Genomic DNA, 57,671 nt, shown 5'->3' on the forward strand with positions numbered 1-57,671 from the left:
ACAAACGAGGTGTGAATACCCTTTATATTTATCAATGTATCTGCTGCTTGCGCTGCTATTATATTGGAACCGTCCAGTTCATCGGGACATACAGATATGGCTATGCCTGGAAACTCTATCTTGGCCTGCGTAACGGCTTTGGCTCGTGCCGTAAAGGTATTGAAGTCATCCTGGAATAACTGCCTGACGGCCGTCGGATCAGCTCCCATACGCCTTAACAGTGATGCTGCCTCAAACGTACGCACGCCTGTCTTAAAAGCAAAGTTTTTGGTATCTACCATGATACCAGCCAAAAGTGCTTTGGCCTCCAAAGGCTCTACCCTTATCTTATCGCTTATATATTGTAGTATCTCGGTTACCATCTCACATGTAGACGAGGCGTAAGGCTCCAGATAAGCCAAAGTAGGGTTTTCTATGCTGTCGGGCGGTCTGCGGTGATGATCTATTACTACTATTTTAGTACCGCTTTCCAATAATTCCGGACACTCAGTATATGATGCCCTCTGTATATCCACCACTATGACCAATGCATCAGCGGATACCATATCAAGGGCTTGTTCGCTGCTTATAAGCATATCAGCATATTCCTCATGTTGCTTTATCTCTTCTAGCAATGTACCTATAGATGGGTTCCCGCGATCCAGTACGATATGGGCTTTTTTGCCGACATTTGCTGCACCTCGCCATATACCTATAGCCGCGCCTATAGAGTCAAAGTCGGCAAGTTCATGGCTCATTATAAGTATTTTTGAAGCCGGCTCCATAAGTCCTCGCAGAGCATGAGCTATCACCCTGGACTTTACTTTCGACGTTTTCTCCACAGTCCTGTTTTTGCCACCATAAAAATAGAATTTCTCGCGGTCTCTGATCACGGCCTGGTCGCCGCCGCGTCCCAGTGCAAGATCTATAGCATTTCTGGCCATCGCCATTTCCTCAGCATAGCTTTCCCCATCTATACCTATGCCTATGCTCAAGGTAGGTGCCAGCCGATTGCTTATAGCTATCTCCCTTATGCTGTCCAATATATCAAAGCGCTTACGTTCCAACTCCTCGAGCTGGCTATGCTCAAATACCAGCATATATTTGTCTCTCTCATATTTGCACCAGGCGCTGTTCAAAGATGCTATCCACTCAGTAATTACTTTATCCACCTCAGCAGCAATAGCCGGACGATTGGCCTCTTCAGCCGAGGCCATGACCTCCTCATAATTATCTACATATACCAGGCCTACCACTGGCTGCTTAGCAGCATAATTCTGCTGAAGCAAGGCATAATCAGTGACATCTATCCAATAAAGCATCAATACCGTTTTATCGCTATCCTCGCGATCACCGCGCTGTGTGACATAGTACATCACATCGTAATGCCTGTCTTTCCACACTACACGGCACACATGCGTTTGCTCATCAACGGTAAGCTTTTTAACATCCAATTCCGGAACATAAAATGAAATGTTTTCGCCCATCAAGCGCAACCCTTTGAACAACTGGCCCATATGCTTATTGTACCATATTACCGTTCCATCCATTTCCATGGTAAGCATGGGTAAAGGCACTGACAATACGGCCTTCTTGGCCGCCCAATTCATATCTTTGGAAAGGCCTTCGATATACTCGCTCCAGCGCATATTGCGTCGGCGGCTGCTATGCCAGTTATATAGAACCAGCAACAGCGTCATAGCCAGAGCTATCACCCCTACCTGCCTGTCATACAGCATCAGTATAAGGCTTAAAGCCAGTATTATGAGCAAGTATATATTCAGTTCTGGGATTTCCAACCATTTATTCCATCTATTTTTCATGAATCCATCCCGCCATTATATCTATTCTTTATATTACGCCTTATATGGAATATCTGTTCCGCAACACCCAGCATGGTAAGCATGAGCTGAAATATAACAAAATTCAGTATCATAAGCGCTGTCCTGGCAACGACACTCATATTGCTCATTATCATTATATAATCCAGCGTTGCCAGTCCCTGTATAGCGAATATGAAATTCAACACACCCATTATAGTAGCAAAAACCATATCGAACCCAGATATACCAAAGAGCATACCTACTAACCCAACCACAGCTATGCTCAGCAATCCCTTTGCAGCATCGTTAGGCAATGCCCATTCATGAAACGGCTGTATATCCGATATATCGGCTCCGTATTTTTTCAACCACCGACCGGCTGCCATCATATTGATAAAGCCTGCACTCAAGGAAAGTATCATGATCATAGACGGCAACATTATCTTAAAAATAGCAGTAACTGCCACAGCCATGTCCTCCGGCGATATCGGCTCACCCTGTTGAGGCCGCAGCATACTGAATATACCAGCGTTCATATCAGTTGTGCTAAACAGTGTTCTTAAGGCTTGCTGAATATAATCGAATATTTCTCGGCCTGTAGCCCATTTCACGGCCTGCACGAGCAGGATGCCGGCTACCGCCACCACCACAGACGAGGCTAATGCAGCATAAAAGGCATCCGATTTGCGCTTGAAAAACCAAGCCAGTATAACGACGGTCGGTATCACCAGCACTGCGAAAACCAGCACCGCTATGACACCACCCGTTAAATATAATACAGCTAAAGCCACGCCTATAGATACTGCGCTCCAAAGCCAGCCACGGCGCACGGTTATCATAATAAACGGCGTAGGGGTAAGCAGCAATACGAAATTAATCAGCGGTGCCATAACTAAGGCACGGCATAACAGCGCCGCTAATGCGCCATAACCTATGACCTCCAGCAAAACGCGGCCGCTTTTATTGTCAGACATAAACGCTCCTTTCAACGTGCAAATCTTATTTGATCTTCTCTTACGACCTAGCCGCAGCAATATAAAACGCTTGCTTTACGGCTAAGCGATTGTCCCTTCCCATACTGGGTAAGATCCTAAATATTTGTAGAAGCTGCTGTTATTTGATATTATTTCCAAACATTCGCGTACTATATCATCCTGGCTATGTCCTATCAGATCGACAAAAAAAAGATACTGCCCCAACATTTTCTTAGCTGGCCTAGACTCTATGCGCGTAAGATTTATACCTTTATCAGCAAATACTTTGAGCGTATGATATAGGCTACCGGGGGTATCCTCCACGCTGAAAATTATAGATGTCTTATTATGCAAACCCGGTTGAGCAAGTTCCTTGCTTAAAACTACGAAACGCGTAGCATTGCCGGGCATATCCTGTATGTCCGATACCAGTATACTAAGTCCCCATCGCTGCGCCGCCGATGGCATCGCGATGGCCGCCCATGGTTTGTCGCTCTCCGCCACCAGCTTGGCAGCGGCTGCAGTACTGTATACGTTATGCACGTTTACATCAGGCATATTACTATGTATAAAATGCTGGCATTGGGCTAACGCTTGCGGATGAGAGAATATATCGGTGATATCGCCCATATCTATTCCTCGACGCACCATAAGGCACTGATGCACCGGCAATACCAGCTCAGCCACTATAAATAAATCTACCTCATGGGCCAGCATATCCATGGTAGCGTTAACCGCGCCTTCTATTGAATTCTCTATAGGTACCAATCCTTCATCCACTTTATCGGAAGCTACCGCCCATATAACATCGGGTATGCTAGCATACTCCACCATCTGTCTGGATTTATGGCGACAATATTCCAAAGCCGCCTGTTGTGTGAATGTACCATCCGGTCCCAAAAAGCCGAGTCTTTTCAATCAATTCCTCTCCTACCTATATCATCATCTCTATACTGATATTATAGCAGTTATCTTCGACTATTTCCAGGTTGTAAATCGGCCTATCAATGAAGAAGCGGCACCTCGCTATGAGATACCGCCTAATGTCAATCCGTGGTGTACGGCAACAGCGCTATGGCGCGCGCCCTCTTTATAGCTATGGTAAGCTGACGCTGATGTTTGGCGCAATTGCCTGTTATACGCCTGGGAATTATCTTGCCGCGCTCGGTAACATATTTTTTCAAACGATTTATATCCTTATAATCTATCTGATAGGCCTTATCGGCACAAAAAGCGCACACCTTTTTGCGCATCCTGCGGTTTCCTCTTCTAGGCCTATTATTTCTTTCCCTTTCTTCGCTCACTTAAAGGTAACACCTCTCTTTCTCTTAAAATGGCAGCTCGTCCTCACTGCCTAAATCATAAAATCCTTCCATATCGCTGCTGTCAACCTCATTGGTACTGGCCGTCTCGCGCACAGCTCCTGTAGCATCAGGCGCTGCAACATTGCCTTGTGCCGGAGCCGAACTCCCTCTATCCAGAAATTGGACTTCATCGGCTACCACCTCGGTCACATAACGGCGCTGACCATCCTGTCCATCATACGAACGCATCTGCAGGCGCCCCGATATCGCCACCAACCGTCCTTTGGCAAGATAATTGGCACATAGCTCGGCCAACTTTCTCCACGTTACTATTGGTATAAAGTCAGCGCCTCTTTGTCCATCTTGACTTGTAAAGTTCCTATCCACCGCTACGGTAAAATTAGTAACGCTGACACCACTGGGTAGATATCTTGTCTCCGGATCCCTGGTCAAACGACCTACCAATATTACCTTATTCAACATATTCGCACACCAGCCTTTTATTTGTCTTCTTTTGATATTATCAAATATCTTATTATATCATCCGTTATCTTGTAGACGCGTTCCAGCTCTGCAGGCAGGTCCGGATTAGCTGCGAATTCCATCAACACATAATAGCCTTCGTTGAAATCCTTTATCTCGTAGGCCAACTTGCGCCTGCCCCATTCATCCACATTGCGCACCTCGCCACCCTGCTCTGAAATGAGGTTTTTAAACCTCTCTATCACAGCCTGTGTGGCCTCAGCATCCAATGTGGGATTGATAACGAACATGGTTTCATATTCCCGCATGGTTCTCACCTCCTCATGGACTAATGGCCCAAAGACATACCTTGGGCAAGGATTCGGTTATTATTATACCATCGATGAATATATATGGCAATAAAAAATTTTAGCTACTTATCGCTGAATGCCTTGAGCAATTCTATAGGCAATGGGAACAATATGGTTGAGTTTTTCTCTACGGCGATTTCGCTAAGGGTCTGCAAGTACCTTAGCTGCAATGCCGCAGGGTCCTTTGATATAACCGACGCTGCGGCCAGCAGCTTTTGGGCTGCCTGATATTCACCGTCGGCAGCGATGATCTTGGCACGGCGCTCGCGTTCAGCCTCGGCCTGCTTAGCCATGGCACGCTTCATGGTATCGGGCAACTCGATGCTTTTTATCTCAACTGTCGTAATCTTTATTCCCCATGGATCAGTGGCTTCATCCAAAAGTTTACGCAATATCTCGTTAAGCTCAGCCCTTTTTGAAAGTATTTCATCCAATTCATGCTGGCCCAGCACAGAGCGCAAAATTGTCTGCCCGAGCAGCGTCGTGCTTTGCGTATAGTTGGCCACCTTGGTTACGGCCAATATGGGGTCGAAAACGTTAAAATACACCACCGCATCAACTAAGACGGGTACATTGTCCTTGGTTATGACCTCTTGCTTGGCGACGTCTATCGTGAATGTGCGCAGGTCTATCTTTACCACGCGATCGATCCCGAACGGAAATATAATGTTAAACCCAGGCTCCACTATTCCCATAAGCCGGCCTAAGCGGAAAAGCACGCCGCGTTGGTATTCTGTTATAATAACGGCCATGCCTGGCAGTATTATGAAAGGCACTATCAATAATATCACCAAGGTTATGAACGGGCCAGTTACCTGATCACCTATAGCGTTAGAGCCGGCATTTATGGCAAGGCATGCGAATATGCCCCATACGACCAGTGCTCCAACCACTATGGCAAACACCGGATATTTCTTCCTGGCCAACGCTAAAACCGCCCACACAAGCCACCATATAGCCTCTACGGCTATTATGATCGATAAAACCATTATCGCGGATCCCATATAGCTCACCTCTCCTCAAAATGTCACCTTAATTATATATCATATTTTGGCAAAAGCAAGTGTTTTTGAAGTATTATCCCTCACTCCATACCTAAGCGCCTTAAATATCGAGTCTTCGGATGATTGATAAACGGAAATTATTATTCTATTTTATAACAAATATGATATAATAACAGTAAAAGAAAGGTGATAATCATGTTGAAAAAAACAGGGACCATTATTGCTATAGCTGCAGTTGCCTTGCTATTGATTGCTTTCTTTGCAATAAATACAGGTTTTGCCGAGAGCATGTGGTCGTATATCGGAGAGCAAGCCGCTTCTATCAGAGAACAAAAAAACGACGCAACGATTGCCACTATAGGTGATGCGCGCATAACGCAAAACGACCTTGATTTGGCCATGCTAATGCGTGAACAGGCATATGAACTTCAAAGCAAAGAGATCGATGAATTGCAAAATATGATGCCCGAACAACCAACCAAGGAAAAAGTGCTTGATTCATTGATAGAAAATGAAATACTTTACCAGGAGGCTGTCAAAAGAGGTTGCAGCGTTTCTCTAGATGAAGCTAAAAAGTATCTCGAGGATAATAAAAAGATCTATGATGAAATATCAAGCGGAAAGCTAACACCTGACAATAAAGATATGGCAATTGAAGCTTGCGAAGTGACGGAAGACTTTGCCAAGGGAATGGGGATGACCATAGAAGAGTATATGGAGTACCTTGCACCTGCAGTTCAAAAAGAATTGTCGATAGCTAAATTAAAGCAGTCAATACTACAGTCAGCTCCCTCTGATGTAAAGAGCGGCCCTCAAAAAGCAGAAGAATACTTTAACAAACAAAAAGAAGAAATTAAAAAAAATTATAATGTTAAATATAACGTCATAGACCCCGCGGCTAAAACCGGAGGCTTGTAAAAGCCCTGCTATCTATTTAGCCCCCTGATAGACTTGGATAAAGTTATTGTATGTGATAATATACAAATAAGCGTTAGAGATCTTATGATTGGAACACTGGAAGCACGTAATAGTAGTTATATTAACGCTAAAGCGGTCGAATTAGAACAAGAATATTTATGCCACGAAAGCCTCTTGGCAATGAGTGCCGACATGTTAGGCTGATGTGCCAGGTACCAGCCATGCTCCAGAGCCCAACTTCTTGCTCAACATGGAGGATGCCGGTGATGCCTGCAAACATGCCGGCGGAGGCTCATTGTCAAAAGGATCGTGGAATAAATACGGGAAATGCTCCATCGACTGCATGTAGTTGATATAAAAACACATGTAATACAGGGCTTACCAGTCACGACCACGAAATTCTTTAAGTATAGAGGCTAAATAATCATGACACAAAAGCAATATAGCGAAGAATTTAAGGAGCAGATAATCAAAGAGTGTAATGATGGTGGCATCTTTACGGACGCGACGAATATATTTTTAGAATTACTATAAAACATCATAGAGGTGATGCAAAATGCGGAAAATAACAGTTTCGTTTTTGATAATCATTGTGTTGCTTTCCACTGGATGTAGCAATGGGCAACGGTATATGAAAGATAACATGAATTATAATATAAACGGCAAAAATCTAAATATAACAATTACATCAATTACTGCTCAGAGTGAAAGTTCAGGATTTGGTGGAAAATCTTTAGGATCAACTATATTATTTGCAGATATAACAAATACTAGCAATAAAATTATTATAATACCATTGGGTTATGCCGTTCCAGATCATGATGAATTAAATTCTAACGACGAACGAAATATATATGATAAAAAGAGTTATATAGCAGATAAGCAAGGTAATAAATATTATTCAGTAGGCCTACAAGGAGATCCTATTTTAGGAAAAGTCGCCAAGCTTGAGCCTAAAAGCGGATCAGATATAAATATGGCTTATATATATCTACCGCCCGGTAAAACCTTGCATAATGGACTTATGTATTCCCCCATAAAACCATTGCCTAGAACTGGTGATATTATAAAATGGCATATTACTGTGTATGATGAATCCCTAGCTAATGAACTAGAAGTTATTGACAAAGATATTACATTGCCATAACGTACTATTTTCAAATTTCAAATAGCGATCTTAGTATAGCTCGAATTTAGGTATTCTAATATTTTGAGTGACTTTCGCTATTATGAAAGTATAAAAAGCATATCCTGAGTATATCCAAGGGTAAGTTGCTAAGGTCCTTTAGTGCCAAGCATCTAATCTGTTTATTTATCCTTATAATGGCGTCCTAAGGGCATAAATTTCAATAGTGCTATCGCGTAAGCGATAGACTATTCTATTGACATCGTCTTATAAATACATAAAAAAGCTTGATATCACGCTGAATAAAGAGAGTAACACAGCTCTAATAGATGAATCTGCTAGACAAGGCGGTTAAGCACACAGAGCTTAACCGCCTTGTCTAGAAAAGATGCTAATCAATACAGTCTTTAATCATTGCTATAGCTGAATCCAGACTATCTGCCGTCTTTGCAGAAGTCGCAGTATAACCAAATAAAGAATACTCGTTAGCTGAATAGAGCGTAGTACCATTCCTAACTTTGATAATACCCTGTGCTGGATTTACTGGTGAATACGGAGAATCATCATACTCACATAGGAACATCAACTGTTCTGTATCCTTAGATAAATAACCGTTCATTTCGTGTAGTGTTGCCTCAGGCTTGGCTTTATAATCTCCTAATTGCTTGATAGTAATTATCTCGCCAATGTTCACATTCCCTTTAACTACTTCAACAACCTTTACAGTTGAGATAGTATATGGAGTTGTTTCCTTGTTAGTTTTATTGGGAGTTCTATCAACCATAAGGTCCTGAACATCTTTGGCTGAAACGACTTCACCAACAATAATAACATCGGCAGCATTTGTAATACTCTTAACATCGGGATAATATGGATAGTCTCCGTGAATCATTGGTTTTGGGAAAAAATTCACGGCAATCACAATAATCAATGCAAGAGAAATTAAAATCAAGATAGAAATAGTTATAACATGTTTTTTGGCAGTTGTCATATTAAACACCTCCTATCAGTTACCATACACATTGTTCACACCAGCAATATCATCACTTGTCGGCCATGTCAAATAGTTTCTGTTACAGTCGTAATTCATAATAGAAGAATTTCCAGAAGAAGGATTATCACCCAAGCAAAAAGCGTGACCAAGTTCATGAACCAAAACGCTACTTCTAAATGTATCAGATTCGCTAACCAGAGTATTTCTATTTAATTCGATCTTAAACTTACCAGCGCGCCCCCAAAAAACATATTGAAGATTCTGAGGAGTATACAATCCGTACCATGTATCATCCCACTGTCCATCTATACAATAACTGTGGCCAGATCCAGGAACCTGAGTTATTTCGACGGGAGTATTAGTATTGTTCCATTTGGTTATACAAGACGAAAAAATGCTATAGCTAAGTCGATTTTCGACTTCTACTTCAGGGTTAAGCAGACCACCTCCATAGTAAATATACTATGCCGCAAATGCTACGGTTGTAAACAATGAAGTAATAAAGACATTGATAAGTATAAGCATAATCGCTTTTGTTGCAGATCGTTTCATCGTATTTATACCTCCTAGTACAATATAGTTGTAGTGCTCTATTTCGTTTTTCCATTTCGCCGACTGAAGTTTTATTAGTTTACTCCTTGTCTACTATCAACCTTGAGCGTCAATAACTCATTCAAGGGAATCACCCCCACTTCTTTTGGTTCCTATGATTAGTATACACCGCATATCTTATAAACGCAAGCATTTCCATGGGAAATTTTACTTTCTGATATCATTGTTTGGTGCCTGTTTAAGTATCCCATAGGTTTGATAACTTATTAGCCTCTGGCTCATGTGTTTCTGTATATAGTTACCATAATCTTCTTCAAAAAAGTTACATGAGTTCCCGTTTCTCAAGAGCATTGTATGATCGATATATTTTTGTTATAATTATTAAAGAATTTGCAATAAGGGTGTGAATCGCGGGCAAATGACTAAAGAAGCTGTTATATTTGATGGGGTCGAGAAATACTTCGGTTCACTTTGTGCCTTAAAAAGTATCAGTTTCGCAGTTCCTCAAAATACAATAACCGGACTTATTGGAGCCAACGGTTCGGGCAAAACAACTACCATAAAATGTTTGCTGAATTATTATGATGATTATTCCGGAAAAATAACGGTACTGGGTGCTGACGCCAAAACAATATCACAAGATAAAAACATAATATCGTATATACCTGACCAACCCGTTTATTATGAAGAACTCACAGTAATAGAACATTTGCAATTTATCAGCAGCATATATGATACCAAGAATAAAGTTGACGAAATAATTAAAGACTTTGAACTCGAGAGCCATTTACAAAAGTTCCCCCACGAATTATCGAAAGGCACTTTGCAAAAGCTTTTGATATCCTGCGCATTGCTGAGAAAATTTGATTTATTGGTGGCTGATGAGCCATTTCAAGGATTGGACCCCAAACAGATTTATAAGTTACGAGAAAAAATTGCAGAGTTGAGAAAAGGGGGTAAGACAATAATTCTGTCAACTCATTTATTAAAATTAATCGAGAAAATTTGCGATTATAAGGAATTGTTAATCAGCAAAAGCAAAGAAGGCTTATATCTGCCTTACAGCAAGGCTTCGATAATCAAATCATTCGTTGTTTTGGGTATACCTATTCAAATCATCGAGGCCTTTTTTGTAGGGATTATATTAAGCAGGCCGTTGCTTATCATATTGCTCGCTACGCTATTATACACAGGTTTGCTCATAATCTCCATGTATATCGAAAAAGATAGAAAAGTAGGCGCAAGAACGCTTGTATTAAATGCATTGATTTTGGCTGCAACATATATTTTAGTAGGATAAGAGCAAAAGATATTGCCATAATTCTATGAACCAAAATCCCTCTCTTTCGTCTTATATTTTAGAAAGATGAAATCACGGGAGGATATTCGATGGAAATACATCTTGACAACGTTACCAAGGTATATCGCAGGGGTGCAAAGGCTCTGGACGGCGTGACGCTGGATATACAAAGCGGCGTATTCGGCCTGCTCGGGCCGAACGGGGCCGGCAAGAGCACCATGATGAAGATGATAGCCACGCTGGTAGTACCCACATCGGGGCACATAAGCGTGGATAACTACACGCTCCCGGCACAGCAAAACGAGGTGCGGCGCATGTTGGGATACCTGCCACAGGAATACGGCCTGTTCAACAATCTTACGGCATATGAGCTAATGGATTACATAGCTCTGATGAAAGGCATCGGAAACGACAAGCAGCGCAGGGACGATATAAACCGGTTGCTTGACTGGGTGGGCCTAAACGATGTGATACACCACCGCGTAGGCTCATTCTCCGGCGGCATGAAGCAGCGGCTGGCCATAGCCCAGGCGCTTCTCGGCAGCCCGAGGCTGCTGATATTGGATGAACCGACCGCCGGGCTGGACCCTGAGGAACGCCTGCGCTTCCGTAATCTGATAAACCGCATAAGCGTCGACCGCATCGTTATATTGTCCACTCACATCGTATCCGACGTAGCCGCCGGCTGCCAGCGCTTGGTTGTATTAAACCACGGGCGCATAATGCTGGAGGGCGAGCTGGATGCGTTGAAGCGCTGCGCCGACGGCATAACGTGGGAAGCACAAGTCGATCCGGGCATCGACACAGAGCATCTGCCCGGTGCCGTCATGGTATCGTCGCAGCGCAGGGACGGCAGTCTCTATTTGCGCTTTCTGGCCAAAGAGCCGTCGATTTCCGGTGCGGTGCCGGCATCGCCCGACCTCGAGGACGGCTATATGGCCCTTATATCGGGCATGAGAGCGGGTGCGGCATCATGATAAAGCACGTTGCTTCATACCAGTGGCTGCGCACGCGTCGCTGGTGGCTGTGCCCGGCCGTCATAGCCGTCTGCGCCTTAATGGGCATATTTTCAATCATGAGCGCGCGGTCGCAGGACGCTACGACCGGCATGGACTTTATATACGAATCCACGACATTTCTTACCGTAGCCATGTTCATAATATCGGCGGCCGCCGCCCTGGCCATAAACCGCGAGGCCGACGAGGACAGCGCCGACATACTGTGGGCGCTGCCGGTAGACAATGCTTCTATGATATTCGGCAAATTCATGGGCATATTCCCGCTGGTGCTGGCATCCGCGGCGGCTTACTGGCTGCCGCATGCCGTGATGATAACGGTCAAGTGGGCCGGCAGCGGCTTGTCTATATGGTACTTGGCAGGTGAGCTCGGTTTTGCGGCGCTGTTGCAGGGCGCCGGTATGGTATCGGCAGCGGCGGCTGGCGCTGCCCTCGGTCTCATACTGCGCGGCTTCTGGCTATATGGTACTGTAATAGCCTTATGGATGGGCGCATTCGCATCCACCATAACCAGCATATGGCCTCTATATGAAAGCGCTCCTCAGGAACACATATATAAAATAATGTTTCGTCAGCTCATAGACTGGATATTAAACGGACCTATGATGATGCCAAATCAGATGCCGAGGGATTTATACACCACCGTCCTGTATCCTGGCATACTTTGGCAGCGCGTATTCTATATAGCACTGGCGCTGTTTATCGCCGCGCTGGCCGCCGTATTGATACGAAGGCGCAGGGCGGCCGGACGAGCAAAGATGGTTTTGCGCACCACCTTGTCCGTCAGCCTGGCACTGGTAATATGCTCTGCGGCAGTCTTTTTCTATGAGCAGGGTTATGGATATAGAAAATACCGGGATGAAATGGCCTTTTACGATGAATACTACGGCCATTTCTACAGCAATAAACAGCCTTCGGCCAATGCTGTAGAGCTGCCCTCTGCGGACTACCTTGCCGAGATGCCGCTCTATATAGACAGCTATGACCTGGATGTCGATGTGACCAAGCCACCTGTGCTATCGGTAAAGGCCGCTCTCAACCTGCGCAATGTAGGCGATGACACCATGGAAAACCCACTCATCACGCTATGGCACGGCTTTAACGTCACATCTGCGTCGGCTGATGGCAAAAAGCTGACCGCTAAGCGGGTCGGCGACGGTGTTTACTTGGAGGGATTATCTCTCAATGCCGGCGCATCGGCGCACATAGACATGGAATACACAGGCAGCGCCGAGTGGTGGGGCATATATTACTTACACCCGCGCCTCAACGCCTTTACCGATAAATACGGCTTCATACTGCCTGCCGATTACGGCTGGTACCCGCTGACCGTTCCTTTGCCGCTTATGAAAACCACTGATTCTGGCGGTTTTTCCGAAAACGGCTGGGGTGTATCACTGACAGGCGTAAGCCAGATAGTGCCGCTCGGCTTAACAAACGAGATGGACGAAAAATCACCTGCCACAAACGGCAACATAGACCCATGGCAGCGCCAGTCCTATTTCACCGTAACGGTGCACAAGGACAATGCCTCGCCGGTCGTATCCAGCATAGGCGAGGCTCAGAATCCATGCGAGAAGGACGTGCGCATAGCGGGCAAGGGGCATTACCTGACACTGATATGCTGGCCGCTGGAGAGGGTGGACGTGGATGGCAGCGCTTTATACAGGCCGCCCGAATATAAAGGCGACGAGGGTAAATATCCCGTAACGGTCATGAACGACACATGGAAATGGTTTGGCATATCTGGCAGGAAGGCTGTGGGCGTAATAATGCCGCCGTTCAACGGCGATCGTTATATGCCTGAGCTTGTCGACGGAGCGCAGGGCTTTTACATGGCGGCAAGGGAGGCGATGGGCTATGAGCAGGACTTTTTCTATGGCGTGATGACGGGCAGGGCACAAAATGGCGGTTCGGGCGAGTATATACTATACGCCATATATCCGGAGTGGAGAAAGTGGAAATACACCGGCTCATATGACGTTGAAGATATCAAGGGCTATATAGAGGATATAGACGGCTTCTCGATATCGGATGCCGATAAAATAATGAAATGGTTTGCGAGCCATGACGATGCCGCCGCCCAAGCTACTTTACACGAATTGTATATGAAGGCGCAAAAGCAGCCGCTTAGCGTAGAGGATATAAAGGAGGCCTTCGGTTTATGATAAAGCGCATTCACGCTCAGGGCATACTACTAAGGCACGGCATCGCGGCGGCTGCAGCCTTTGGCCTGCTATGCGCCGTTATCCTGGCAAATTACGATTCGCTTTTCGGTAACCCCCCCGATGGAGGTACATTATACGCTATGGTTGAACAGTTTTTGCCACTCACTGCCGTTATTCTGTCCTCCTCGGTATGGAGCGATGTCGAGGGCAGGCGGCCCATGCTGTTCATGTCGCTGCCGTTTAACAGGGCGGAGGTGGTCTGCTACCGCATACTGTGGCCCGTCGCGGCGTTCATCGTCATAAGCACGGCCGTTATAGCATATGCCGGTACATATGTGGTAAAATTAGATATGAGCGCATGTGAGATGATAGCCTATAGTCTGCCGGTACCGTTGGTGCTTACGGCTATGGCCTCCTTTGCTGCTGTGCTGGCTAAAAGCGCCATGGCCGGCCAGGGCGCGACCTTCGCATGGTGGTTTATAGACACGATGGTCGGTCGACCGGTGATAAAGGAAATCTATCTTTTCGCTGCCACAAACCCGCCCGATGGCTTCAATATAGCTATAAACCGGTGGACGCTGGTGATTATATCGTTAGCGCTGGGAGTGGCTGCAGCACGGTTGTACGACAGCAGCGAAAGACTGATAGGAGAAACGTAATGGATTTGAACGACGAACAGCTTGCGGCGGCGGCGAGCCGCGGTGACAAGGCCGCTATGGAAGTGTTGATATACAGATATCACGATAGCATATACAGGTATATATACCGGCTTACTGCTTCGGAAAGCGCGGCGCAGGACCTGGCGCAGGAGACCTTTCTGCACGCTATACAGGCGCTGCATAACGGCAGGCCGCCGCGCAGCTTCAGGCCGTGGCTGTACAGCATAGCGTCCAACCTGTGCCGCGACATGTGGAGGAGCGGCCATTACCTGCATGAGAAGGCCTGCGATATGAGCGATATGGATGTGCCATGCGATAGCGATGGCGGCATCGTGGATTTGCTGGAGCGACAGCAATTGCGAATGCGGGTCATAGAAGCCGTCACGTCGCTTCCCATGGATGTACGCCAGCCGGTGGTACTGCATTTTTACGAGGATATGAAGGTAAAGGACATAGCCGCGGTCATGGACATACCCGAAGGTACGGTAAAATCTAGGCTGCACAGGGCCTATAAGCTGCTCAAGGGGCGTTTAAGCAATGATGAAGGGAGTGCTGATGATGAGCGAGCGTAACAGAAATATTGAAAATGCCATATGCGACGATGCCGGGCTGAACAAAGACGAGGCGGCATATATAAAGGATTGCCTGAATGCATATACAGCGCCCGGTCTGCCCGAGGGCAGCACCGCAAACCTGGCCGCCGCGATAGGGCAGCATATGGACGAGCTGTATGGCGCTCCGCACAAGCGCGTGAGCATAGGCGATATATTGAGCGCGGCGGCCGCACAGATGCGCTTTTACAACGTGTATATATGGATAGCGGCGCTGGTCGTCCTTCTGGTAGGCGCCGTATGGACATACGATACGGCAGACATAATAAACGTAAATATAATGGTGGCCATGGTGCCGTGGCTGGGCAGCGGCCTAACGCTGTACGCCATGTACCAGCGCAGAGGAGTGTGGGGCGAGCTGGAGCGTATAAGTACGGTATCGTCGGAAGTGGCCGTCATGGGACGCTGGGTCATAGCCATAGGACTGGATGCCGCTGCGGCGTTGGTCGCCACACTGCTATCAGTGGCCATGGGCTGGGAGAGCAGCTTTGCCGCCCTCACGCTGAGCTGGCTGATACCGCTTCTTGTGTCGGCGGCGCTTTCGCTGGCAGTAACGCTGCGTTTTGGCATATCGGCGGCCCTCATAACCTCCATAATGATGTGGTCTGTGCAGTTGGCTGTCGGACCACACCTCAAAGCATTTTATCTGATAGCCTCGCCTGGCGATGCATACTGGACAGCCAGCCGGTGGATAGGCCTCATACTGGCCGCAGCCCTCACGGCATGGTCATGTTTCATGCTGCGCCGCGCCGATAGGGAGGATACGCCATCATGCGAGTAGCGCTGGACGTGCGAAAGGATAACGCCGAATGCCCTCCCATGCACATAACAGCCTGCTTCGGCCCCGGCGTAACCGCTGTGGTAGGCCCCAACGGCGCTGGCAAAACCACTCTGCTGCGCATGATGGCCGGGCTTATCCTACCCGACCGCGGCAGCTATACGGCGGATGGACGCCAGTTTTACCGTTACCTGCCGGGTAGCGATGCCGTCGCCGGCATAGACCCTGTCAGCCGCATGGCGCTGGCAAAACAGCTCGGCTACGTGCCGCAGTCCGGTATAATACACGTATCTATGAGGGTGAAAGACGCGTTGGAATACCTTGCCTGCATGCGCGGAAAGGCATCGCGTCGGCGCGTAGGCCATATAATGAAGCAATGGCACCTTGAGGAGGTGGCGCATATGAGGCTGGACAACCTTTCGCCCGGCCAGCGCCGCCGCTTTCTGGTGGCCCAGAGCCTTTTGACCGATCCGTCGCTGTGGCTGCTGGACGAGCCTACAGCCGGTCTGGCTCCCGAAGAGCGGCAGGCCGTGCTCAGAGCCATAGCATCGCGCCCAAACTGCACTACCGTCATAGCCACCCACATACTGGAGGACGCTGCCGCCGTAGCCGACCGCGTGCTTATCATGCGCAGTGGTTGTATTATATGGTATGGCCGGCTGCAGGATATGTACGACGCTGCCTGTTGCCCGTCATCGGCTGCCGCCACAGCGCTGGAGCAGGCGTATATAAACATAATGCACCGCAATAACCGATAAAATAGTAAATTTTAATGGCCTAACATAGCGGACGATTCGGCGGACGAGGAAACTATAAGGCTTGCATTGAAAAAATACGGGATAACCGTTCCGGATAACGCCGGATTTACAGCGGAAGGCAAAGGCCAATATACTTTTGATGTTCGGGATGTGACGCTTGAATACAGCCTGGATTCCAAGGGATTCTATCAACCCGTTTACGAATTCGATGCTCAAGTCGACGGAAATAAGGTCGTTATTGCCATCCCGGCATTGAAATCACAATCGCATCTACCAGCTACGTGAACCAAATTCCCTCCTATCCGTCTTATCTTTCAGAAAGGCAAAATCACGAGAGAATATTCGATGAAAATATACCTTGAATATGTAGCCATAGAGAATGTAAAAGAAATGGGAGAAACAGTTGTAAAATGCAAAAGAAACATAAAAAAAGGCGTTCAAGTTGTTTAAATATCATTTTAGGCCTCTTACTAATAACAATTATAATAGGCGCCGCACTGATAAACCACCAAGAATTGATACCGGATACACCACACGATTATGATACGACACCTGAAACTGAAATGGACGAACCAGGCGATATAGATTTGATCCCGGTATCAATAGATGACATACAAGATACCAGAGAGCTATGGCTGGTCAATGGAAAATATCAAATCAAGGAAAACGTTCCTCAGATGACCGTTGTGTCAGCCTATAAGAAAATACCGCTATCGTCAAGTGATATCAAAATGAATGCCGCTGCGTTAGAGCACCTTCAAAAAATGTTTTCGGATGCTGAAAATGATGGCATAAATAACCTTGTGGTAACCAGCGGCTATAGAACTCATGAAAAACAATCCGAATTATATAAAAATGCGGATGATAAGTCATACGTTCAAAAACCGGAATCCAGCGAGCACGAAACCGGTTTGGCCGTAGATATTCAACCCGTACGCCATGGTATGGACATTTCCGACAACGCGAGAGAGTGGCTACTCGATAATGCATGGGAATATGGATATATATTGCGCTACCCTGAAGATAAAACAGATATCACAGGTATAGCATATGAGCCATGGCATTTCAGATACGTCGGACAACCACACGCAACATTCATAAAAAACAACAACTTAGTCCTCGAGGAATATATAGATTATCTAAAAAACAATAAAGGCTATACTATAACCGTTGACGGCTCTGAATATTACGTTTATCGAGTAACTGCAAAGAAAGATAAGATAAAAGTACCCAAAACAGTCAAATATACCGTTTCGAGCGACAACACCGGCGGCTATATCATTACAGCTTCATTGAACGCTAAATAATAGGCTTTTATCGTTATCTGCAAATATAATTATACAAAATCCTAAAATCGGTGTATAATAAAGGAAACAATATATCGAAGGGAAGTTCTGTAAAGTGAATGTGCTTTTGGTCAACGCCCCATCCAACGGGATATATTATAAAATGGGGCTCAAGCTGCCGCCGCTCGGGGTAGCCTATCTGGCCGCGTACTTGCGCAAGGACGGTAAACATTCCGTTGATATAATAGACATGAATGCACAACCTATAAAGCTTCAAGATATACCGTGGCGCGACTGGGACATAGTAGGCATATCGGGCGATACCAGCCGCCACAACAAAGTGCTTGAAATAGCCGCCTATGCCAAAGAAGCCAGTAGGATAGTAGTTACCGGTGGATATCACGTGACGTTTCTGGATGAAGATGTGCTGCGCACAGGCAATGCGGATTATGTGGTGCGCGGCGAAGGCGAGGAGATATTCGCCGAATTGGTCGATGCTTTAGCCGACGGCGGCGGTGTGTCGAAAGTAAATGGGATATCGTATCTAGACGCCGACGGGAATATAGTGCGCGCACTCCTTAATGAATACGCATTACATGACGCAAAAAGAGATCATATGGTCGGTCATAAAGGCTTACCTAAGCTTCTATGGGCGGCCGTCGCGCTGGTGGGAGGTCCTTTCGGGCGCTGGCAAAGCGTTGTCGAGCATCAGATGAGAGGGCTGCGACGCCTTTATCTGAAAATGCACATCGCAAAGTTGATAATATAGGGGGGATAGCTCATAGAACGTAAATCACGCAGTCAGGTGCGCATATGGCTTGGCAGGACCTATCATACCATACTGCGTTATCGGCAATGGTATCTATCCGGCGTATCATATAGCTCGGGATATGAAAATAAGGATAATTATCCTTATATAATATTTAATCATGAAACACCGCTCATAAGGAACCTAAAAGGAGCGGATATGTGGCTGCAATACAACAAGATTATAAATCTGAAACTGGCCGTTCAAAAGCTAAACGGGGCCGTAATCCACTCAGGACAAACTTTTTCATATTGGAAATACATAGGAAGGCCTACGGCAAGGAAAGGCTATACGGAAGGTATGGTACTTTATAACGGGCAGGTGCGCAGCGGCACAGGGGGCGGTCTCTGCCAATTATCTAACCTTATATACTGGATGACATTGCACACCCCTCTTACCGTCGTTGAACGCTGGAGACATAGTTATGATGTATTCCCGGATGATAACCGAACCCAGCCATTCGGAAGCGGAGCTACATGCGCTTATCCACGCCTTGATTTACAGATAAAAAACGATACCGCTCAATCCTTTATACTGGCGCTATCAGTTACCGATACCCACCTTTGCGGTCAGTGGCGTTCCACATCACCTATACAGTATCACTACGAGATATATGAAGGTGAGCATTGGATAACGCATGAACCATTGGGTCAGTACGTACGTCACAATATCATATATCGCAGGACATTCGACGAAGACGATAATATACTGGATGATAGGCCCATAGTTCAAAACCATGCTATAATGATGTATCAACCATTTCTATCTGAGCCTAAAGATAGCTGCCAGGCTTAAAAATGTAGAAAATGCTAAAAAGAGACGATCGGTTATATTAAGTAAGCATTATCATTGCCGCCATGCGGCCCGTATCACCTTTATCCCTCCTGTGGGAATAGAACAAATGCGGATGGCATGCGGTGCACAGCCCGGCTAATGCTATATTGCTCTCTTTCACACCGGCTTGCATCAACTGGAGCATATTGGCTCTCCACAGGTCAACCGAATACTTGTCGCCCCGCTTTGTCACAATATTTTCATACGCATCTTGCAACCCCGGAAAACGACGGGCCACCGGCTCATCGACTTCAAAACAGCACGGCCCTATCGAAGGCCCCACGGCCGCAAGGCATTGTTCGGGCCGGGTATCGAAGGCTTCTTCCATGGCTTGCAGGGTCTTTACCCCAATACCAGCCACAGTGCCCCGCCAGCCCGCATGGCTCAACCCGATAGCTTTATGCGTGAGATCGAGGAAATAAAGCGGAACACAATCGGCATACAATGTCACGAGAGCCACATTCGGCTGATCCGTTATAAGGCTGTCTACGCCTCGCGCAGTACCATCGTTGACAAAAGATTTGCCTTGTTCATCGACATACACGCGCTTTATGACATCGCCATGCACCTGATTTCCAAAAAACAGTTGCTCCGGCTTTATGCCTATGGCATCGCAAAGCCTTTGGTAATTTTCATCCACGATCGCGGCATCATCGCCGCGGTTGAATCCAAGATTCAACGAAGCCAACGCTCCTGTGCTGATTCCTCCCCGCCTTGTTGAAAAACAGGCTTTCGCCACGTTGGTCTGTCCAAAAAGCGGTATCGTAAAAAAGCCTATCCCATCGACTTCATGATATGTGAATCCTTCTGAATTTTCCATTATCATATCCACAAAAACTCCTTATGCTCTAGCCGCCGACATCGGCGTAATCGGCTATATATTGAAATAATAGCTTCTGAGCACGCTGAACAGCCGCTCGGGTATCACATCGAATAGGTTTTGGGGCATCTATCGCTCACCTTCTATAGCAATAAAGTGTCTATTCAGCTATCCCACAGGCTTGGTAACTGATTAGCCTCCGGCTCATGTGTTTCGAATATCGGTGAAACTAAAGCTCGTTTCGGGAATTTCCAAAGCGCCGATAATCTCTCTTATCTTGTTATTCTAGGGCAGGACCGTCTTTAGCATCGTTTAGATAGTTCGGTTACGCTGGGAAATTCTTATCCTACACTTCGCTAAGTTTCACCAGATATCCTTCACAAAATCGCCTTAAGGCTAATCGTTACCTTCGCCTATGCATCACAGTACCTAAATAGTCACGCAATAAGAGCCGTTTCAAGAAGCGGCTCTTATGATTGTCGACATTTTACGATGACATTATACCATTCTGGCATAAAATGTGCAACGACGCTGAGGCACGGCAAAAAATATTTTTGTATATCTTCGGTTCAGTAGCGGCACTTGAATTCTATCTCTTACCGCCCTCCAAACGACACTTGTAAAAGCTTCATCTTTCTTATAAGATACGGAGTAATCACCAATAACAGTAAAATTTATTTTTTACGTAGATCATGCGCTGAGATATACTGAGGCTTTCAGAATTGGCCTGTATTTGAATTTTAGCATTTTACTACCTCCTAAAACGAGTTAATCCGAGAAAGGAAAATAAGGCAGGACAGCACCATGCCGGATTAGAACTATCTATACCGGTTTTAATAAGCTTGAATTTCCTAGACTTTTTAATTATTTATTATCATTTATTAAACCAGATATTACCACGACAAAGCCAATTAAAATCAGGGATATTTCAACAATATCACTTCCAATAAAATTGATTTTATCGCTAATAAAGAAGATTCCACCGGCCATTGTAAATTCAATACCTAATAACATAATTCCAAATGAATTGTGATTTTTAAATATTGATTTCATTAAAAAAGTAAGAATTACCGCACTTAATAATATAATTACCAATATATGCAATAGCCCATATGACATTTGATCACCCTTCCTGTCTATTATAGTAATATCTCAATAATAATATTTTTTGTTTAATATTATTATTACCTTTTTATTATGTGAGAGGTAAGTTATTATTTAACTACCTACCTCTCACATTGGAAAACATTAATTAATTATTAAAATCTTGTATCAGAGTTGGTAAATATTCTCCACCCATTTGAATTGGAAAAACTTATATTTACACCAAACTCAAAACCAGATCCATATCCAAATGTAAGACTATTTATATTACACGTATTCCAGGTATGAGCGTAGAACACCCTAGCATTACCATGATAGTTTGAAAAATTACTGTTATATCTGATAAGCGCAGAGTATCCTTTACCTTTGTAAGCTATGTCGGTTGAATAAACATAAGGGATCGGAGGATTCCTCTTATATTTCTGCACATCTTGTATGTTAAATGCAACACCATAAGAGCCATTACCATGCGACGGACTATATGATGTTGTACTCCAACCATTTTGATCTGTCATATATCCCATCGATGAAACAACATTTGCATTATAGGTTCCATAGGTATTGTTATAAGCAATTCCTACGGAATCTAAACCCCCAACGTTGTGTGTTTTTCCATAATAAGGAATCCATGCCCAATTCTTATCATAATACCAATTATCGTCTGTCCACCAACCGCCACCAGAAACAACCCATTGTGATGCACCTGAGTCATAATATATACTCACAGCATTATGTATTGCGTCAGCAGGCTCTGATAATGGAGTCACACCAGATTATTGTGGATTTTCCAATCTATATAACTTATTACTTTATCAATTTCATCTTGAGACTTACCTTCAGCAATAAGTTTGCATAACTGTTGGTCGATTGTTTGAGCCCTTTTTTGAGCTTCTTCAGGGGACATTTGTATAAATTCACTTTTATGCGCGTTTGCCAAATCATTTTTTGCTTTTGCAATATCAAAACTGTTAACTTGTTCAGCCTTCGCGAAATTGGTTCCGTTAAAAGTACAAGCCACTAAGAAAAGTAATGCTAAAATTGATATAATTTTTGTTTTCATATTCATAAGATTACCTCTTTTCTAATCTTTTCTGTCAGCGAACCATCTAAAAAGCATACCAAGAAAACCTCCAATTGCGACGCCTAACAACATGGAAACTCCAATTAATTTGTCATTCACAACACCCATGATCGCTCCAAATACTATACCTATTGCCGCGCCCATTTCTTCAGGCTCATGATTTTTCTTTTGATCACGCTCTATTTCATTTTTCCATTTAGGCGACTGACGTTTCATTATTCTCACTCCTTGTCTGCTATCAACCGTTAAGCGTCAATGACTCATCCAACGGAACCGCCCCCGTTCCTTTTGCTTTCTATGGTTAGAATATACCATATCTCTTATAAATGCAAGCATTCCCATGAAAAATTTTACTTTTCGGCATCGTTATGTGATTGTTCAGCTATCCGCGAGTTCGACAGTTGCAGATGAATTAAATCCTTTAATTGGCTTTCATTGTAACACAACCCGTCAAGAAACTGAATGATGTAGCTTAAAGATAATAGATGTTGACAGTGCGGTAGATGTTGCCCTGTATGAGGAAAGAGTATTCAAAAAAGTCTTGGAATCCGCTAAAAATAGCGGATTCCATACGTCATATTTTCTTACAACTGTCGAAAACGGGATTTTGACATAAAACGTGCAACGCGGCGGGTATTTATAATTCCCTCTGGTCTATAACCCGTTTGGTTTTTTTCTCACTGCGCGGCAGTTTACATAACTCAACGCACTTAACATCTATATGCACGCCTATAGAGGATTTGAATTCTTTTTGGACGGTTTTCTCTAAAGCTTCTTTATGCGTTATATCTTCTGCCTCTACCATCAGTAACATATTATCTTTGCCTTCGTTTCGCGTCAATATTATCTGGTACTCGCTGGATATATCGGGTATTCGATGCAACAGCTCTTCTATCTGACCGGGGTATATGTTCACGCCCTTTATTTTTATCATATCATCGCTGCGCCCTAATATACGGTCTATACGTGGGAATGGGCTACCACATGGGCATGGCTCGGTAATCAGCCTGGTGAGGTCCCTCGTGCGATATCGTATAAGCGGTGCCCCCTCTTTGGTCAGCGTTGTTATGACCAATTCGCCCAATTCTCCATCAGGGAGCCTTTCACCGGTCACAGGATCGATGATCTCAAACAAAAGATGATCAGCCCAATAATGTATGCCATCATGGTAGCGGCAATCCAATCCTATACCGGGACCATAGATTTCAGTCAAACCGTATATGTCAAAGCTTTCTATGCCGAGTTTGCTTTCTATTGTATGGCGCATTTTATCGCTCCAGCGTTCGGAGCCTATGATACCTGTGTGGAGGTGTATTTTATTCCTTAAACCCTGCCGCTCTACTTCTTCTGCCAGCAACAGCGCGTATGACGAGGTGCTGGTTAGCACTGTGGATTTCATGTCCACCATCATTTGCAATTGTTTACTTGTATTGCCCGGCCCCATCGGTATCGCCATGGCGCCTAAGCGTTCTGCACCGGCTTGAAAGCCTATACCGGCTGTCCACAGGCCATAACCCGGCGTTATCTGAATGCGGTCTTTTGGCGTTATGCCAGCCATCATGTAGCATCTCATCATCATTTCAGCCCACGTATTCACATCGTTACGCGTATAAGGTACTATGACTGGTTTACCGGTAGTACCGGAGGAAGAATGCACCCTTACCACATCTTCGTCAGGTACCGACTGAATGCCCAACGGATAGGCATCCCTTAATTCATCCTTTGTGGTAAATGGAAGATAGGTCAGATCATCCAGTGTCCCGACAGCTTCAACATCGATTTTGCAATCGTGGAATTTCTTCTTATAAAACGGGCTGTTTTCACTGACTCTGCGTAAGAGAGCTTTTAGCTTTTCCAACTGATCGAATTCAATATTCTTACGACTCTCGACTAATTCTATGCTCATCTAAGCTCGTCTCCTCTCGACTAAACTTTATTTTTTATATTATACAACATATTAATGCCAATTTCAAAGGATTTTTTGTTTACTCCTAAATATTTTTTCGGCAATTCTTCTTCTAAAGCTTGCTGTAAAATGCTTATATCAAAAGGAAGCAAACCCGCAGCAGCGACAATGCCCAACAGTAGCACATTGGCAGATTTATGATTCCCGGCTTGTTTGGCCAGTTCTGTTGCATCGACCAGGATTGCATTTTTGCATGTATTATTTATAAATGCCAATATTTCGTTCACGTCATATTGGCTTAAACCTATAGCTACTGATGCCGGTATCACAGGAAAAGTATTTACTATCATATGTCCGTTTCGCTTTAACATGGGCATGTTTCTTGCTGCTTCGGATGGTTCCATTCCTATTATAAGGTCGGCACCGGCTTTCGGTATGAGAGGGCCGAATATTTCACGTCCTAAACGTATGTGGCTTACTACAGCACCTTCCCGCTGTGACATTCCTATGGTTTCGGCAGTGGTTACATGAAGGCCGGCTTTCATAGCAGCCAATCCTAACAGCCTTGATGTCAGTATCACGCCTTGTCCGCCGACTCCCGCTACTAGTATATCGTATTGCATGTTAATCCTCTCCTTCCGGAACTATAGCACCTACTGGGCATATCTGCGCGCATAAACCACAACCTGCGCATGTGGACTGAATTGCTGGCATATCATCAATGACAAACAATGCAGGACATCCCAGCTGTTCTACACAGTAGTTGCACAGCGTACATATTTGCTCATCTACAGTATAATGTTTATCGGATTTTTCTAAATTCGTGCACGGGCCCTTAAATATAAGCACCGATGGCCCATCGACTTCTACAACTTGCTTTATAGCATCGGTACATGCTTTTAGGTTTTGTCCATCTATTTCTTCTACGGTTTTTACACCGCAGCTTCTGGCTATCTCAGCTATAGACACGGCAACGGTAGGTTTACCGGTGGCAGTTATCCCTATGCCAGGATGAGGCTGATGACCGGTCATAGCCGTTGTGCGGTTGTCCAATACCGCTATCATTATGTTTGCATTGTTATATACGGCATTTATTATAGCAGGTATGCCAGAATGAAAGAATGTAGAATCACCTATAAAAGCTATGTGTTTTACATTCGGCTGTGCGTGCTGCAAACCGGCAGCTATGCTTATACCGGCGCCCATGCATAAGCATGTATCCACCATATCCAAAGGCTGTGCATTTCCAAGCGTATAGCAGCCTATATCGCCTGAAAACACAGCTGGTATGCCATTTAAAGCTCGCTTAAAGGCATAAAATACGGTGCGATGCATACAACCTGCGCATAGGGTGGGCTGCCTGCTTGGCAAAGGCGGAATGTTTTGCACATCCACAAGAGGTGCTGGGTTTTTTATTCTCGATTCTGCACCTATAGACTTTAAGCATTTTTGAAGGCCTTCTTTTACTATGTCAACGTTGTATTCCCCGCATTTTGGAAACATGCCATCGATTTTGCCTAAAATACTTGCCGGTAACTTATAGCGACCTACAAGCTGAAGCATTTGTTCTTCCAAATACGAGTCCAATTCTTCTACAGCGATTATGTGGTCAAGACCTTTAGCAAATTCAAACGCCTTTGCTTCGGGAAATGGATACGGTGTTCCGATTTCTAGCAACTTTACATTTAGGTCTAGGTCGGCTAATGCTTCTTGCACATATTTTCGACTGACACCTGAAGATATAATGCCTATTTTACCGTTACCGCTTATGCGATTAAAGGGAGATGCAGAGAAAATGTTTGCCAACTCGCCTTGTAAATTTTCCAGCCATGGATGCCTTTGTGCTGTTAGTTTCGGGAATATAGCCCATCGCGGATCTTTTGTAAAGCCTTCTATGTCCCACGATGCTTTGGAAATATCGCCTATGCTGACATCTGCACAGCCATGTGATACGCGAGTGGTAGTACGCATGATGACCGGCGTTTGAAGTTGGTTGGAAAGATTAAAGGCCCATAATGTCATATCATGTGCTTCTTGAGGAGTAGCGGGGTCTAATACCGGTATATTAGCGAAGCGAGCAAAAGAGCGCGTATCTTGCTCTGTCTGGGACGAATGGGGACCCGGGTCATCTGCTACCATTATGACAAGGGCTCCTTTTACTCCTATATATGATAGACTCATAAGCGGATCGGACGCAACATTTAATCCAACCTGTTTCATGGTTGTTATTGCTTTAGCACCAGCATATGCCGCACCTATAGCGGTTTCCAGGGCTACTTTTTCGTTAGTAGACCATTCGACGTATATGTCATATTTATCAGCATTTTGTGCTATAGTTTCTAACACCTCGGATGATGGCGTGCCAGGATAACCAGTAGCTATGTTTACACCGGCTTCCATAGCGGCCAAAGCTATAGCTTGATTGCCCATTAGAAATTGCACTTTATTCAACGTATCTTCTCCTCGCCAATGAATAATTCATAATAGTTAATATATCACACGTGAGGTGGATATTCCAGTAGCTTATTTTTATTGAAAATATGAAAGCCCTGCAGAATCGCTTATAATAGCGACTTTGCAGGGCTTAAAATCGTTCCAGGTCAGCTTATGGCCGCCAATACTTCACGCTCATCAACGGTAAGGATCTTAGCCATATCGAGCAGTATCACTAACCTACCGTTATTTTCCGCGGTACCGGTTATATATTCCTTGCCTATAGCCACAACATCGGGTATGGGTCCTATATCCTTGTCTTCCAGTCTGAGCACTTCCCGAACTTCATCCACTATAAAGGCTATCGGTTTATAATCCACCTCGGCTATGATAAAACGTGTATGCTGGCTATTTTCATCATATGTCCCTAATTTAAATCGCTTCTTTAAGTCCAGCACCGGTATTACCTCGCCGCGCAATTTTATCACACCCTCTATGAATGGAGGGTTATTTGGCACAGGGGTTATTGCCATCGGTTTTACAATCTCGCGTATATTCATTATATTCCCGGCGTACCAACCATCACCCAATTTAAATACAACATACTGATAATCAGCCATATAGCGTCCCCTCTCTTTAAATCTATGCTCTGCGCTGCTTAGCATTCATTTTCAGATATTCACTTATAAACAGGTCTATATCGCCATCCATAACGGCGTTTACATTACCTATTTCGGCATTAGTGCGGTGATCCTTTACCATTGTATATGGCTGGAATATATATGAACGTATCTGGCTGCCCCATTCTATACGCTTTAATTCGCCCTTTATGTCGCTTATCTTGGCCTGTTCCTCCTGCTCTTTTAATTCCAGCAGCTTGGCCTTAAGCATTTTCATAGCAGTCTCTTTATTGCTGTGCTGCGAGCGTTCGTTCTGGCACTGAACCACTATACCTGTAGGTATGTGCGTTATGCGTATAGCCGATTCGGTCTTATTGACATGTTGACCTCCGGCACCGCTAGAACGGTAGGTATCTATTTTCAGGTCTTCAGGATTTATCTCCACGCCTTCGTCATCATCCAACTCGGGCATTACATCCACCGATGCAAAGGACGTGTGCCTGCGGCCAGCCGCGTCGAAAGGCGATATGCGTACCAGACGGTGCACGCCTTTTTCGGCTTTAAGGTAACCGTAGGCATTCTCGCCTTCCACGAGGAAGGTAACGCTCTTTATGCCTGCTTCATCCCCTTCCAGAAGATCCAATACTTCGACTTTATAACCTTTATCCTCAGCCCAGCGCGTATACATACGATAGAGCATCTGCACCCAGTCCTGGGCTTCAGTGCCACCGGCTCCTGCATGGAGCGTTACTATGGCATTATTGCGATCATACGGTCCACTCAGCAGCGTTTCTATGCGCAGCCTTTCAACCTCTTTTCTCAACGATGCAAGCTCGGCCGCTACTTCGCCTACGATAGAAGCATCATCTTCCTCGCGACCCAGATCGGCCAGCGTGCGCAAATCCTCCCATTTTTGCTCTACAGCGCGTAGGTTTTGCAGTTTATCTTTCAACGCCTTTATACGTTGGTTAACCTTCTGCGAGCGTTCCATATCGCTCCAAAAGGAGGGGTCAGCCATCTGCTTTTCAAGGTTTTTTATCTCCTCTTCCATCCCTGCCGGGTCAAAGAGAAGCCCCCATTTCATCTATGATGCCGCGCAATTCGTCTATCTGCACGCTGTAATCTTCCAATTCCACTATCATATGATCATCTCCTCAAAATGTTATAATTTTCATGCTATCCTGCCGCAGCATTCCTTGTATTTTTTGCCGCTGCCGCACGGACATGGGTCATTGCGGCCAATCTTTTTACCAGCTCTTTTAACCGTTTGCGGCTTACTCCCTTCACCGCCATGGCTGGCCAATGCGGGCTTGGCCACTTGCTCTCTCTCAGGCGGCTTCTCCACCTTAACGTGATACAATAAAGTAACGGTATCCTCCTGTATGCTATGGATCATCTCCTGGAACATGTCATAGCCTTCTATCTTGTATTCCACTAGCGGGTCGCGCTGGCCGTAAGCCCTTAACCCTATACCGTCGCGCAAGCGATCCATATCATCAAGGTGATCCATCCACTTCTGATCGACGACTTTGAGCATTACAACGCGTTCGAGCTCGCGCATGGTCTCCTCACCTATCTCTTTTTCGCGCTTATCGTACAGCTCGTATGCCATGTCGACCAGACGCTCGGTGAATTCCTCGCGCGTTAGGTTCTCCTTATCCTCTTGGCTTATCGTCAAAGCACCAGCCGGCAGGAACAGATGGCCCAAATGCTCGGCTAATCCCTCGATATCCCATTCCTCGGGATGCGGACTGTTGGAGGTATATAATTTAACAGCCTCTTCCACGAGCGATTTTATCATATCCAATATGGAATCCTTGAGATTTTCTCCTTCCAACACCTGACGACGTTGTTTGTATATTACCTCACGTTGAACGTTCAACACGTTATCGTATTCCAGAAGCTGCTTGCGTATATCAAAGTTCTTAGCCTCCACGCGTTTTTGAGCGGCCTCTATCTGCTTGGTCAACATATTATTCTCTATGGGGGTATCGTCGTCCATGCCCAGAGCATCTACCAGATTCATAATGCGATCGGAACCGAATAATCTCAACAGATCGTCTTCCAGAGACAGATAGAAACGCGATGAGCCCGGATCGCCCTGGCGTCCGGAACGCCCGCGCAACTGATTATCTATGCGCCGGCTTTCATGCCTTTCGGTGCCCATGACATGCAGACCGCCTTTTTGGGCTATGCCCTCGCCCAGCACTATATCGGTGCCGCGTCCGGCCATATTGGTGGCTATGGTCACCGCTCCTGGCTGACCTGCTTTGGCTATAATCTCAGCCTCTTTCTCATGATATTTGGCGTTCAATACCTGATGCGGTATACCGCGCTGCTCCAGCATCCGGCTGAGTTTCTCGGATTTTTCTATGGATATCGTGCCTACCAGCACCGGCTGACCTTTAGCATGACGCTGGGCTATCTCTTCGGTTACGGCTTTGAATTTGGCTTCCTCGGTACGATATATGACATCGGGATAATCCTTGCGAATCATAGGCATATTTGTAGGTATAACCACGACGTCCAGGCCATATATAGACTGAAACTCTTCTTCCTCAGTCTTGGCGGTACCAGTCATGCCGGCCAGTTTCTTGTACATCCTGAAATAATTCTGGAATGTTATAGTAGCCAGCGTGCGACTCTCGCGTTGCACCCGAACACCCTCTTTGGCCTCTATGGCCTGATGCAGCCCATCGCTGTAACGGCGGCCAAACATAAGCCTGCCAGTGAATTCATCCACTATGATGACCTCGTTGTCTTTGACGACATAATCGACATCGCGGCGCATCAGCACATGCGCTTTTATAGCCTGTATTATATTGTGCAGCAGCTCGGTATTCTCCATATCGGTTATATTATCAACATTGAAGAAACGTTCTGCTTTGCGCGAGCCTTCTTCGGTAAGCGATATGGTCTTGGCCTTCTCGTCCACCTCATAGTCGATGTCCTTAGCCAGACGCAATGCAAATTTATCCGCCTTATAATACAGCTCGGTGGACTTCTGACCTGCACCAGATATAATAAGCGGTGTCCGCGCCTCGTCTATCAGTATGCTGTCGACCTCGTCGACTATGGCATAATTGAGCCCGCGCTGCACCATATTTTCTTTATATATGACCATATTATCGCGCAGGTAATCGAATCCGAATTCATTATTGGTCCCATAGGTTATATCGGCTGCATAGGCCTCCTGGCGGGCAGCACTGTCCATATCATGCTGTATGAGGCCCACCTTTAAGCCCAAAAATTCATATATCTTGCCCATCCATTCGCGGTCGCGGCGTGCCAGATAATCGTTGACAGTTACTATATGCACACCCTCGCCGGTCAAGGCATTGAGATAGGCCGGCAGCGTGGCCACCAGCGTCTTGCCCTCGCCGGTCTTCATCTCGGCTATGCGGCCCTGATGCAGCACAATGCCGCCCAAGAGCTGCACTGGGAAATGGCGCATGCCCAACGTGCGCACTGATGCCTCACGCACCACCGCAAATGCTTCGGGCAGTATATCGTCCAGCGTTTCGCCCTGTTTCAAGCGCTGTTTGAATTCGTCAGTCTTTGCTCTCAATTCGCCGTCGCTCAAAGCCTTTATCTGCGGCTCAAACGCTTCTATAGCCTCAACAGTCTTTTGCAACCGTTTTACTTCTTTTTCATTCTGATCTCCAAATATTTTAGCCAATATATTTGGCATTACATATCACCTTCTTAAAAACTACAAATTCACATTGTATATTGTAACACCATGAGCCGCTTAAAACAAGACACGGCAAAAATGAATTATTTCGTTTGTAACCACTTTTATGTATCAAGACACAACTATATAATGAACCCATAAATTAAGACAACTGAAATGTCGAATTTATGATAAAATAGAAGCATGGAAAAGACATATACAGCCAACTTTAAAGTTTTACTGGAAATATTGAAATAGGAAAAGACCCTTACTCAACTCTCATCGGAATATGAGGTGAGTGTAGCGCAGCTTAGCCGGTGGAATATATGGGCTGCTTAGGTAAAGGATTCCTTGGCAAGCCGCTGTCATGCGCTGTAAACCTGGCTTGCGGCAGAGAAGAAGAATGCGCCATAGGCGATACCAGCAGCGTGTGCGATATTGTGTACGCTATATAGAACGCCTATGAGGTTTCCAGAAGCATATGGAGTATAGATCCTATGATGCGGTTTCTGCTGGAATGTGGCGGAAACTACTTTTTTAACATTATTTTATCAGGAGGGTTTTATGGCTACTTGGCTTATTATAATCATATACCTGGCATTCATTAGTCTTGGTTTACCAGACTCGCTGCTTGGTTCAGCATGGCCTCTTATGCGACAAGACATAGGAGCACCTTTAAGCGCCGCGGGAATCTTATCTATGATCATCGCTGCTGGTACTATCGTCTCAAGTTTAGCAAGCGGCTGGATAATAAAGCGGTTCGGTACAGGCAAGGTCACTCTGGTAAGCTGTTGCATGACAGCAGCTGCACTGCTCGGTTTTTCGCTTGTCCATTCCATAGCCTGGCTGGCTCTACTTGCTATCCCCTTAGGTTTGGGCGGCGGGGCAGTAGATGCGGCGCTAAATCATTACGTAGCGGAAAACTATGAAGCTCATCACATGAACTGGCTGCACGCATTTTGGGGAATTGGCGCAACCGGCGGCCCTATAATATTATCATATTACATAGCGTGTTTAAATTCCTGGCGGCCAGGCTATTTTACAGTAAGCATAATCCAATTTTGTATATCGGCCGTATTGCTCGCGACCCTTCCTTTATGGGATCAGGTTGCAAAGCAGCACAAGCTAGTGCGGGCTGCAGGCCAAACCTCAACCGACGATGCAGTTGACCCACCGGCAATCGACAACAATGCCAGCATATTCAAAAATAAAGCCGTAATATATACGCTCATCGCATTTTTATTCTATTGCGGCGTTGAATCAACAGTAGGTCTATGGGGAGCGAGCTATCTTGTAGGAACGCACAATATAGCGCCAAAAACGGCTGCAGCTTGGGTATCGCTATACTATGGCGGTATAACTTTAGGAAGAATTATTTCCGGCTTTATCACGATGAAGTTTGATAACCGCCACATTATACTATGGGGCCAAATCATTGCCATAGCGGGTGCCGTTATTCTTTTGCTGCCCTCTGACCCTATTGTTTACATGTTAGCTTTTGGCCTTATAGGGCTAGGCCTCTCTCCTATATACCCTGGCCTTATTCACGAAACACCTGCGCGCTTCGGCAGCGAAAATTCGGCCAAACTTATAGGCTATCAAATGGCAGTGGCATATACCGGAACGACATTACTTCCACCTATTTTCGGTTTTATAGCTGCTAAAACAGCTATAACCATATTTCCGCTTTTTGTCCTGGCTTATTTGCTTATAATGCTGGCAAGCACCGAAACAGTCAATGCATCTTTGACAGTTTAAAACAGAACAGTGCCCTTCGAATTCCTTGCAAATTAGAGGTTTGCAGGGATTTTTTTGTTTCAAAAACGTGATAAATATATAAATAATCATGCTATACCTATAACAATATCATAGAATAATAACACATCATGCTATACCTATTGCAAAATAAAAAACCTATTGTTATAATATATTTAGGTAATTTTCTAAATATCTAAATTATTAGGTGGTGATGTACATGGGATGAGTCTTATACTCAAGGCTTTAGGCGACGAGACACGACGCCGCATTCTCGAAATGTTAAGGGACAGGGATATGACAGCCGGCGAAATAGCCGAGCATTTTGATATAACCAAGCCTAGTATATCCCACCATCTTAACATATTAAAGCAGGCCGGGCTGGTTGTAGACGAACGCAAGGGGCAAAATATTTATTATTCCATCAATACATCGGTGATGGAAGACACGCTGGAATGGTTTATGAACATTATGAATATTAAAAATGATGAGGAGGAATCTTATCATGAATGAAGGTCACTATGACTTAAAGCAGGCATTAAAAAGCGATATATGGCTTATAGTCATAATAGCCGCGGCTCTGTTATCGGCCATTGCTGTATATGGCCGCCTGCCTGATAAAATACCTATGCACTGGAATATCAGCGGTGAAATCGACAGTTATGGCGGAAAGGGCTCTATATTTTTGCTGCCTCTGATGAATGCCGGCATATACACGCTTATGCTGGTGACCCCCCTTATAGACCCGAGGCGAAACAACTACGGTAAATTCAAAGGCGCTTATCGGGTTATGAGGGCTGTATTTGTGATACTTTTTACCATAATATACGGAGTGGTAATGCTGGCATCCTTAGGATATAAGGTAAAGGTAGATTTCATAATAACATTCAGCATTTCCCTCATGTTCATCGTCTTTGGCAATTATATGGGCAAGATAAGGCATAATTATTTCGTAGGTATAAAAACACCATGGACATTGGCTGATGAAGATGTATGGCTTAAGACCCATCGTTTGGGCGGTCGGTTATTCGTCCTGGCTGGTATATTAAGCATGATAGGATCATTCATCGGCGGTACACCAGCATTTATATTGATGATGATATCCGTCGCTGTAGCTGCGCTGATACCGACAATATATTCATATATAATATACAACCGTTCGCATAAAACGCAAAATCCGGGGTAATCCCCCGGATTTTAATGTCATCTCTATAATGCTTCCGCAGCCCGCAACCAAGATTGCGCTATAAGCGCATGTCCGGCAGGCGATGGATGTACGCCGTCCGGCAGCCAAAAGTTGGGTTCCCTTTGCGCTGCTGCCTGAGCAAATATGCCGTCTAGCGGTACGAATATGGCATGGAATTCCCTGGCTAGTCTGCGTACGACATGTATCTTAGGATCTAAGTCCTCTCTCCACTTCGCCCGGTCTTCCGGTACAGGCAAAACAAACGGCTCGCATATTATCAGGTTAGCATTCAGTTGTGTTTTCACTTGTTGCAAAATATAGCGATAATCGGACTCAAACCTTTCCACTGATGTCGGATCATCGCTGTCATAACGTCGCCAGCAGTCATTGATGCCTATGAGTATGGATACCCAAGTGGGCTTTAAGTTTATACAGTCCCTCGTCCAGCGCTCCTTTAAATCTTTGACCCTATTACCACTTACCCCTTTATTTATAAACCTAACATGCTTTGCGGGATATGCAGCCGAGAACCATGATGCTACCATCGTAGGATAGCCCAAGCCAAGATCATCGTCGTTGTTATAATCTCGGCCTGCGTCGGTCACACTGTCTCCTTGAAACAATACTACTGCGTTGTCTTCTATAAGCATATCGACCTCTCCTTGCCCGAATTATTTTCCACACTATTGTATCACTACGTCAAGATTAGCGCAAATAGTAGTTTTATCTGAACATGCAGGTAACATCCTCTAATCTGTAGTCTATAATCAGTTCCGTTCCATGCCAATGGCTTTTATCTTTGCCCCTCTGCTTGGTTCAATGCGAATACATTGCGCAGCAACACCGACAAATCAATTACCTTGCCCAACCATCATAGGCAAAGAGGCATAAACAGTATTGCGCTGTCCATACCCCTAGTTCATCAATTATTCAAATATTTATTAAGTTCATCTATATCTCGCATGTCAAATATATTTTCCCCTATAGCCTCCAGTACATCACTATCCTGCTTTTTTATCTTTTCGATATATTCTTCCGGCACAGCGGCAAACTTCTTCTTTAGCAGTTTAATGATTAGTTCAGCCTTGCCCTCTGCTTTACCTTCAGCCTTGCCCTCCGTTTTACCTTCAGCCTTGCCTTCTGCTTTACCTTTAGCCTCTCTTTTCTGAAATTCCTCTTCCAGTGTCCGCTCAAGATTATATATCACCGCATTCACCTCCCCTATGTCGGCTTTTGATATAATATCCTCAATCTTCTCTCGAGTACCTGCCGGTAACTTGCTGGCAAATATATGCGTTAGCCACGGCTTTAACATGTTAAAGTCTTCAGGCAACATACCGCTTAATATCTTTAACGCTTGCTCTAACCGCTCATAAATCTCTGACGTATCATATTTTTGATCCAGCAGAAACGCTGTCCCTATAATATTGGATAACCCTGCTAAGTCCTCTTTTTTAAATCGATTGACATCTATCAGTATATACTTAAAATCCAAAACATAATCGCCGAATAGTTCATAACCGCTCAGCGTTTCTTTGTAGCTCATCTTGGCCGTCCAGTTATTTTCACCATTGTATAAAACAATGGGCACAATTACCGGCAGCTTGAACTCCTTTTGTTCTGCCTCATTTCGTTTTATGTTTTTGAGTACATCGCGCCATATCTCCACCATGTAAAGCAACAACCTATATGGCATTTGAAAGTCTACCGTTGATTGCAGCTCCATCAGTATATAGAATATGACTTCTTGCCCTTTAATATCAACTCTATATACTATGTCGGCTTCTTTTTGGTTGAAATCCTGTAGTATATACGATTTATCTATCTTCATAACGGCAGACTCATCTATCATGTCTACCCAGCCCTCTTTGATGAAATTCTTCAGCAATTGTACAAATACCTTCTTGAAGGATAATAGGTATTTATAGCCCGTATCATGAGGGTTATGGATATCACTATGCTGCCTTTCTTCTCCCATACGCACTTCCTCTTCCATCTAGCTCAATGCTAATAGTATTATAGCATATTTTAACATGAATATCTATCGCATTAATTATAGCACCTGCGATTCGTAATATGTAACTGAAACGGGTGGCATAAAGCAATGCAAATGATATAAAGCCGGAGAACGCCTTGAAATATTGCGTAGGCGTACTCAACGAGTGCGGCATAGAGCAAGCGTAGGTCGGGCATGGACGCCTGACCAGCCCGTAAGCAAACAGCCTGAAGCCGGAAGCAGGTCTTAGAACGTTTCGCTGTACGCTCTGCGAGCGCAATGTTGAACAGGCGTGGCCGAAGGCATGGACGCCGGAGGCAGACCGCCTGAGCACGGATGCGAATTGCGGCCGTTAGCCTGTTCGAGTGGAGCGAGCAGCTAAGCGTACAAGAAACATTCTTGTCCTGCGAAGGCCTTAGGCTATTGCGTGGCTAATTGCCGGCGTTAGCTTACTCAACCGAAACGAATTGTAAGTACGCAATCATTACGTGGCACAAGGCTTGACATATATGCTGAGCGGGCTTTTGAAGCGTAGGACCACAGCAATCTTTGATTGCGTAGTAGTCCAGCTTCACAGCCGTAGCGAGGTATATATGTCAAGCCTGTAGCGGGCGTAGGATTTATATCATTGCATGCGCTGAATTTGTTATATTACGAATTACAGGACATATTGTGAATCGCGGTTCACACATAGCTCAAGATTATATATGCCGCCAATCCTACTATTACAGGGATGAATAAGCTACGTTTGAATATGGCCGCTGCAAAGGCAGGTATAGAGGCTATAAGATAATGATTATTCAGATTTAGTTCTACATGCCCGTTTTGAACCAATATCGACGGAAATAATAACGCTGCCAATACCGCAACCGGTATATATTCCAGGAATTCGATAAACCAGCCCGGAAGTTTAAGCCTTGAAAGGCCTACTGCCGGCAACATGCGCGGTATATATGTCACTATGAACATACCGATAAGGGCTATTATGAAATTTTTGTCCATCGGTTAAATAACACCCCCAAAGCAGCTCCTGCTACAGCCGATATTATAACGTTTCCATTGCCTGGTATAATGAATATAAGTGCTACGGACGACATTCCGGAAAATAAAGCTATGACAGCCTTGTACCAACCCTTTAGTTGCATCATAAGAAGTGCTATATACATGGCAGGCAGCGTAAAATCGAGTCCTAAATTTATGTTGCTACCAATGGCTTGTCCTGATAAAGCGCCTATCAATGAGGAGATAACCCAGCCGAGATATGCGGTGATGAAGAGGCCTAAGAAATAAGCCCGGGTAGGCTGCTGACCATTTTCCAATTCAGTTATGGATACTCCATAGGACTCATCGGTTATAAAAAAAGAAAGCATGGGTATCGAACGTCGAGGTATGGACTTAAAATACGTCGACAGCGAAGCGCTGTACAGCAAATGACGCAAATTTACCATGAATACAGTGGCTATAATAGACAATAGACTAGCGCCCGTATTTATCATGCCAGATGCTATGAACTGTGCTGAACCGGCATATACGACCAGCGACATGGCCACCGTTTGTGCGATGGTCATGCCGCCTTTTACCGATATCAACCCGTAGGCTATGCCGATTGGCATATAGCCCAGCATTATGGGTAATGCGCTTTTGAAGCCTTCCTTATACATGCCCTACCTCACAAAAAGATATTTACAACTGCTATTATACCATTTTGGCTGCTCCTTTTATAGTGCTATAATCTGCGATTCGCAATATGGAAAGTTCAGCTTGCAGAATAACCGTGTTTAAGTTATAATATAAGCATAGAATATTTTTCTAAATAAAGTAGGAGATGATAAATATGATAAGTGCTATTATTAAGCTCATCATTTCGGCAATAGTATTGCTGTTAGTAGGTGTCATAGTACCTGGATTCAGTGTGGCAGGCTTTTGGGGTGCTATCGTTGCATCAATAGTTATAATCGGGCTCAGTTATCTGGCAACGATGCTGTTTGGGAAAGATATGTCGCCCTATGGGAGAGGCTTTGTAAGCTTTTTATTATCCGCTATTGTGCTGTATCTCTCTCAGTTCATTGTTTCTTCGATAGACATGAACTTTTTAGGAGCATTATTGGCGTCTTTCGTTATAGGCCTTGTTGATGCTTTTATACCCACACAGTTTAGATAGTCTGTAACGGAAGAAGATAATTTATCGGCGGTATACCGGCGTTCGCATTGATTATGGTATACAGCCGTTCGCATAGAGCGCAAAAACCGGGGTAATTCCCCGGTTTTTAATGTCACATTTATAACGTTTCCGCGGTCTGCAGGCAAGATTACGCTATAAGCACATGTCTGCCATGTAATGGTGGGATATATAGTAGTGCAAACAGCAGCTTATCCCAGCACACAGGTAACATCCTCTAATCCGTCGTCTATAAGCAACTCCGCTCCTAGGCCGGTTGCTTTTATCTTTGCTCCGTCTGCCTGTGTCACTGCGAATACATTGCGCAGCAGCACCGACAAACCATTCACCTTACCGTTAAAGTGCATGTGTACTGTGTCACCATCTTTTAACACTGTCGCTTTCAATATAAGGCTACCGTCCCTGTCATAAACTGTAGTTTGAGCCAATTTCCCGTCTTCCAGTTCAAATGCATGAAGGGTCAGGCCGTCTCCGTATGCGTAGTCGGTAGTTTGGTCATTACTGCCAACAGGAATTATGGAATTTGGACGAACCATTAGAGGCAAACTCAAATAGTTATGCTTCTCATGCTGCCATCTGCCTCCTTCCACGACTTTATTGGAGATAAAATTCGTCCAGTATCCGTCAGGCAGATAATAATCCACTGTGCTGTCATCGTGAAAGATAGGTGCTATCAATAGAGAATCGCCCAACATATACTGTCTGTCCAACCAAGCGCAGTTTGCGTCTTCAGGGAATTCCAGTACCATGCTGCGCATAGATGGTATCCCTCTCTGAGCAGTGATGCAGGCCATGCTGTATAGATATGGCATCAAAGAACATTTCAACTCTGTAAAATGCCTCACCACGTCGACAGCTTCTTCATCGAACAACCACGGCACGCGATATGAACCACTGCCGTGTAGCCTGCTATGAGTGGATAACAGGCCGAAAGCAGCCCACCGCTTGTAAAGGTCCGGTGTAGCCGTGCTTTCAAAACCGCTTATATCGTGACTCCAAAAGCCAAATCCGGACATGGCCAATGATAATCCGCCGCGCAGGCTTTCGGCCATCGAGTAATATTCGGAATCGCAGTCACCACCCCAGTGTACCGGGAATTTCTGGCTGCCGGCTGTAGCGCTGCGCGCAAATACGAGTGCGTTGTTCTCGCCTTTGTTTTTCTTCACAAGCTTAAATACGGTTTTATTATACAAATAGGTATAATAATTATGCATCTTTATAGGATCGCTGCCATCGAAATAAACCACATCGGTCGGAATTCTTTCCCCAAAATCTGTCTTGAAACAATCCACACCCATATCCATTAACCTTTGTAATTTACTGCAATACCACTCGCAAGCAGCCGGATTGGTAAAATCCACAAGTCCCATGCCCGGTTGCCACATATCCCATTGCCATACATCCCCATTTTGTCGCTTAAGCAGATAGCCGTTTTGCTTGCCCTCCTCAAATAAAGGTGATTTCTGTGCGATATAAGGATTGATCCATACGCATATTTTGAGTCCCTTTTCTTTTAACCGCGCCAACATGCCAGCCGGATCGGGAAATTGGCGCTCATCCCATTCGAAGTTACACCATTCGTATTCTTTCATCCAGAAGCAATCGAAATGGAATACGCTCAACGGTATGCCGCGCTGCGTCATACCATCTATGAAGGAATTAACTGTCTTCTCATCATAATCAGTAGTAAACGATGTAGAAAGCCACAGGCCGAATGACCATGCCGGAGGCAGCGCCGGCCGCCCGGTCAAAGCGGTATAATTCTCCAGCACCCCTTTCATGTCATCTCCGCCTATAACCATATAATCCAGTTTCTCACCAGGCACGCTAAATTGCACCCTGGACACCACTTCAGATGCTATCTCGTACGAGACACGACCAGTATCGTTGACAAAAACACCATAACCTTTATTGGTCATGTAAAATGGTATATTCTTATACGCCTGTTCCGATGCCGTTCCGCCGTCCTCATTCCATATATCCACGACCTGGCCGTTTTTTACGAAAGGTGTGAAACGCTCACCGAGGCCGTAGACAGTTTCTCCCACGTCTAAGGCCAGTTGCTCGCGCATATATACGCCATCCGGCGCCGTAATATATCCGAGCTGCCTATTGCCGGTGGATGTAAGAAGCCGGCCGTCATAAATGTATTGTATCTTAAAATCCCTTTTGCATATCCTTGCACAGAGCTTGCCGCTGGATATGGTTATCTCATCGTCGGTTTCGACAACACCGAGAGGATATGACTCATCGGCCAGCTCAAACGACGGCTCTTTTTGTGTACCACCTGTAAAGTGATAAGCCTGAACGCGTATGATATTCTCGCGCGGAGAGCTGAAACGTATGGTAAGCAGAGGTCCCCCCAACGTCTGCCCACGGTGCATTATCTTTACCGGCGGGCAGTAAACAGTAACCGAATTATCGTCCCTCTTTACATCATACACCTCAGCAGCGTTATAGATATTTACACCCTTTTTCTTCAACCAATAACCATCTGTAAACTTCATATACATCCTCTTCCTAACTAAGATTCTTTTAAACTATTCTTTAACTGCCCCAAGCATTATACCTGTAACAAAATACTTTTGCAAGAACGGATATACTATGAGCACTGGAGTTATGGCGATAAACACTTTCGCAGCATTTAAAGACTTATTGGATAACTCCGAAAGCCTCTTATATTGATCCGGCGTTAGAGTCGTATCACTCGGTATGCTGACAACTAGCTGCTGAATGTATGTCTGCAACGGATATTTTGACGCATCGCTCATCAAAACCAAACCGTTGAAGAACTCATTCCAATGATAGACCCCCGTAAATAGGGTAACTGTAGCGATAACCGGCAGCGAACACGGAACAACGATGCCGAACAAAATACGCCACGGCCCGGCTCCGTCTATAACAGCCGCTTCCTCTATATCGGCAGGCAAATTGCGGAAGAAATTCATAAGCAGAATAACATTGAAAACAGGCAAACCGCCAGCTAAAACCAACGCCCATATGGTATCCAGCAAATGATAGCTTTTAACAGTAAGATACCATGGTATCAACCCACCATTGAACAACATGCAAAAAATAACAATCCACATAAATATATCACGGGCCTTGAAATCTCGTTTTGACTTAGAAAGCGGATAGGCCATCATTATCATCACGAGAAGGGATAATCCCGTACCCAAAACTACGCGCTGGATGGATATCCAGAACGAATTAAAAAACTTTATATCGCTCATTATCTCTCTATATGAAGCGAGTGAAAAACCAATCGGATAAAATGTAACCAAACCTGCATTAGCCGCCGATTTAACCGAAATAGACAGCGAAAAAGTATACCAAAGGGGGTACAGGCAGGATAAAGTCAAAATCGTAAGAATTATTATATTTACTATATTAAAAATACGTGATCCAAGCGTTTTGTTTTGAACCATGAGGTTACCTCCTAAAATATTCTATAATCCGCAAACTTATACGCTAATACATAAGATACCGTAATCAATATAAAGCTAACGGCTGACTTAAGCAAACCGGCCGCCGTAGCGAGCGAAAATTGCAAGTTTTGCAATCCTAAACGGTATATCCATGTATCAAGTATGTCTCCGGTAGAATAGACTAATGGATTATATAAATTATAGACCTGATCGAAACCGGCATTAAGGATATTCCCGAGGGCCAATACACCTAAAAGTACAATAGTCGGTGTCAGTTCTGGCAAAGTTATATGCCACATACTCTGCCATCGGTTAGCACCATCTATAGCGGCTGCCTCATAAAGATTCGGATTCACAGAAGTAAGAGCGGCCAGAAATATAACAGCATTATAGCCGAATTCTTTCCATACATCGGTTCCGATAAGCAACTCACGAAAGATAGATGGATCAGCCATAAAAAGCCTGGGTTGTGCACCAAACCAACCAGCAATAGTATTTACAACGCCATTATAACCAAAAATGCCTATTACAATGGTAGCCATAATGACCCACGACAAAAAATGGGGTACAAAAACAACTGTTTGAACAAATTTCTTATAGCGTAAGCTTCTAACCTCGTTAAGCAATAAAGCAAATGTCAGAGGCACAATCAAATTCAATACGATTTTGCCTATAGAAATAATAAGCGTATTGATGATAACCTGTTTACTATCATCCAATTGAAATAAATAACGGAAGTTTTCCAAACCAATCCATTCAGAATGCAAGATACCTTGTCCCGGATTGTAATCCTGAAATGCCATAATTATGCCAAACATCGGTACAATGCTGAACAATAAAAGCCATAGCATGCCAGGCAACATCATCAAATAATAATGCTTTTGAATTCCTATTTTCCTAGTTTTCATGCCAAATTCTCCTCACAAATATACGATCATATTATATAAGGCGCCGGTTATTCCAGCGCCTTATTATCTTTATTAAACGAGTAACGATAAATTTTACTTTTTGCTCTTATCGTACTCTGCCTGTACTTCGGCCGTTATCTCGTCTCCGCCCTGTGCTTTCCACTTGGTAACAAACTCATCAAAAGCACTAGACGGCTCTCCGAGTATAATCTTAAGGACAGTCTCATCCTCGAGCTTCTTGAGATTGGCCCATTTTCTCTCCATAGTATCGGTTTGGTTATATGTCACGCTGTAAACTTTTTTATCCGGCGTAACGGTCGCGTAAGGGCGATCGCCAACCAGAAGAGCATACATGCGCTGGAAGTTACCAAAGTCTGTCTGATCGAAATCAGAGACATTCAATTCTTCGTTAGCCGATTTGACTACATTCTTCACCACTTTCGCGTCGGCATACATCAGCTTATATAGACTATTCGGTTTATTGTAATCCTCGGGCTGCGTTTCTCCTTTCAGCACCTTATGCAACTCTTTATACTCGTACTCGCACTCGTCGGCGGCTGCCATGACATTGCGCAATGGATACCATCCTATAGCTACCGATGTATCAAAAGTCCCTTCATCACGTACCAATGCGTTATTCATGATGATGATCGCTTTGGCCACATCCTCGCTAGCATCCTTGCTAATCAGGGTATAGGTGGTACCGACCGTCTTCATATGAACATTCCATTTACCGTCATCAGTATATACCGGATAGGCCTGCCAATTGGCATTTGGGTCATTTTTGAACGAATCTCCATTGCCATACCCGAGGCTCCACCACGGGCCAAAGAATATACCTGCTTGATTGGCGTTTACAGGTTCGGCCGAAGAATCTCGTGTACCCATTTCAGGATCTATCAATCCCTCTTTATACCATTTGGCCAGAAGTTCCAAAGTCTTTTTCGTATTTTGGCTTAAGGTGCCATATGTTACCTTTCCAGTGCCATCATCCACCCAATATCCCGGATAAGCATCCATAGCTTGGAATACAGGATCAAATCCATGAGCATTATTCGATGACATCAGGAATGTACAATACGGGTAACTATTTTTATCCGGTCCGACAATGCCGATGGTATTGTCCCCAGCCATTTTATTATCTACAAACGCCTTAGCCGTTTTCTCAATGTCACTCAACGTTTTGGGTACCGGAAGGCTAAGCTTATCCAGCCAATCTTTGCGGATAAGCATAACATGCACACCATCCGTGTCAACGGTGACATTAGGAAGAGCAACCATCTTACCATCATAACTGGCATTCTCCATCGCGCGACCTTGTGTGCTGTCCATGATCTCTTTAACCTGAGACGAAGCAGTTTTATCAAATAACTCGGTGATATCGTATAACAGTCCCGACTTTGCCGCTTTTACCATATAGGTACGATCGTTTGCGATCAATCCATCCGGCAGATCTCCAGATGCTATGGCAAGACTTACTTTTTGATTATAGTTATTACCTTGTGCCGCAGTCCAATCTACTATAACATTGATGTTATAGTTGTCCTTCAAATAACGCGTGTACTGATTATTCCCTGCGCTATCGCCGCTAGGCAATGTCTTATCTGTAGGGTCGACGCTCATACCAATATGCACATCGACAGGTTCAGGAAATTTTTGGAATGCGGCGGCGTCTCCCGTCAATTCAGACGTAGTATCTGTCGTAGCAGGATTATTGCTTTCATCGGAACTCGGTTTTGTAGTATCGCCCGACGAACACGCCACTGCAACAATCGCCAGAACACCTATTAAGACAATAGCCAAAATCCTTCTTTTCAAAATAACTCCTCCTCTTTTTTGAACGCCTTAAAAACCCAGATATCGGCTCTCAAGATTGTTCATATCGTTTGCATAATGATTGTACCTCTAAAACAATTTCGGGTAAACGGTATATTGTTGTCTATTAATCATAATTTTTTTGGTTATTTCAAATATGCATGGCTGATTGGTAGGTATTTGTCACAGCATTGTTTAACAATCGTTGCTATTGGTGGACAATTGTTGTCTGAAGCGCGACGGGCTTACATGAACTTGTTCATAAAATACACGCGAGAAATACTTCACGTCCTCATAGCCAACCGTTTGCGCAATATCAGCAACCGTTCGATTTGGATCAGTTAGCAGCTTTTTAGCCATACTAACCCTTTGCTTTTTTATATAATCGTTAAAAGTAAGCCCCGTTATTTTTTTGAAGTTTTGGGAAAAATAGCTTCTGCTCATATTTACGTGGTATGCTACCTCTTCTTCACGGATAGGCATATTTATATTCTCTTTAATAAAAGCCACTGCTTTTATGATACACACTGGCATTGCACCAAGATCAGAGGCTTGCACAGCTTTGCATATTAGGGCTTCCCTATAACATTTTATCCATTCGATAGCCGCATCTATACTTCTTGAATCAGGCAGATTTTCTTCCTTAATATTGGTAGCAGATTCCACCATAACCAATAACTTTATAAACAATTGCTCCACGCGACGCATAGGAATCCTATTCTCTTTTAATCTTAAACATAGCTCTGCGAATACATCGTCATCGTAAAGCCAATAAAGCTTATACCATTCCTGTTTTATTTCCTCCCATACGTTCTCATTTATTTCCGTTTCTTGATCATATTCAGAATACCGGGAATCCTGTTCATCAAGCAAAACATGCTGCTTCTTGCCCTCTAACTTCCGAATGATCCGACTAAAGATCTGGTCATAATTTTCCGACTCAAGCTCTGCTTTGGAAATGTAATCCAATGCGCCGAGCCTTAATGCCGCCTGAACATATTCAAAATTTTCGTGAAACGTTAAAACAACAAAATCGACATTAGGATAACTCTTTCGTACCTCCCTCATCAATTCTATCCCGGACATCACAGGCATAGCGAGATCGACAAACATCAGATCAACAGCATTATGAGCAAGAAATTCTAATGCTCTGGCACCATTAGGTACATCGCCCACGATCTCCATCCCATAAGAGGACCATGGCATCATAGCTATCAAACCTTTACGCGCCAGTTTATCATCATCTACTATCAACACGTGAATCACATTTCTACCTCCCTTGAAACGGCAAAACGAGCATGACTTTTGTGCCCATATCCGGTTCGCTTTCAATATGCATCAGATCACCTCTGCCATAAAAAGATTCCAACATTAAGTAAACATACCGCAAGCCGATACCTTGGCCAAACGAATCCTCATCTAAGCCATTAGGGCAAAGCAGGGCTTCCAGCGCTTGTTTATCCAGCCCTTTGCCATTATCAGCGATGATTATCTTTATTATTTTATCACTATAATCCGCTGAAATATCGATATTGAGTATACCATTTTCATCAAGTCCATGGCAAATAGCATTTTCCGCAAGGGGTTGAAGTATCAATCGAGGGACACATATATCGAGATAATCGCCCTCCTCAATATTGATACAAGCTTCGAAATCATAACGCGTTTTCTGTAGTTCTATATAAGTCTTCAGCATCTTGATTTCAGTTCTAAGCGTGGTATCCTGATCGGATTTACCGAGACTATAGCTTAATATATAATTGAGTTTGGAAATATAGCTATCGATATCGTGCTGCTGGTGCATTACTGCCATCCAATGAGCAGAATTTAGCGCGTTCATGAGAAAGTGCGGGTTGATTTGATAGGATAGCTTTTCAATCTCCAGTTTATGGCGTTGCCTTTCTTTGTTCTCTATATCTTGCATAAGGGTTTGTATACGCATTTTCATAGCATTAAACTGATCGAACATATGGTCGAATTCCTCAACACCTGTATTATAATCCACCATAGTCATATTACCATTGCCCAGTTCTTCCATCTCTTCTTCAAAGATATACAATGGCTTATAAATCAATTGGTGAAGCATGATGGCGGTAACCACCATAACAAGCAGCGTAAAGATGGCGATAAGCGATATATTGGTTCTCCATGCATAAAGCTCTCTATTATAACTGCTTATAGGAAGCAGAAGCACATTGGTAAAACCGTGATGGCTGTCCTTCCGATTCCATATATATCCCTCAATTGTACCCGATGGTTTTTGCGAATCTAAATTAAGCGTTTGCCCTACCTTAAAAACATTACTGTTGCTACTATATTTTATTTGTTGATTTTTGTCGATCTGCAATAATATATATGGCATATGTTGGGAACCGAAAATATCGTCAAAATTCTCTCCCATATCATTTTTAGTCTCAGCATACAGTACTAGCTTAAGACCATTTGAGAAAACAGCGTCGCGCGTAACTGATATAACCTGACCACCGCTGAATCTATATCCGGAAGAATGGGGCGGCTGATAAGAAATCTCCAAGTTTTGCTTTAGACTAGGCAGATGCTGAAGCAACAGATCCTCGCTTGGTGGAAGGTTGGAGAATAACGGTGCGTTATCTTTGGGATTATAATACATCACCAGTTGTACATTGGGATATGAATACGTAAGCATCTCAATATTATTGGAAATCCTGCGCGATAGCATAGCCTTATCAAATTGCTGATCAGCAAAAAAGTAGCCGTCTACATCACTTCCCACATATCCCTGAGGCATCATTTGCTGCGTTATCTGCATCAGATTATAATAATCCCTATCGCATTGATCTGTAAATCGTTCCAAAGCGGACACTATAGACGTATTTATTTTATTCTGTTGCATCGAATATATGGCATTATATGAGGTAAATGCCATAAGCATAAAGCTCATCAGCATACCAATTGTTAGTGTAAATATTAATCTTTGTTTAAGCGTTTTAAACTTCATCACAATCTCTTACATTATTATAATTATTTACCAATAATGCTCCGCTTCTCCTTCTTTTTTATGTAGAAAAAGTATCGTATAGAATAAAGCCGACATGATATAGTATAACAATAATCCTATGGACATTCAAGTACTTAGAATTTCATCAAAAATGTAGCAGCTAGTGACCATTCATGTACTGTTGCGCATAGGCGACAGCAACGATTAGCCTCAAGGTGATTTTGTGAAGGATATCTGGTGAAACTTAGCGACGTGTAGGACAAGGCTTAATATATATTAAGCCTTCTATAAACGAAGGAAACAAGTAGTTGGAAATTTTCGAAACAAGCTTTAGTTTCACGATACCCGAAATACATGAACCGAGAGCTAATCGTTGTCAAGCCTGCGTGATAGTTGAATAGTTATAATATATTTCTTAACCGTTGCTGCTGGATTTTAGTTTTATAAAGATTTCCTTACCTTCCTCAATCGATGCAGCCGACGTGGTTATTATAATATTCCGTTTCTTCGGCCAATCACCGGCTATAAGCCGCTGTCCTACCGGTGATTTAATATCTACATATTGTAGAAGGGCTAAGCGCTTAGGAGCTCTTTCAGACAAATCCCACAGGTCGTGATACTTGCCATCATAATCCAGGCCGCTGATTTCATCGATATTAAAGAACTCATCGATTACTTTGTCCGACGTACCACAATAATGCACCCTACCGCCCCCTATAGCCCTCATTAGCCTTATATCCTGCGGCAGCACATGCTTTTTGTATAATTCGGGGCTTATCATATGCACAGAACAATTGCTGATACGCGCTGTCCCTTTCCACAGTGCCCCCCAATCAAAAAACCATTCCTTATCACCGCCGATCATCTGCTTAAGATATGGGATTAGATCGACCATATAATCGGTAACAAGATCGAGTAACGCGTCTACAGCATCAGGATCATCGTAGAAATCCAGCAATATGTCGTTACCTCGAATAAGGTGGGCATTGTTAAAAGGGCTCTGTACATCCGGATGTTGTATATGGATACTAATAGATAGGTTCTCAAGGAACACCTCGGTATATTCCTTAAGCTTACCATACCAGCCAGCATTAAGCGTCGGCTTTTTCATTTTATAAACATCTTTTGAGCTTTTTATTACGTGAGTTTTAGCTGCTGGCAGGCTGTTAGTAGGTATAGCCAACTCACAGCCGAAAGCAGCAGGTATCTGCGCCGTACCGAATTGCACCCTAACGGTAGGCACGCAGTCATCTCCAATCTCCAGATGCGGCCTCAAGGTGTCCAGTTCAGCCTTAAGCATAATAAGCGGATCGGCCAAGCGCTCTTCCCATGTAGGTAAGCCATCAACAGATACATCCACAATGATCATAGGCGAACAATTATCCGGATCCTCATAAAGCATTTTATATTGAGCATATATCCGTTCGAATCGCTTTAATTGATAATCATCTATAAGCAAATAATTCTTTAAATCCAACAGTAATACCCCATTTTCTATCCTTTGACCGAGCCTACCGTAAGCCCTTCCACAAAATACTTCTGGAAGAACGGGAACACAACCAGCATCGGCCCGGCCGCCACCACGGCCATAGCCATACGAGCGGATTCGGAAGGGACCAAATCAGCATTTATGAACGCGGCCGGCATATTGTCCATGAGCTGCTGCATGAACTGTATGTTCGACAACATCCTCTGAAGCAAATATTGCAATGGCATCAGTTCGGGTTTGTTTATATATAATAACGCCGTAAACCAATCGTTCCAGCGCCCCATAGCGCCCAAAAACGCAACTGTAGCCAAAGCCGGCGTGGATAACGGAAGCATAAACTGAAAGAACACCCTCATTTCGCTCGCGCCATCCATCTTAGCCGATTCTATGATAGATTCCGGCATCTTCTGAAAGAATGTGCGCAGCAGTATGATATGCCAGGCATTTATAAGCCCCGGTACTATGAGTACCCATATAGTATCGGCCATATGGAGATATTGCGTGATGAGTATATATGTCGGCGCCAATCCGCCGTTGAATAACATCGTAAAAAATATATAGAATGAGATCGGGCTTTTATACTTAAAGCTGCTACGCGACAAGGCGTACGCAATCATAGCCATAAAAAGCACGCTCAAAATTGTCCCGATAACCGTTACGAATATAGTAACCTCATATGACCTTATAAGCTGCGTCGGGTCCGAAAATATATATCTATATGCCGACAGATCAACGTTTTTGGGTATAAGGCTGTATCCGAAATCCACTATATCTTTTTCGCCCGATAAAGATATGGACACCACCGCTATAAACGGTATAAGGCATATTATCGCATATATGCTGAAAAATATATAAATCAACGTTGGGCCTATACTAACCTTATTCGTCTTATTCATCTTTGTCTCACATTCCTTCTGCAAAAATTGTTAAAACAGCGCATTATCCGGTTCTATCCTTTTTACTATAGCATTAGTGACCATGACCAGGACGAATCCCACCACCGACTGATATAAGCCGACAGCGGATGACATTCCCACATCGCCCAATGATTTCAATGCCCTATATACATACGTATCTATAACATCGGTGGTGCTATACAGCATGCCGGAGTCCATGGTAAGATTGTAAAACATGCCGAAATCGGCCCTAAAAATACGCCCTATTGCCAATATAGTCATTATAGTTATAAGAGGCGCAAGCGACGGGAGCGATATACGGGTGGTTATCTGCCATCTGTTGGCCCCGTCGATCCTTGCGGCTTCAAACAGTTCCTTATCTATGCCCATCAAACCCGCGTAATATATTATGCTATCGGTCCCAACAACCTTCCATATATGCACTATAACCAGGATCATCGGCCAATATGACGGCTCGGTATACCATGATATCGATTCTTTGCCAAGCATCTCAAGCACCTTATTCAATATGCCGAGGCTGGGATTTAAAAACGCATACGTCATATACCCCACTACCACCCATGAAAGAAACGATGGCAGTATAAATACCGTTTGATATGTTTTCACAGCCATCCTGTTTCGGAGCTCAAACATCATTAAAGCAAATGCCACTGCGCAAAAAAGGCCCACAAAAATAAACAGCGCATTTAATCCAACGGTATTTCTTGTAACCCTCCATGCGTCCTGAGACTTAAAAAAGAATTCAAAATTATCGAATCCCACCCATTGGCTTCCCATTATACCAAGGTCGTATCTATAGTTCTTAAAAGCCAGTATAATGCCATATATAGGCATATAATTAAAAATAAACAGAAGTATTACAGCCGGCGCGCTTAAGAGCAACAGTTCACCATTCTTCTTTATATCCTTAAACAGTCCTTTGCCCGGCCGCGTACTATTTACAGATTTTTTTAATGTCACGCTATTTTGCCGCACATCCATGCCTCCCCATAAAATATGTCTTTGTTATAACGGGGGCAATTGCCTACCGGCAACCGCCCCCACATGTTTGATCTTCTATATGATTACTTTGTTTTTTTCCATTCGTCGAGCTGTCTCTGTACTTCCTGCACGATCCTCTCCGCCCCTGCAGTATCAAGCTTGGCTTGGAATTCCGCTAATTTCGCTTCCCAATCGTCTATAGCGCCCTTTTCCAATATCCTATACTCATTCACCACCGATGTAACGGCGGCTATCTCATTTTTAATGGGGTCCGGATTCAATGTAAATCCAAGCATAGGCGATACTTTGGCTTCCCGGTTAAGTTTATCGGTTTCTTCCCATGTTCCCGGTTGCTGCCCTTTCCTGTAATACGCGTTGAATACATTACCAAATCTCCAATCCACTCCGGGATTATACTTGCTATCCGGTACAGGTTCTACTATCACGGGATTATCCTGTATCTTTTTATAATGCACATTTTCTATACCAAAACAAAGTGTATTGAAAAACTCTTTGTCGGTATTGACCAATTCCAGTAACATAGCAGCCCTTTCCGGGTTTTTGGATGTACTGCTGATGGCATTGATAGTCGGCTGACCGCCAGCCTGCGGAACCCACGGCTCTGTTAGTATTTTTTCAACATACTCTATTCCATCCTTTGAGCTCATCTCTACGGCCCCACCCGGTTTCACTACCGGTACGAAAACGGCATATTTATGATTTCTCACATCAGCGCTCTCATCAGTAACGCTTGCTATATCCTGCCTTATATACCCCTTTTCATACCAATCTCTTACAAACGCGAGAAATTCTTTATATTCGGGCAGCTTATATTCATTAACAACTTTTAAATCATTGTTGGTTCTATCAACGCATGCTACAAATTCGGGCGCTCCGGCTATGGTTTCATATTTAGCAAGTTCAGGAATTACCTGTCTAAAATTATTGCCGCCTTTACTAGTGCCCACGCTTATTGGATAGATGCCGGGTTCATTTGCTTTCAATTTTTCAAAGAACGGTTCCAGGTCCTCCAGTTTTTTAACATTATCGACATCCAGGCCATATTTATCCATCAACTCTTTTACAACCCTGATTCCCCAAGGCGTGGCTATTATCTGGTAATTCGGCACGCCGTAGATCTTACCGTTCACTTTAACCGAATCCCATACATATTGCGGCATGGCAGCTTTTGTCTTGGGCATATATTTATCGACGAGGTCGTCGATAGCTTTATATGCCCCTTTCATGACATTGGGGACATAAGGGTTACTCCAATTCGAAGTCCACACTATGTCCATCTCTTGCTGGGCGCTCATCATCATATTCATTTTATCGACATACGAACCTGGATCTATAAATTCTAGCTTGAGTGTGGTATTGGGAAGCTTCTCTTTCAATTGTTTATTGAGCTCATCCTCTACCATCTGCAGATCCGGAGGCGGCGAGATAGGCTGATACCACGTCAGCGTTACAGGCTGGTTTTCCGGCTTGGCCACATCGCTTCCCGTCGAAGATGGTGTGCCCTCGGAACCTGCAGGTTTTCCGTTATCGGTCGAAGCTTCCTTTTTAGCGCATCCTGATAACAAAAGCGACAGTATCAACAAAGATACAAGTGAAAAGCCTACGATTTTTTTTATCATTCTCATAAGATACTCCTCCTTCAAAATATATTGGATTTTTTGATAGCTTTATTATATCTGCTTAACGATCGATATTAAATGATATAGATTTGACATAATGCGTTATAAAATTAAGCACTTTAAACTAACAGGATGTATATTTTTTATACTTTTGTAGCGATATTTTAACCCGTTATCTATTTAACAATCACAATGACCATTACTTGATTTTTGAATGGTCCCTTACGAAGGAAATAACTTCTTCCGCTTCATCTCTGTTACTGCAACTGACAGTTAATATAAATCTCCCCTTTCTTAACTCGTCAATATACATATATACCTCCTCGGGCACGCATTCAATATCCACTGCAATATCTCCAACCTGACTTAATAAATATCCCAAATCTGTCACAGGCCTTTTGGGTCTTGGGTCGGAGGAAATCTGTTCAATCCAGACACCATTCAACCCAGCGATGTTTTTATATTGATGCGGAGCCAAAGAATGATGGTGAATATATGCGCCACCCGCAGCATTTATAACTCTACTGGTATATGGAGCGCCGAATTCTTGGTATTGAGTCGGCGAAGACATGTCTGCAGCGTCTTCCAGTATAAGTATGCCCGAAGGAATCCACTTGCCAAAAGTAAAGGTACCTCCCCAAGGATTGTTTATTGCTTCGTGTATATTGAAATAGTTTTCGAGAATTGCAGGAACGGCCAGTTCCAATAATTTTTTTAACTCATAAGGATGTTCATAATAGTCCGTAAACAACTCATTACCTCTTAGTAAATTTGCCACATCAAGGGGACTCGGACTGGGAAACGGCTTCACCATAAAGCGTCCGGCAGCCATTTCAGAAATATACCTCCCTGCTTCAATGAAAATCTCGGACCAGAATCTATCCTTATTGTATAATGGACTCCTCAATTTACCCCAATCATCTAATACGGGGTGCATATAGCTTGTGTTATCAGTAAATGAAATATCCGTGTCGCAAAAAACCATGCCAAAAGCCCCAAAACCATAATGAAGAGTTATCCCGTAAATCAGATCGTCATCAAGTCCTCTACGGTCTTCCATTATCCGCTCCGTATTTTCGATCAGAACATCCCAATATCTTTTATGCTCATCTTTACTTGAGAAATCAAAGTCCCTCAAGTCAATATCTATGGTATCATCGGTTTTGTAATTTGCCACAATTAAAATATTACCCTTTTCTTTTGAATTATAGAATCGCTTATATCTGTCAAGCTTTATGCTCATTTCATCTACAGGTTTCATCATCACGCCTCCGAATATAAAATTTTCGATATATCCGTATCACACACAGCACTGTATTCTCTTGAGTTCATACCTTTGAGTTTCCTCTCTGAAACCGTTGAAATCAATTTCTATTTCCTTATACCGCGTTGCATGAGTTTCTCCGTCATCCTCGACAAGTACGGTTTTACCTTTGTCGCCATAGCACTTTAAAGTTATTTGAAACACTGTATCTTTTGATATATATTGCATAGGTTCCGCCAAGGGTATTACCGAGTCTTTTTTTATATAAACAGGAATATTGTCGGTTTGTACTTCATGCCATCCTCTTTCATACTTTTTATCTGTCCAAAAATCATACCAAGCGTCACCGGGCAAATACACCATTCTCTTGTCCTCGTCAACGGTCATCGGAGCTACCAGCATGCTGTCCCCGAACATATATTCATCATCGATGTTATAGGTGTTTTCATCATCCGAATAATCGCTTACCAAAGCCCTAATAGGCGGTACACCATGCTTATGATATCTATAAAAAGCAGAATACACATAAGGAACAAGAGACATTCTTAATTCAAGCAGCTCTCTCACTTCGTCTCCTGCTCCCAGTTTAATCCAAGGGGCTTCTTCAGTATTCCATGCGTTGATAATTACTCTGGGCGAAAATACCACAGTCTGAAGACGCCTCAACAAATCCTTTTTATTCTTTGCTCTTCTTAGTTCCGGAACCCATAATAAACCACTGAATCCCGCTGTTGCTAGCCCTCTGATAAAGACCTTATGATCATACAGATCACTATATAGCACGAAAGGGTATGGGGCAGCAAATGCTCCCGAATTTCTCACTTCTGAAAATGTTCTTTGATTGCCCAGGGCTTTTAGTATCGTTTTCTGATACAGAATACCGAATAAGCTGTGCATTTGTTCTCCATCAACACCTGATGGAAATTCATCACAGTTTGGGAATGACCAACCTCCGGTAAAGTCGCTCCCATCGCATTCATCGAGCTTAAAACCTGTAATTCCTTCGTCAACAAATTTATTTTTATGGTATTCGGAAAAGATATCTCTTGCTGTCTCACCTGCAAAGTCCGTGGTTATACCCTTCCAAACCTCATATGTACCGCTAAAGTCGTGTAACTTTTGATACAATGGCGAAATCGAATTCACAAATGCGTGCTCCCATAAGTTAATGTTAAAATTACTATTCCTCAAGTAACGTATTAGTTCTTTATAGTTCGGATAGCGTTCATTATCCCAAACGTAAGAACATGAATAGCTACTGCTCTGCCACCCGGGTTCAAGCCCGATAATATCGCAGGGCATTTTCCTTTCTCTAAAATAATCTGCCATTTTAATAACCTGATTATCGGTATATTTCGCATTGCATCTGTACGAAACGCCAAGTCCCCATAATGGCGGCATGCATCCGCCTCCGGAAAACATATTGTATTTTGCCACAACATCAGTAATGCTTTCACCTTCAAATATATAGATATCCACTCCTTTGGCCACAGGAATATCTATTACCATTACTGTTTTTTCCGTATATCCGGTCTTTTTATAAAGCTCCTCGGCATTCGTAATGACTGTATTGTTCGGAACTGCCGGTCTATTTTTATTTTTACCATAACCACAATAAAATTCTGCATATCTTGCTGTATCAACATAAATGCCATAATATTTATTAGTACAGTAAAAAGGTACGGGTGCGTGGCTGTCACCGCTGTTCGAAACAGGGTCGGCATTGGGACGCATCATCTTCTTACTGCCTTTATGGTTAAATCCATTCAACTGAAGCCCAAAACCGTAAACCTCCTCATCAAATTCTAAGGGAATCTCCAATCTGCATCCTCTCAAAGTTTTTTTAAAGTTAATGGAGCCTATATTGAATTTTGTTGCATCAGAGAGCTCTATCTTCGATATTTCCTTATATTTTGTCGGTGTAATCGATTCCGGTTCTCCAAAAGTCAGCTTATATACGCCTGTCATATTTCATCTCCGTCTTCTATGAATTAATATGTCATATATCTTACGTTGTTCTCTTAACCACATTCCGCATCTATCATCTATTGCTTCAACAATAATTACTATAACTCTTTAACGCGACATGGTAAATGATATAGATTTGACATAATGCGCTATAAAATTAAGCACTTTAAACTAACAGAATGTATATTTTTTATACTTTTGTAGCTATTTTTTAACTCGGTTATCTATTTAACGATCGGGATCAATACGCACACCGTTGTTCCTACATTCTGTTCGCTTTCTATAGTTATGCCATATTTTTGCCCGAACATCAGCTTTATGCGTTGATTTACATTCCTCAAGCCAATATGTTGGCCTTCTTTAGCATAATAATCGCCACTCAATTCGGTATTCAGCCGCACTACTTCATCGCGCGGTATGCCTATGCCGTTATCGGCGACTTCGATGATTATATCAGCCCCCATTTTATAAGCCTTTATGCTGATCATGCCTTTACCGGTCTTGGGCTTTATACCGTGATATATAGCATTCTCTATAAGAGGCTGAAGCGTGATCTTTAATATTTTACAATCCATTATTTCATCGGCTATCGACCATAAGACATCGAACTTATCATTATATCTCGTCCGCTGAATATCCACATATCGTTGAGCATGCTTTATCTCAACAGTTATCGGTATAAGATTACCTTCTGTTTCAAAGCTCAATCTCAATAGCTGAGATAAAGCCACCACCGTAGATGATACCTCATTTGGGCCTCCCGTTAATCTAACTGCCATCCAGTTTATAGTTTCCAATGTGTTATATAGGAAGTGCGGGCTGATCTGCGATTGCAGCGCCAAAGCCTGAGCACTTTTCAAAAGCTCCAGACGCCGTTCCAGCTCTTTTCCCATCTCCTGATTTTCGTCTAAGGTTTTCATAATGTTGTCAGCGATATACTTAAATTCGTCGGAATTATTTGTGCCTTTAGAAGATTGCATCCATTCGCTTGGTTTTTCCATTAATACGATGATATCCTTTATTGGACGGAAAATCCTAATCGCCGCAAAAAACGATAATACAACTCCTATGATTATACATATCATTATTATAATTGTCATAAATGCACGCAAATATCGGATCTTATACTCATATTGCGATAGTGGTACAATCGATATCATCGTCCAATCATTATATTCGGATGGCACGATGGAAATCACTTCTTTTATGCCATTTATATCAACAATAGGACGAGAAATAGTACCATCGGAACCAGGATATTCAATAGGCGTTACAGCTTTGATATCTTTGCCCATAACCGCAGGATCTTTATTATACAACACCTTGCCGCCCGCATCCACCATGAATACATTTTCAAAGCGTTCCGGCGTTACATTGCCGAACAATCCCCCCAATCTTTCCACGTTTATATTAATAACAACAGTCCCTTCGCTCTTACGGTCAAACGGATTAATGGTCCTATATATCGAAATGTATTTATGGATTACACCTGTCGCGTCGGCCCCCTGGCGCAATTCGTTCCAATAAAACATATCGTTCTTGTTGGTAGTATAACTTGTATGCCAGCTTTTGTCATAAAAATCGCTTAATGTACCATTTCCCCTTGTGCTCAGCACAAAATCATTCCTCTCAGAATAGATGTATATGGAATCTATATAGTCGCTGGAGTTGACTACCATATTGATATTGCGATTCACTGCTTGCGTCTTATTATAAATATCATCTGCAGAAGCATAGTCCATAGGGAACATCAGAAACCACTGCACATCCTGATCGGATGCTATATTAAGGGATTGTTTATCGGTC

At 43.8% G+C, this 57,671-nt stretch carries 54 protein-coding genes (2 of these 54 cut by a window edge); 18 read left to right on the forward strand and 36 right to left on the reverse strand.

Features of this window, described 5'->3' with window-relative positions; all coding sequences use genetic code 11:
• From MAHAU_RS13025 to MAHAU_RS13055, 7 genes are all read right to left on the reverse strand, one after another.
• A protein-coding gene (locus MAHAU_RS13025; protein WP_013782185.1) for a DHH family phosphoesterase crosses the window boundary here: on the reverse strand, nucleotides 1-1,802 show its 5' portion. 205 nt of this gene lie to the left of the window's left edge; only the first 1,802 of its 2,007 coding nucleotides appear in the window; its start codon is at nucleotides 1,800-1,802; its stop codon lies off the left edge, out of view.
• Nucleotides 1,799-2,776: a YybS family protein gene (locus MAHAU_RS13030; protein ID WP_013782186.1), complete on the reverse strand. Its 978-nt coding sequence runs from the start codon at nucleotides 2,774-2,776 to the stop codon at nucleotides 1,799-1,801. The genes MAHAU_RS13025 and MAHAU_RS13030 overlap by 4 nt, the downstream gene beginning before the upstream one ends.
• An 81-nt stretch (nucleotides 2,777-2,857) precedes the next feature.
• Nucleotides 2,858-3,694 carry a prephenate dehydratase gene (pheA, locus tag MAHAU_RS13035; protein ID WP_013782187.1) on the reverse strand — a complete coding sequence of 279 codons (837 nt, stop codon included), beginning with the start codon at nucleotides 3,692-3,694 and terminating at the stop codon, nucleotides 2,858-2,860.
• 128 nt (nucleotides 3,695-3,822) lie between these two features.
• Complete coding sequence (rpsR, locus tag MAHAU_RS13040; protein WP_041644160.1) at nucleotides 3,823-4,029, reverse strand: 30S ribosomal protein S18; 207 nt, start codon at nucleotides 4,027-4,029, stop codon at nucleotides 3,823-3,825.
• A gap of 75 nt (nucleotides 4,030-4,104) precedes the next feature.
• On the reverse strand, nucleotides 4,105-4,563 hold the full coding sequence (locus MAHAU_RS13045; RefSeq protein ID WP_013782189.1) for a single-stranded DNA-binding protein: 459 nt from the start codon (nucleotides 4,561-4,563) through the stop codon (nucleotides 4,105-4,107).
• Nucleotides 4,564-4,580: 17 nt separating this feature from the next.
• Complete coding sequence (rpsF, locus tag MAHAU_RS13050) at nucleotides 4,581-4,871, reverse strand: 30S ribosomal protein S6 (protein ID WP_013782190.1); 291 nt, start codon at nucleotides 4,869-4,871, stop codon at nucleotides 4,581-4,583.
• Nucleotides 4,872-4,975: 104 nt separating this feature from the next.
• Nucleotides 4,976-5,917 (reverse strand): slipin family protein, encoded by a 942-nt coding sequence (locus MAHAU_RS13055; RefSeq protein ID WP_013782191.1) that lies wholly within the window; start codon nucleotides 5,915-5,917, stop codon nucleotides 4,976-4,978.
• Nucleotides 5,918-6,112: 195 nt separating this feature from the next.
• Here MAHAU_RS13055 and MAHAU_RS13060 point away from each other — a divergent pair, with 195 nt between their 5' ends.
• Nucleotides 6,113-6,835: a SurA N-terminal domain-containing protein gene (locus MAHAU_RS13060; RefSeq protein ID WP_013782192.1), complete on the forward strand. Its 723-nt coding sequence runs from the start codon at nucleotides 6,113-6,115 to the stop codon at nucleotides 6,833-6,835.
• A gap of 631 nt (nucleotides 6,836-7,466) precedes the next feature.
• A complete protein-coding gene (locus tag MAHAU_RS13065; protein WP_148258433.1) occupies nucleotides 7,467-7,982 on the forward strand; it encodes a hypothetical protein in 516 nt (171 codons plus the stop codon).
• A gap of 370 nt (nucleotides 7,983-8,352) precedes the next feature.
• Here the strand turns inward: MAHAU_RS13065 and MAHAU_RS13070 are convergent, their stop codons facing one another.
• Nucleotides 8,353-8,952, reverse strand: a complete 600-nt coding sequence (locus tag MAHAU_RS13070) for a hypothetical protein (protein WP_013782195.1) — start codon at nucleotides 8,950-8,952, stop codon at nucleotides 8,353-8,355.
• A gap of 973 nt (nucleotides 8,953-9,925) precedes the next feature.
• On the opposite strand from MAHAU_RS13070, the gene MAHAU_RS13075 reads away from it, so the two are divergent.
• The 11 genes from MAHAU_RS13075 to MAHAU_RS13125 all read left to right on the forward strand — a co-directional run bounded on the left by MAHAU_RS13075 (nucleotide 9,926) and on the right by MAHAU_RS13125 (nucleotide 19,686).
• Nucleotides 9,926-10,807, forward strand: a complete 882-nt coding sequence (locus tag MAHAU_RS13075) for an ABC transporter ATP-binding protein (RefSeq protein WP_013782196.1) — start codon at nucleotides 9,926-9,928, stop codon at nucleotides 10,805-10,807.
• Between the two features lie 89 nt (nucleotides 10,808-10,896).
• Entirely contained in the window at nucleotides 10,897-11,784 is an 888-nt protein-coding gene (locus MAHAU_RS13080) for an ABC transporter ATP-binding protein (RefSeq protein ID WP_013782197.1), read from the forward strand.
• Complete coding sequence (locus tag MAHAU_RS13085) at nucleotides 11,781-13,991, forward strand: ABC transporter permease (RefSeq protein WP_013782198.1); 2,211 nt, start codon at nucleotides 11,781-11,783, stop codon at nucleotides 13,989-13,991. The genes MAHAU_RS13080 and MAHAU_RS13085 overlap by 4 nt, the downstream gene beginning before the upstream one ends.
• Nucleotides 13,988-14,650 (forward strand): hypothetical protein, encoded by a 663-nt coding sequence (locus MAHAU_RS15795; protein WP_013782199.1) that lies wholly within the window; start codon nucleotides 13,988-13,990, stop codon nucleotides 14,648-14,650. Before MAHAU_RS13085 ends, MAHAU_RS15795 begins: the two co-directional genes overlap by 4 nt.
• The gene (locus MAHAU_RS13095; RefSeq protein WP_013782200.1) at nucleotides 14,650-15,222 is read left to right on the forward strand and encodes an RNA polymerase sigma factor; all 573 of its coding nucleotides are present in this window, start codon (nucleotides 14,650-14,652) and stop codon (nucleotides 15,220-15,222) included. Before MAHAU_RS15795 ends, MAHAU_RS13095 begins: the two co-directional genes overlap by 1 nt.
• Nucleotides 15,188-16,042, forward strand: coding sequence for a hypothetical protein (locus MAHAU_RS13100; RefSeq protein ID WP_148258434.1), 855 nt, complete (start codon nucleotides 15,188-15,190; stop codon nucleotides 16,040-16,042). Before MAHAU_RS13095 ends, MAHAU_RS13100 begins: the two co-directional genes overlap by 35 nt.
• The gene (locus MAHAU_RS13105) at nucleotides 16,033-16,797 is read left to right on the forward strand and encodes an ABC transporter ATP-binding protein (RefSeq protein WP_013782202.1); all 765 of its coding nucleotides are present in this window, start codon (nucleotides 16,033-16,035) and stop codon (nucleotides 16,795-16,797) included. The genes MAHAU_RS13100 and MAHAU_RS13105 overlap by 10 nt, the downstream gene beginning before the upstream one ends.
• A gap of 66 nt (nucleotides 16,798-16,863) precedes the next feature.
• Nucleotides 16,864-17,082 carry a hypothetical protein gene (locus MAHAU_RS13110; RefSeq protein ID WP_041644161.1) on the forward strand — a complete coding sequence of 73 codons (219 nt, stop codon included), beginning with the start codon at nucleotides 16,864-16,866 and terminating at the stop codon, nucleotides 17,080-17,082.
• Nucleotides 17,083-17,207: 125 nt separating this feature from the next.
• The gene (locus MAHAU_RS13115; RefSeq protein WP_013782204.1) at nucleotides 17,208-18,104 is read left to right on the forward strand and encodes a M15 family metallopeptidase; all 897 of its coding nucleotides are present in this window, start codon (nucleotides 17,208-17,210) and stop codon (nucleotides 18,102-18,104) included.
• A 94-nt stretch (nucleotides 18,105-18,198) separates the two neighbouring features.
• The gene (locus MAHAU_RS13120) at nucleotides 18,199-18,852 is read left to right on the forward strand and encodes a B12-binding domain-containing radical SAM protein (protein ID WP_041644162.1); all 654 of its coding nucleotides are present in this window, start codon (nucleotides 18,199-18,201) and stop codon (nucleotides 18,850-18,852) included.
• 12 nt (nucleotides 18,853-18,864) lie between these two features.
• Nucleotides 18,865-19,686, forward strand: coding sequence for a VanW family protein (locus tag MAHAU_RS13125; RefSeq protein ID WP_013782205.1), 822 nt, complete (start codon nucleotides 18,865-18,867; stop codon nucleotides 19,684-19,686).
• 37 nt (nucleotides 19,687-19,723) lie between these two features.
• Here MAHAU_RS13125 and pgeF read toward each other — a convergent pair whose 3' ends face one another.
• The 11 genes from pgeF to secA all read right to left on the reverse strand — a co-directional run bounded on the left by pgeF (nucleotide 19,724) and on the right by secA (nucleotide 31,380).
• Nucleotides 19,724-20,551, reverse strand: coding sequence for a peptidoglycan editing factor PgeF (pgeF, locus tag MAHAU_RS13130; protein ID WP_013782206.1), 828 nt, complete (start codon nucleotides 20,549-20,551; stop codon nucleotides 19,724-19,726).
• Between the two features lie 858 nt (nucleotides 20,552-21,409).
• On the reverse strand, nucleotides 21,410-21,664 hold the full coding sequence (locus tag MAHAU_RS13135) for a hypothetical protein (RefSeq protein ID WP_013782207.1): 255 nt from the start codon (nucleotides 21,662-21,664) through the stop codon (nucleotides 21,410-21,412).
• Nucleotides 21,665-21,804: 140 nt separating this feature from the next.
• The gene (locus tag MAHAU_RS13140; protein WP_013782208.1) at nucleotides 21,805-22,416 is read right to left on the reverse strand and encodes a hypothetical protein; all 612 of its coding nucleotides are present in this window, start codon (nucleotides 22,414-22,416) and stop codon (nucleotides 21,805-21,807) included.
• Entirely contained in the window at nucleotides 22,413-22,715 is a 303-nt protein-coding gene (locus MAHAU_RS13145) for a hypothetical protein (protein ID WP_013782209.1), read from the reverse strand. The genes MAHAU_RS13140 and MAHAU_RS13145 overlap by 4 nt, the downstream gene beginning before the upstream one ends.
• 15 nt (nucleotides 22,716-22,730) lie before the next feature.
• Nucleotides 22,731-22,946, reverse strand: a complete 216-nt coding sequence (locus MAHAU_RS13150) for a glycine zipper domain-containing protein (protein ID WP_013782210.1) — start codon at nucleotides 22,944-22,946, stop codon at nucleotides 22,731-22,733.
• A gap of 421 nt (nucleotides 22,947-23,367) precedes the next feature.
• Nucleotides 23,368-24,636, reverse strand: coding sequence for a phenylacetate--CoA ligase family protein (locus MAHAU_RS13155; RefSeq protein WP_013782211.1), 1,269 nt, complete (start codon nucleotides 24,634-24,636; stop codon nucleotides 23,368-23,370).
• Nucleotides 24,637-24,656: 20 nt separating this feature from the next.
• Nucleotides 24,657-25,259, reverse strand: coding sequence for an indolepyruvate oxidoreductase subunit beta (locus tag MAHAU_RS13160; RefSeq protein ID WP_013782212.1), 603 nt, complete (start codon nucleotides 25,257-25,259; stop codon nucleotides 24,657-24,659).
• A gap of 1 nt (nucleotide 25,260) precedes the next feature.
• Nucleotides 25,261-27,087, reverse strand: coding sequence for an indolepyruvate ferredoxin oxidoreductase subunit alpha (gene iorA, locus MAHAU_RS13165; RefSeq protein ID WP_013782213.1), 1,827 nt, complete (start codon nucleotides 27,085-27,087; stop codon nucleotides 25,261-25,263).
• Nucleotides 27,088-27,236: 149 nt separating this feature from the next.
• On the reverse strand, nucleotides 27,237-27,689 hold the full coding sequence (locus tag MAHAU_RS13170; protein WP_013782214.1) for a chemotaxis protein CheW: 453 nt from the start codon (nucleotides 27,687-27,689) through the stop codon (nucleotides 27,237-27,239).
• 22 nt (nucleotides 27,690-27,711) lie between these two features.
• Nucleotides 27,712-28,831, reverse strand: a protein-coding gene (gene prfB / locus MAHAU_RS13175) for a peptide chain release factor 2 (protein WP_148258436.1) whose coding sequence is annotated in 2 segments (ribosomal slippage) — nucleotides 27,712-28,752 and nucleotides 28,754-28,831 — 1,119 coding nt in all. Because the reading frame shifts where the segments join, the coding sequence is not laid out codon by codon here.
• 29 nt (nucleotides 28,832-28,860) lie between these two features.
• Entirely contained in the window at nucleotides 28,861-31,380 is a 2,520-nt protein-coding gene (gene secA / locus MAHAU_RS13180; RefSeq protein ID WP_013782216.1) for a preprotein translocase subunit SecA, read from the reverse strand.
• Between the two features lie 308 nt (nucleotides 31,381-31,688).
• Between secA and MAHAU_RS16065 the strand changes: the two genes are divergently transcribed.
• The 4 genes from MAHAU_RS16065 to MAHAU_RS13195 all read left to right on the forward strand — a co-directional run bounded on the left by MAHAU_RS16065 (nucleotide 31,689) and on the right by MAHAU_RS13195 (nucleotide 34,303).
• Nucleotides 31,689-31,817, forward strand: coding sequence for a hypothetical protein (locus MAHAU_RS16065; protein WP_281004387.1), 129 nt, complete (start codon nucleotides 31,689-31,691; stop codon nucleotides 31,815-31,817).
• 109 nt (nucleotides 31,818-31,926) lie between these two features.
• A complete protein-coding gene (locus MAHAU_RS13185; protein ID WP_013782217.1) occupies nucleotides 31,927-33,120 on the forward strand; it encodes an MFS transporter in 1,194 nt (397 codons plus the stop codon).
• Between the two features lie 222 nt (nucleotides 33,121-33,342).
• Nucleotides 33,343-33,630 (forward strand): autorepressor SdpR family transcription factor, encoded by a 288-nt coding sequence (locus tag MAHAU_RS13190; RefSeq protein ID WP_013782218.1) that lies wholly within the window; start codon nucleotides 33,343-33,345, stop codon nucleotides 33,628-33,630.
• Nucleotides 33,623-34,303, forward strand: coding sequence for an SdpI family protein (locus MAHAU_RS13195; RefSeq protein WP_013782219.1), 681 nt, complete (start codon nucleotides 33,623-33,625; stop codon nucleotides 34,301-34,303). Before MAHAU_RS13190 ends, MAHAU_RS13195 begins: the two co-directional genes overlap by 8 nt.
• Nucleotides 34,304-34,326: 23 nt before the next feature.
• Here the strand turns inward: MAHAU_RS13195 and MAHAU_RS13200 are convergent, their stop codons facing one another.
• The 4 genes from MAHAU_RS13200 to MAHAU_RS13215 all read right to left on the reverse strand — a co-directional run bounded on the left by MAHAU_RS13200 (nucleotide 34,327) and on the right by MAHAU_RS13215 (nucleotide 37,960).
• On the reverse strand, nucleotides 34,327-34,953 hold the full coding sequence (locus MAHAU_RS13200; protein WP_013782220.1) for an SGNH/GDSL hydrolase family protein: 627 nt from the start codon (nucleotides 34,951-34,953) through the stop codon (nucleotides 34,327-34,329).
• Between the two features lie 272 nt (nucleotides 34,954-35,225).
• Entirely contained in the window at nucleotides 35,226-36,281 is a 1,056-nt protein-coding gene (locus MAHAU_RS13205) for an Rpn family recombination-promoting nuclease/putative transposase (RefSeq protein ID WP_013782221.1), read from the reverse strand.
• Nucleotides 36,282-36,983: 702 nt separating this feature from the next.
• Nucleotides 36,984-37,301, reverse strand: coding sequence for an AzlD domain-containing protein (locus tag MAHAU_RS13210; protein WP_013782222.1), 318 nt, complete (start codon nucleotides 37,299-37,301; stop codon nucleotides 36,984-36,986).
• On the reverse strand, nucleotides 37,283-37,960 hold the full coding sequence (locus MAHAU_RS13215; protein WP_013782223.1) for an AzlC family ABC transporter permease: 678 nt from the start codon (nucleotides 37,958-37,960) through the stop codon (nucleotides 37,283-37,285). Before MAHAU_RS13215 ends, MAHAU_RS13210 begins: the two co-directional genes overlap by 19 nt.
• A 173-nt stretch (nucleotides 37,961-38,133) precedes the next feature.
• Between MAHAU_RS13215 and MAHAU_RS13220 the strand changes: the two genes are divergently transcribed.
• Nucleotides 38,134-38,460, forward strand: coding sequence for a phage holin family protein (locus MAHAU_RS13220; RefSeq protein ID WP_013782224.1), 327 nt, complete (start codon nucleotides 38,134-38,136; stop codon nucleotides 38,458-38,460).
• 209 nt (nucleotides 38,461-38,669) lie between these two features.
• On the opposite strand, the gene yicI is transcribed toward MAHAU_RS13220, so the two are convergent.
• The 13 genes from yicI to MAHAU_RS13285 all read right to left on the reverse strand — a co-directional run.
• A complete protein-coding gene (gene yicI, locus MAHAU_RS13225) occupies nucleotides 38,670-40,985 on the reverse strand; it encodes an alpha-xylosidase (protein ID WP_013782225.1) in 2,316 nt (771 codons plus the stop codon).
• Between the two features lie 33 nt (nucleotides 40,986-41,018).
• Nucleotides 41,019-41,906, reverse strand: coding sequence for a carbohydrate ABC transporter permease (locus tag MAHAU_RS13230; protein WP_013782226.1), 888 nt, complete (start codon nucleotides 41,904-41,906; stop codon nucleotides 41,019-41,021).
• A gap of 11 nt (nucleotides 41,907-41,917) precedes the next feature.
• A complete protein-coding gene (locus tag MAHAU_RS13235) occupies nucleotides 41,918-42,814 on the reverse strand; it encodes an ABC transporter permease (protein WP_013782227.1) in 897 nt (298 codons plus the stop codon).
• Between the two features lie 93 nt (nucleotides 42,815-42,907).
• Entirely contained in the window at nucleotides 42,908-44,632 is a 1,725-nt protein-coding gene (locus tag MAHAU_RS13240) for an extracellular solute-binding protein (RefSeq protein ID WP_013782228.1), read from the reverse strand.
• A 192-nt stretch (nucleotides 44,633-44,824) separates the two neighbouring features.
• On the reverse strand, nucleotides 44,825-45,895 hold the full coding sequence (locus MAHAU_RS13245) for a response regulator transcription factor (protein ID WP_013782229.1): 1,071 nt from the start codon (nucleotides 45,893-45,895) through the stop codon (nucleotides 44,825-44,827).
• Between the two features lie 4 nt (nucleotides 45,896-45,899).
• Nucleotides 45,900-47,606, reverse strand: a complete 1,707-nt coding sequence (locus MAHAU_RS13250) for a sensor histidine kinase (protein ID WP_013782230.1) — start codon at nucleotides 47,604-47,606, stop codon at nucleotides 45,900-45,902.
• A gap of 415 nt (nucleotides 47,607-48,021) precedes the next feature.
• Nucleotides 48,022-49,083, reverse strand: coding sequence for a uroporphyrinogen decarboxylase family protein (locus MAHAU_RS13255; protein ID WP_041644163.1), 1,062 nt, complete (start codon nucleotides 49,081-49,083; stop codon nucleotides 48,022-48,024).
• A 17-nt stretch (nucleotides 49,084-49,100) separates the two neighbouring features.
• Complete coding sequence (locus MAHAU_RS13260) at nucleotides 49,101-49,991, reverse strand: carbohydrate ABC transporter permease (RefSeq protein ID WP_013782232.1); 891 nt, start codon at nucleotides 49,989-49,991, stop codon at nucleotides 49,101-49,103.
• Between the two features lie 30 nt (nucleotides 49,992-50,021).
• Entirely contained in the window at nucleotides 50,022-50,987 is a 966-nt protein-coding gene (locus tag MAHAU_RS13265; protein ID WP_013782233.1) for an ABC transporter permease, read from the reverse strand.
• 89 nt (nucleotides 50,988-51,076) lie between these two features.
• A complete protein-coding gene (locus MAHAU_RS13270) occupies nucleotides 51,077-52,639 on the reverse strand; it encodes an ABC transporter substrate-binding protein (RefSeq protein ID WP_013782234.1) in 1,563 nt (520 codons plus the stop codon).
• 193 nt (nucleotides 52,640-52,832) lie between these two features.
• Nucleotides 52,833-53,897 (reverse strand): uroporphyrinogen decarboxylase/cobalamine-independent methonine synthase family protein, encoded by a 1,065-nt coding sequence (locus tag MAHAU_RS13275; RefSeq protein ID WP_148258439.1) that lies wholly within the window; start codon nucleotides 53,895-53,897, stop codon nucleotides 52,833-52,835.
• A gap of 36 nt (nucleotides 53,898-53,933) precedes the next feature.
• Nucleotides 53,934-55,865 carry a TIM-barrel domain-containing protein gene (locus MAHAU_RS13280; RefSeq protein WP_013782236.1) on the reverse strand — a complete coding sequence of 644 codons (1,932 nt, stop codon included), beginning with the start codon at nucleotides 55,863-55,865 and terminating at the stop codon, nucleotides 53,934-53,936.
• A gap of 224 nt (nucleotides 55,866-56,089) precedes the next feature.
• Nucleotides 56,090-57,671 carry the 3' portion of a sensor histidine kinase gene (locus MAHAU_RS13285; RefSeq protein ID WP_013782237.1) on the reverse strand. It continues 224 nt past the right edge of the window, so only the last 1,582 of its 1,806 coding nucleotides appear in the window; its start codon lies off the right edge, out of view; its stop codon occupies nucleotides 56,090-56,092.

This window comes from Mahella australiensis 50-1 BON (assembly GCF_000213255.1).
GTDB classification, from domain to species: Bacteria; Bacillota; Clostridia; order Mahellales; family Mahellaceae; genus Mahella; species Mahella australiensis.

Excerpts from the sequence above, each read along its gene's own strand:
- MAHAU_RS15795 (WP_013782199.1), top strand. The coding sequence starts at position 13,988 with ATGATAAAGCGCATTCACGCTCAGGGCATACTACTAAGGCACGGCATC.
- MAHAU_RS16065 (WP_281004387.1), top strand. The coding sequence starts at position 31,689 with ATGGGCTGCTTAGGTAAAGGATTCCTTGGCAAGCCGCTGTCATGCGCT.
- MAHAU_RS13075 (WP_013782196.1), top strand. The coding sequence starts at position 9,926 with ATGACTAAAGAAGCTGTTATATTTGATGGGGTCGAGAAATACTTCGGT.
- MAHAU_RS13205 (WP_013782221.1), bottom strand. The coding sequence starts at position 36,281 with ATGGGAGAAGAAAGGCAGCATAGTGATATCCATAACCCTCATGATACG.
- yicI (WP_013782225.1), bottom strand. The coding sequence starts at position 40,985 with ATGAAGTTTACAGATGGTTATTGGTTGAAGAAAAAGGGTGTAAATATC.
- MAHAU_RS13230 (WP_013782226.1), bottom strand. The coding sequence starts at position 41,906 with ATGGTTCAAAACAAAACGCTTGGATCACGTATTTTTAATATAGTAAAT.
- MAHAU_RS13195 (WP_013782219.1), top strand. The coding sequence starts at position 33,623 with ATGAATGAAGGTCACTATGACTTAAAGCAGGCATTAAAAAGCGATATA.
- MAHAU_RS13170 (WP_013782214.1), bottom strand. The coding sequence starts at position 27,689 with ATGGCTGATTATCAGTATGTTGTATTTAAATTGGGTGATGGTTGGTAC.
- MAHAU_RS13280 (WP_013782236.1), bottom strand. The coding sequence starts at position 55,865 with ATGACAGGCGTATATAAGCTGACTTTTGGAGAACCGGAATCGATTACA.
- MAHAU_RS13185 (WP_013782217.1), top strand. The coding sequence starts at position 31,927 with ATGGCTACTTGGCTTATTATAATCATATACCTGGCATTCATTAGTCTT.
- MAHAU_RS13095 (WP_013782200.1), top strand. The coding sequence starts at position 14,650 with ATGGATTTGAACGACGAACAGCTTGCGGCGGCGGCGAGCCGCGGTGAC.
- MAHAU_RS13070 (WP_013782195.1), bottom strand. The coding sequence starts at position 8,952 with ATGACAACTGCCAAAAAACATGTTATAACTATTTCTATCTTGATTTTA.
- MAHAU_RS13045 (WP_013782189.1), bottom strand. The coding sequence starts at position 4,563 with ATGTTGAATAAGGTAATATTGGTAGGTCGTTTGACCAGGGATCCGGAG.
- MAHAU_RS13235 (WP_013782227.1), bottom strand. The coding sequence starts at position 42,814 with ATGAAAACTAGGAAAATAGGAATTCAAAAGCATTATTATTTGATGATG.
- pgeF (WP_013782206.1), bottom strand. The coding sequence starts at position 20,551 with ATGATAATGGAAAATTCAGAAGGATTCACATATCATGAAGTCGATGGG.
- MAHAU_RS13190 (WP_013782218.1), top strand. The coding sequence starts at position 33,343 with ATGAGTCTTATACTCAAGGCTTTAGGCGACGAGACACGACGCCGCATT.
- MAHAU_RS13030 (WP_013782186.1), bottom strand. The coding sequence starts at position 2,776 with ATGTCTGACAATAAAAGCGGCCGCGTTTTGCTGGAGGTCATAGGTTAT.
- secA (WP_013782216.1), bottom strand. The coding sequence starts at position 31,380 with ATGCCAAATATATTGGCTAAAATATTTGGAGATCAGAATGAAAAAGAA.
- MAHAU_RS13275 (WP_148258439.1), bottom strand. The coding sequence starts at position 53,897 with ATGATGAAACCTGTAGATGAAATGAGCATAAAGCTTGACAGATATAAG.
- MAHAU_RS13260 (WP_013782232.1), bottom strand. The coding sequence starts at position 49,991 with ATGAATAAGACGAATAAGGTTAGTATAGGCCCAACGTTGATTTATATA.
- MAHAU_RS13135 (WP_013782207.1), bottom strand. The coding sequence starts at position 21,664 with ATGTCATATGGGCTATTGCATATATTGGTAATTATATTATTAAGTGCG.
- MAHAU_RS13155 (WP_013782211.1), bottom strand. The coding sequence starts at position 24,636 with ATGAGCATAGAATTAGTCGAGAGTCGTAAGAATATTGAATTCGATCAG.
- MAHAU_RS13250 (WP_013782230.1), bottom strand. The coding sequence starts at position 47,606 with ATGAAGTTTAAAACGCTTAAACAAAGATTAATATTTACACTAACAATT.
- MAHAU_RS13145 (WP_013782209.1), bottom strand. The coding sequence starts at position 22,715 with ATGAATATGAAAACAAAAATTATATCAATTTTAGCATTACTTTTCTTA.
- MAHAU_RS13085 (WP_013782198.1), top strand. The coding sequence starts at position 11,781 with ATGATAAAGCACGTTGCTTCATACCAGTGGCTGCGCACGCGTCGCTGG.
- rpsF (WP_013782190.1), bottom strand. The coding sequence starts at position 4,871 with ATGCGGGAATATGAAACCATGTTCGTTATCAATCCCACATTGGATGCT.
- MAHAU_RS13210 (WP_013782222.1), bottom strand. The coding sequence starts at position 37,301 with ATGGACAAAAATTTCATAATAGCCCTTATCGGTATGTTCATAGTGACA.
- MAHAU_RS13215 (WP_013782223.1), bottom strand. The coding sequence starts at position 37,960 with ATGTATAAGGAAGGCTTCAAAAGCGCATTACCCATAATGCTGGGCTAT.
- MAHAU_RS13270 (WP_013782234.1), bottom strand. The coding sequence starts at position 52,639 with ATGAGAATGATAAAAAAAATCGTAGGCTTTTCACTTGTATCTTTGTTG.
- MAHAU_RS13100 (WP_148258434.1), top strand. The coding sequence starts at position 15,188 with ATGATGAAGGGAGTGCTGATGATGAGCGAGCGTAACAGAAATATTGAA.
- MAHAU_RS13065 (WP_148258433.1), top strand. The coding sequence starts at position 7,467 with ATGAAAGATAACATGAATTATAATATAAACGGCAAAAATCTAAATATA.
- MAHAU_RS13055 (WP_013782191.1), bottom strand. The coding sequence starts at position 5,917 with ATGGGATCCGCGATAATGGTTTTATCGATCATAATAGCCGTAGAGGCT.
- MAHAU_RS13200 (WP_013782220.1), bottom strand. The coding sequence starts at position 34,953 with ATGCTTATAGAAGACAACGCAGTAGTATTGTTTCAAGGAGACAGTGTG.
- MAHAU_RS13105 (WP_013782202.1), top strand. The coding sequence starts at position 16,033 with ATGCGAGTAGCGCTGGACGTGCGAAAGGATAACGCCGAATGCCCTCCC.
- MAHAU_RS13150 (WP_013782210.1), bottom strand. The coding sequence starts at position 22,946 with ATGAAACGTCAGTCGCCTAAATGGAAAAATGAAATAGAGCGTGATCAA.
- rpsR (WP_041644160.1), bottom strand. The coding sequence starts at position 4,029 with ATGCGCAAAAAGGTGTGCGCTTTTTGTGCCGATAAGGCCTATCAGATA.
- MAHAU_RS13160 (WP_013782212.1), bottom strand. The coding sequence starts at position 25,259 with ATGCAATACGATATACTAGTAGCGGGAGTCGGCGGACAAGGCGTGATA.
- MAHAU_RS13115 (WP_013782204.1), top strand. The coding sequence starts at position 17,208 with ATGCAAAAGAAACATAAAAAAAGGCGTTCAAGTTGTTTAAATATCATT.
- MAHAU_RS13220 (WP_013782224.1), top strand. The coding sequence starts at position 38,134 with ATGATAAGTGCTATTATTAAGCTCATCATTTCGGCAATAGTATTGCTG.
- MAHAU_RS13080 (WP_013782197.1), top strand. The coding sequence starts at position 10,897 with ATGGAAATACATCTTGACAACGTTACCAAGGTATATCGCAGGGGTGCA.
- MAHAU_RS13060 (WP_013782192.1), top strand. The coding sequence starts at position 6,113 with ATGTTGAAAAAAACAGGGACCATTATTGCTATAGCTGCAGTTGCCTTG.